General features: G+C 71.8%; 50 protein-coding genes (2 of these 50 cut by a window edge). 31 read left to right on the top strand and 19 right to left on the bottom strand.

Annotation, left to right across the window (positions count from 1 at the left end):
* From ACQPWW_RS31535 to ACQPWW_RS31515, 5 genes are all read left to right on the top strand, one after another.
* Positions 1–410: the end of an ABC transporter permease gene (locus ACQPWW_RS31535; protein WP_433127462.1), read on the top strand. 775 nt of this gene lie to the left of the window's left edge; only the last 410 of its 1,185 coding nucleotides appear in the window; its start codon lies off the left edge, out of view; the stop codon is at positions 408–410.
* 211 nt (positions 411–621) lie between these two features.
* Positions 622–831, top strand: coding sequence for a helix-turn-helix domain-containing protein (locus ACQPWW_RS31530; protein WP_110563213.1), 210 nt, complete (start codon positions 622–624; stop codon positions 829–831).
* Between the two features lie 215 nt (positions 832–1,046).
* Positions 1,047–1,148: a 30S ribosomal protein bS22 gene (locus ACQPWW_RS31525; RefSeq protein WP_007465623.1), complete on the top strand. Its 102-nt coding sequence runs from the start codon at positions 1,047–1,049 to the stop codon at positions 1,146–1,148.
* A gap of 122 nt (positions 1,149–1,270) precedes the next feature.
* Positions 1,271–2,347 carry an NAD-dependent epimerase/dehydratase family protein gene (locus tag ACQPWW_RS31520; protein WP_433127461.1) on the top strand — a complete coding sequence of 359 codons (1,077 nt, stop codon included), beginning with the start codon at positions 1,271–1,273 and terminating at the stop codon, positions 2,345–2,347.
* Positions 2,348–2,570: 223 nt separating this feature from the next.
* Positions 2,571–3,428, top strand: a complete 858-nt coding sequence (locus tag ACQPWW_RS31515) for a lysophospholipid acyltransferase family protein (RefSeq protein WP_433134696.1) — start codon at positions 2,571–2,573, stop codon at positions 3,426–3,428.
* Positions 3,429–3,434: 6 nt separating this feature from the next.
* Here ACQPWW_RS31515 and ACQPWW_RS31510 read toward each other — a convergent pair whose 3' ends face one another.
* From ACQPWW_RS31510 to ACQPWW_RS31500, 3 genes are all read right to left on the bottom strand, one after another.
* Positions 3,435–4,310 (bottom strand): HAD family hydrolase, encoded by an 876-nt coding sequence (locus ACQPWW_RS31510; RefSeq protein ID WP_433127460.1) that lies wholly within the window; start codon positions 4,308–4,310, stop codon positions 3,435–3,437.
* A 128-nt stretch (positions 4,311–4,438) separates the two neighbouring features.
* A complete protein-coding gene (locus ACQPWW_RS31505) occupies positions 4,439–5,326 on the bottom strand; it encodes a DUF5667 domain-containing protein (protein ID WP_433127459.1) in 888 nt (295 codons plus the stop codon).
* Positions 5,327–5,605: 279 nt separating this feature from the next.
* Positions 5,606–6,562 (bottom strand): ECF subfamily RNA polymerase sigma factor, BldN family, encoded by a 957-nt coding sequence (locus ACQPWW_RS31500; RefSeq protein WP_433127458.1) that lies wholly within the window; start codon positions 6,560–6,562, stop codon positions 5,606–5,608.
* Between the two features lie 731 nt (positions 6,563–7,293).
* Here ACQPWW_RS31500 and ACQPWW_RS31495 point away from each other — a divergent pair.
* On the top strand, positions 7,294–7,548 hold the full coding sequence (locus ACQPWW_RS31495) for a glutaredoxin family protein (RefSeq protein WP_357253871.1): 255 nt from the start codon (positions 7,294–7,296) through the stop codon (positions 7,546–7,548).
* Positions 7,549–7,568: 20 nt separating this feature from the next.
* On the top strand, positions 7,569–8,231 hold the full coding sequence (locus ACQPWW_RS31490; RefSeq protein WP_433127457.1) for an HAD family hydrolase: 663 nt from the start codon (positions 7,569–7,571) through the stop codon (positions 8,229–8,231).
* Here ACQPWW_RS31490 and ACQPWW_RS31485 read toward each other — a convergent pair.
* Both ACQPWW_RS31485 and ACQPWW_RS31480 read right to left on the bottom strand, forming a co-directional pair.
* Entirely contained in the window at positions 8,212–8,865 is a 654-nt protein-coding gene (locus ACQPWW_RS31485) for a response regulator transcription factor (protein WP_355027652.1), read from the bottom strand. The two genes, ACQPWW_RS31490 and ACQPWW_RS31485, sit on opposite strands and share 20 nt — an antisense overlap.
* A gap of 53 nt (positions 8,866–8,918) precedes the next feature.
* Positions 8,919–10,223, bottom strand: coding sequence for a sensor histidine kinase (locus ACQPWW_RS31480; protein ID WP_433127456.1), 1,305 nt, complete (start codon positions 10,221–10,223; stop codon positions 8,919–8,921).
* Between the two features lie 369 nt (positions 10,224–10,592).
* On the opposite strand from ACQPWW_RS31480, the gene ACQPWW_RS31475 reads away from it, so the two are divergent.
* Genes ACQPWW_RS31475 through hemB form a run of 5 tightly spaced genes read left to right on the top strand, consistent with a single transcriptional unit; the run spans position 10,593 to position 16,303 of the window.
* Positions 10,593–11,363 (top strand): redox-sensing transcriptional repressor Rex, encoded by a 771-nt coding sequence (locus ACQPWW_RS31475; RefSeq protein ID WP_433127455.1) that lies wholly within the window; start codon positions 10,593–10,595, stop codon positions 11,361–11,363.
* Entirely contained in the window at positions 11,360–12,757 is a 1,398-nt protein-coding gene (locus ACQPWW_RS31470) for a glutamyl-tRNA reductase (RefSeq protein WP_433127454.1), read from the top strand. The genes ACQPWW_RS31475 and ACQPWW_RS31470 overlap by 4 nt, the downstream gene beginning before the upstream one ends.
* Entirely contained in the window at positions 12,754–13,722 is a 969-nt protein-coding gene (gene hemC, locus ACQPWW_RS31465) for a hydroxymethylbilane synthase (RefSeq protein ID WP_433127453.1), read from the top strand. The genes ACQPWW_RS31470 and hemC overlap by 4 nt, the downstream gene beginning before the upstream one ends.
* On the top strand, positions 13,719–15,299 hold the full coding sequence (locus tag ACQPWW_RS31460) for a uroporphyrinogen-III synthase (protein ID WP_433127452.1): 1,581 nt from the start codon (positions 13,719–13,721) through the stop codon (positions 15,297–15,299). The genes hemC and ACQPWW_RS31460 overlap by 4 nt, the downstream gene beginning before the upstream one ends.
* 20 nt (positions 15,300–15,319) lie before the next feature.
* A complete protein-coding gene (gene hemB, locus ACQPWW_RS31455; protein ID WP_433127451.1) occupies positions 15,320–16,303 on the top strand; it encodes a porphobilinogen synthase in 984 nt (327 codons plus the stop codon).
* Here hemB and ACQPWW_RS31450 read toward each other — a convergent pair.
* On the bottom strand, positions 16,254–17,780 hold the full coding sequence (locus ACQPWW_RS31450) for a DHA2 family efflux MFS transporter permease subunit (protein ID WP_433127450.1): 1,527 nt from the start codon (positions 17,778–17,780) through the stop codon (positions 16,254–16,256). The two genes, hemB and ACQPWW_RS31450, sit on opposite strands and share 50 nt — an antisense overlap.
* Positions 17,781–17,789: 9 nt before the next feature.
* Positions 17,790–18,365: an NADPH-dependent FMN reductase gene (locus ACQPWW_RS31445; protein WP_433127449.1), complete on the bottom strand. Its 576-nt coding sequence runs from the start codon at positions 18,363–18,365 to the stop codon at positions 17,790–17,792.
* Positions 18,366–18,422: 57 nt separating this feature from the next.
* On the opposite strand from ACQPWW_RS31445, the gene ACQPWW_RS31440 reads away from it, so the two are divergent.
* Positions 18,423–18,770 carry a MerR family transcriptional regulator gene (locus ACQPWW_RS31440; protein ID WP_433127448.1) on the top strand — a complete coding sequence of 116 codons (348 nt, stop codon included), beginning with the start codon at positions 18,423–18,425 and terminating at the stop codon, positions 18,768–18,770.
* 103 nt (positions 18,771–18,873) lie between these two features.
* Here the strand turns inward: ACQPWW_RS31440 and ACQPWW_RS31435 are convergent, their stop codons facing one another.
* From ACQPWW_RS31435 to ACQPWW_RS31425, 3 genes are all read right to left on the bottom strand, one after another.
* Complete coding sequence (locus ACQPWW_RS31435; protein ID WP_433127447.1) at positions 18,874–22,152, bottom strand: lamin tail domain-containing protein; 3,279 nt, start codon at positions 22,150–22,152, stop codon at positions 18,874–18,876.
* 93 nt (positions 22,153–22,245) lie between these two features.
* The gene (locus ACQPWW_RS31430) at positions 22,246–23,262 is read right to left on the bottom strand and encodes a GNAT family N-acetyltransferase (protein WP_433134694.1); all 1,017 of its coding nucleotides are present in this window, start codon (positions 23,260–23,262) and stop codon (positions 22,246–22,248) included.
* Between the two features lie 72 nt (positions 23,263–23,334).
* Positions 23,335–24,963: a lytic murein transglycosylase gene (locus ACQPWW_RS31425; protein ID WP_433127446.1), complete on the bottom strand. Its 1,629-nt coding sequence runs from the start codon at positions 24,961–24,963 to the stop codon at positions 23,335–23,337.
* Positions 24,964–25,017: 54 nt separating this feature from the next.
* Between ACQPWW_RS31425 and ACQPWW_RS31420 the strand changes: the two genes are divergently transcribed.
* On the top strand, positions 25,018–25,233 hold the full coding sequence (locus tag ACQPWW_RS31420) for an FmdB family zinc ribbon protein (protein ID WP_433127445.1): 216 nt from the start codon (positions 25,018–25,020) through the stop codon (positions 25,231–25,233).
* A 152-nt stretch (positions 25,234–25,385) separates the two neighbouring features.
* Positions 25,386–28,226 carry an ATP-binding protein gene (locus ACQPWW_RS31415; RefSeq protein ID WP_433127444.1) on the top strand — a complete coding sequence of 947 codons (2,841 nt, stop codon included), beginning with the start codon at positions 25,386–25,388 and terminating at the stop codon, positions 28,224–28,226.
* A 211-nt stretch (positions 28,227–28,437) separates the two neighbouring features.
* Here ACQPWW_RS31415 and ACQPWW_RS31410 read toward each other — a convergent pair whose 3' ends face one another.
* Positions 28,438–30,099, bottom strand: a complete 1,662-nt coding sequence (locus tag ACQPWW_RS31410) for a glycoside hydrolase family 10 protein (RefSeq protein ID WP_433127443.1) — start codon at positions 30,097–30,099, stop codon at positions 28,438–28,440.
* Positions 30,100–30,300: 201 nt separating this feature from the next.
* Between ACQPWW_RS31410 and ACQPWW_RS31405 the strand changes: the two genes are divergently transcribed.
* Both ACQPWW_RS31405 and ACQPWW_RS31400 read left to right on the top strand, forming a co-directional pair.
* The gene (locus tag ACQPWW_RS31405) at positions 30,301–31,797 is read left to right on the top strand and encodes an amino acid permease (protein ID WP_433127442.1); all 1,497 of its coding nucleotides are present in this window, start codon (positions 30,301–30,303) and stop codon (positions 31,795–31,797) included.
* Between the two features lie 129 nt (positions 31,798–31,926).
* Entirely contained in the window at positions 31,927–32,934 is a 1,008-nt protein-coding gene (locus ACQPWW_RS31400) for a LacI family DNA-binding transcriptional regulator (RefSeq protein ID WP_433127441.1), read from the top strand.
* A 16-nt stretch (positions 32,935–32,950) separates the two neighbouring features.
* Here ACQPWW_RS31400 and ACQPWW_RS31395 read toward each other — a convergent pair whose 3' ends face one another.
* The 3 genes from ACQPWW_RS31395 to ACQPWW_RS31385 form a co-directional block, all read right to left on the bottom strand.
* On the bottom strand, positions 32,951–33,676 hold the full coding sequence (locus ACQPWW_RS31395; protein WP_433127440.1) for a methyltransferase domain-containing protein: 726 nt from the start codon (positions 33,674–33,676) through the stop codon (positions 32,951–32,953).
* Positions 33,677–33,797: 121 nt separating this feature from the next.
* Positions 33,798–34,106, bottom strand: a complete 309-nt coding sequence (locus ACQPWW_RS31390) for a hypothetical protein (protein ID WP_433127439.1) — start codon at positions 34,104–34,106, stop codon at positions 33,798–33,800.
* Positions 34,107–34,144: 38 nt separating this feature from the next.
* Positions 34,145–35,782: an ABC-F family ATP-binding cassette domain-containing protein gene (locus tag ACQPWW_RS31385; RefSeq protein ID WP_433127438.1), complete on the bottom strand. Its 1,638-nt coding sequence runs from the start codon at positions 35,780–35,782 to the stop codon at positions 34,145–34,147.
* Positions 35,783–35,844: 62 nt separating this feature from the next.
* On the opposite strand from ACQPWW_RS31385, the gene ACQPWW_RS31380 reads away from it, so the two are divergent.
* The 3 genes from ACQPWW_RS31380 (at position 35,845) to ACQPWW_RS31370 (ending at position 37,445) form a co-directional block, all read left to right on the top strand.
* Positions 35,845–36,615, top strand: a complete 771-nt coding sequence (locus ACQPWW_RS31380) for an ROK family protein (RefSeq protein ID WP_433127437.1) — start codon at positions 35,845–35,847, stop codon at positions 36,613–36,615.
* An 89-nt stretch (positions 36,616–36,704) separates the two neighbouring features.
* Positions 36,705–37,073: a tetratricopeptide repeat protein gene (locus tag ACQPWW_RS31375; protein ID WP_357370359.1), complete on the top strand. Its 369-nt coding sequence runs from the start codon at positions 36,705–36,707 to the stop codon at positions 37,071–37,073.
* A 117-nt stretch (positions 37,074–37,190) separates the two neighbouring features.
* Positions 37,191–37,445: a Smr/MutS family protein gene (locus ACQPWW_RS31370; RefSeq protein ID WP_007465523.1), complete on the top strand. Its 255-nt coding sequence runs from the start codon at positions 37,191–37,193 to the stop codon at positions 37,443–37,445.
* 37 nt (positions 37,446–37,482) lie between these two features.
* Here ACQPWW_RS31370 and ACQPWW_RS31365 read toward each other — a convergent pair whose 3' ends face one another.
* Entirely contained in the window at positions 37,483–38,250 is a 768-nt protein-coding gene (locus tag ACQPWW_RS31365; protein ID WP_433127436.1) for a tyrosine-type recombinase/integrase, read from the bottom strand.
* A 551-nt stretch (positions 38,251–38,801) separates the two neighbouring features.
* A complete protein-coding gene (locus tag ACQPWW_RS31360; RefSeq protein WP_433127435.1) occupies positions 38,802–39,152 on the bottom strand; it encodes a hypothetical protein in 351 nt (116 codons plus the stop codon).
* 632 nt (positions 39,153–39,784) lie between these two features.
* Between ACQPWW_RS31360 and ACQPWW_RS31355 the strand changes: the two genes are divergently transcribed.
* The 4 genes from ACQPWW_RS31355 (at position 39,785) to ACQPWW_RS31340 (ending at position 43,903) form a co-directional block, all read left to right on the top strand.
* On the top strand, positions 39,785–40,777 hold the full coding sequence (locus ACQPWW_RS31355) for an IS481 family transposase (protein ID WP_433134692.1): 993 nt from the start codon (positions 39,785–39,787) through the stop codon (positions 40,775–40,777).
* A gap of 286 nt (positions 40,778–41,063) precedes the next feature.
* Positions 41,064–41,636, top strand: a complete 573-nt coding sequence (locus ACQPWW_RS31350; protein WP_433127434.1) for an RNA polymerase sigma factor — start codon at positions 41,064–41,066, stop codon at positions 41,634–41,636.
* Positions 41,633–42,778, top strand: a complete 1,146-nt coding sequence (locus ACQPWW_RS31345; RefSeq protein WP_433127433.1) for a hypothetical protein — start codon at positions 41,633–41,635, stop codon at positions 42,776–42,778. The genes ACQPWW_RS31350 and ACQPWW_RS31345 overlap by 4 nt, the downstream gene beginning before the upstream one ends.
* Before the next feature lie 327 nt (positions 42,779–43,105).
* Positions 43,106–43,903 (top strand): class I SAM-dependent methyltransferase, encoded by a 798-nt coding sequence (locus ACQPWW_RS31340; RefSeq protein ID WP_433127432.1) that lies wholly within the window; start codon positions 43,106–43,108, stop codon positions 43,901–43,903.
* A 62-nt stretch (positions 43,904–43,965) separates the two neighbouring features.
* Here the strand turns inward: ACQPWW_RS31340 and ACQPWW_RS31335 are convergent, their stop codons facing one another.
* Positions 43,966–46,386, bottom strand: a complete 2,421-nt coding sequence (locus tag ACQPWW_RS31335) for a M28 family peptidase (RefSeq protein ID WP_433127431.1) — start codon at positions 46,384–46,386, stop codon at positions 43,966–43,968.
* 289 nt (positions 46,387–46,675) lie between these two features.
* Between ACQPWW_RS31335 and ACQPWW_RS31330 the strand changes: the two genes are divergently transcribed.
* From ACQPWW_RS31330 to ACQPWW_RS31300, 7 genes are all read left to right on the top strand, one after another.
* The gene (locus tag ACQPWW_RS31330; protein ID WP_433127430.1) at positions 46,676–47,875 is read left to right on the top strand and encodes a PP2C family protein-serine/threonine phosphatase; all 1,200 of its coding nucleotides are present in this window, start codon (positions 46,676–46,678) and stop codon (positions 47,873–47,875) included.
* Entirely contained in the window at positions 47,872–49,605 is a 1,734-nt protein-coding gene (locus ACQPWW_RS31325; protein WP_433127429.1) for a sensor histidine kinase, read from the top strand. Before ACQPWW_RS31330 ends, ACQPWW_RS31325 begins: the two co-directional genes overlap by 4 nt.
* Entirely contained in the window at positions 49,602–50,054 is a 453-nt protein-coding gene (locus ACQPWW_RS31320; RefSeq protein ID WP_433127428.1) for a response regulator, read from the top strand. The genes ACQPWW_RS31325 and ACQPWW_RS31320 overlap by 4 nt, the downstream gene beginning before the upstream one ends.
* Positions 50,047–50,856: an inositol monophosphatase family protein gene (locus tag ACQPWW_RS31315; protein WP_433127427.1), complete on the top strand. Its 810-nt coding sequence runs from the start codon at positions 50,047–50,049 to the stop codon at positions 50,854–50,856. The genes ACQPWW_RS31320 and ACQPWW_RS31315 overlap by 8 nt, the downstream gene beginning before the upstream one ends.
* 228 nt (positions 50,857–51,084) lie before the next feature.
* Positions 51,085–52,101, top strand: a complete 1,017-nt coding sequence (locus tag ACQPWW_RS31310) for a coiled-coil domain-containing protein (protein ID WP_433127426.1) — start codon at positions 51,085–51,087, stop codon at positions 52,099–52,101.
* A 36-nt stretch (positions 52,102–52,137) separates the two neighbouring features.
* Complete coding sequence (locus tag ACQPWW_RS31305; protein ID WP_433127425.1) at positions 52,138–53,700, top strand: fused MFS/spermidine synthase; 1,563 nt, start codon at positions 52,138–52,140, stop codon at positions 53,698–53,700.
* 71 nt (positions 53,701–53,771) lie between these two features.
* A complete protein-coding gene (locus tag ACQPWW_RS31300) occupies positions 53,772–55,421 on the top strand; it encodes a protein kinase domain-containing protein (RefSeq protein WP_433127424.1) in 1,650 nt (549 codons plus the stop codon).
* 41 nt (positions 55,422–55,462) lie between these two features.
* On the opposite strand, the gene ACQPWW_RS31295 is transcribed toward ACQPWW_RS31300, so the two are convergent.
* On the bottom strand, positions 55,463–56,131 hold the full coding sequence (locus tag ACQPWW_RS31295; protein ID WP_433127423.1) for a potassium channel family protein: 669 nt from the start codon (positions 56,129–56,131) through the stop codon (positions 55,463–55,465).
* Positions 56,132–56,148: 17 nt separating this feature from the next.
* Positions 56,149–57,399 carry the 3' portion of a TrkH family potassium uptake protein gene (locus ACQPWW_RS31290; RefSeq protein ID WP_433127422.1) on the bottom strand. 84 nt of this gene lie beyond the right edge of the window, so only the last 1,251 of its 1,335 coding nucleotides appear in the window; its start codon lies beyond the right edge, outside the window; the stop codon is at positions 56,149–56,151.

The raw sequence follows: 57,399 nt of genomic DNA, 5'->3' as shown, positions 1-57,399 counted from the left end.
GTGTGCTCGGCGACATCCTCGGCGTTCTCACCGGCGTACTGGCGGCCATCGCCGGCATCTCCCTGCTCGTCGGCGGCGTCGGGGTCTCCAACATCATGCTGGTCAGCGTTCGGGAACGGACCCGCGAGATCGGGCTGCGCAAGGCCGTCGGTGCCCGCCCGCGCGACATCGGTGTGCAGTTCCTGCTGGAGGCGGTGCTGCTCACCACGATCGGTGGGCTGACCGGGATGGCGCTGGGCGTGGGCACCGCCCTGCTTGTCGACGGCCTGTCGCCGATCCCGGCCGCGATCACCTGGTGGTCGTTGGCGCTCGCCTTCGGCGTGTCCGCGGTGGTGGGCATCGTCTTCGGGGTCGTCCCCGCGCAACGCGCCGGCCGACTCGACCCGGTGGTCGCGCTGCGTGCCGAGTGAGCAGCGTCGGCGCAACGGGACGGCGGGCGCGGGCGGGGAGATTCCGGGAGTGTGGATCGGGTGAACGGCGAGAAGAAGCATGATCAGTTGTACGAAGGGATCGCGCCGGTCACAGCCGCCCCGCTACCGTACTGGTAACACGCGCGTCGCCGCCCGGCCCGGAGCATCCGTCGGGTTGGCACGCGCCGGGCATGGGATGGGTTGGTGAGCCATGGCCGGGTCACAGTCCGACGGGCGGCTGTCGGAGGTCAGGTTCCTGACCGTCGCGGAGGTGGCGACGGTCATGCGGGTCTCGAAGATGACTGTCTATCGCCTGGTGCACAGCGGTGAACTCACCGCCGTCCGGGTCGGCCGGTCATTCCGGGTGCCTGAGCACGCGGTGCACGAATATCTCCGGGGCGCTTTCCAAGAGACCGCCTGAGCCACCGCTCGGCCCTCCGGGTGCCGCCCCAACCGGCATCGACGGGGGCGCGTTGGTCCGGCTGAGGCCCTCCGGCTACCCTGGAGCCCGACCGAGACCCCACCGGTGCGCCCCGCCGCCCAGACTGGTCCGGTCCGTTGTCCGCAAGCGGTCGCCGTCGCCACCTGAGTGGTGTCATCCGGTCCGCCCCGCACGTTGTATCGAAAGGCTGTCGTATGGGCTCGGTGGTCAAGAAGCGCCGTAAGCGCATGGCTAAGAAGAAGCACCGCAAGCTGCTGCGTAAGACCCGCGTCCAGCGTCGCCGTCTCGGCAAGTGATCGCCGCCGGGCTCAACGCCCGGCGTTCGGCGGCACTTGCCAAACTGTCGACCCCCGGAGGCTCAGGTGATCAGGCCGTGGTCGTCCCGGCTCGGTCCTTCCTGCCGGGGTAGGTGCGTCAGATGACCCCCGGTGGCACCTCAGGTGCTCCGGGGGTCGTCCTCGTCACCGGGGTGGGCCGCTACCTGGGCGCCCACGTGGCGGCCCGACTGGCCGCCGACCCGCGTATCGAGCGGGTTATCGGCGTCGACGCACCGGACCCCGACACCGAGTTCACCGACCTGCTGGACCGGGTCGAACGGCTCCGCGTCGACAGCGGTTCGCTCGGTGGCCTCCTCGCCGACCTCGACGTCGACGCCGTCGTGCACCTCGCCCTGGTCAGCTCCCCCGACCCCCAGCACGGCGGCCGGTCCGCGATGAAGGACCAGAACGTCATCGGCACCATGCAGATGCTCGCCGCCTGCCAGCGGGCACCCCGGCTGCGCAAGCTCGTGGTCCGCTCGTCGACCGCCGCGTACGGGGTGTCGTTCCGGGACCCGGCCGTCTTCACCGAGGAGACCGAGCCCCGCGAGGTGCCGCGCGGCGGTTTCGGCCGCGACATCCTCGACCTCGAGGGGTACGTCCGTGGATTCCGGCGGCGCCGGCCCGACGTCACCGCGACGGTGCTGCGCTTCGCCCCGTTCATCGGCTCGACCGCCGACACCACGTTGACCCGCTACTTCGCGCAGCCGTTCGTGCCGACCGTCTTCGGCCGTGACCCCCGGCTGCAGTTCCTGCACTTCGACGACGCGTTGGAGGTGCTGCACCGGTCGATAGTGGAGGACCATCCGGGCACCTACAACGTCGCCGGTCCGGGGGTGCTGTCGCTGTCGCAGGCGATCCGGCGGGCCGGTCGGGTCGCCGTACCGGTGCTGGAGCCGGGTCTCTCCGGCGCCGCCGCGCTGGCCCGCAGCTTGGGCTTCGGCCGTTACGGCCTGGACCAGGTGGACCTCTTCGTGCACGGTCGGGTGGTCGACACCACCCGACTGGAGCAGGAGTACGACTTCACCCCCCGCTCCACTGCCGCGGCGTTCGAGGATTTCATTCGCGCCCACCACGGCGGGGTGGTGGTCACGCGGGGGCAGTTGGCCGCCGCCGAGCAACTCGTCCTGGACGGCATCCGGCAGGTCCGCTCCGCGGTGCGGGAGCGGTCGTCGTGAGCGCGCTGGGGGCGTCGTGACCGGGCCGGGGGAGGGGCGCGACCCGCGGGGGGTCGGGCGTTTCGACGTACCACAGCCGGCCGCGCCGGACGTGGAGCCGGCGCGGCGTAACGGACACCGACCGGCCGCTCAGGTCGCGCCGACCCCGACGCCGACCGACGAGGTCGACACCGCGGCCACCGACGAGCCCGCGGGCGACGCTCCGGGTGGCACCGGGCCGGCGGTGCCGGACCGGCCGGGGGACCACTGGGACCGCAAGGTCGCGAACGGCCTGGCCTTCCTGCGCCGGCGTCTCTCCGGCGACTACGAGGTCGACGAGTTCGGCTTCGACCCGGAGTTGACCGACGCGGTCTTCCACCCCCTGCTGCGGCTGCTCTACCGGGACTGGTTCCGCACCGAGGTCAGCGGCATCGAGCACGTGCCCGTCGACGGACCCGCCCTGGTGGTCGGCAACCACTCGGGAACTGTGGCGCTGGACGCGTTGATCCTCTCGGCGGCGCTGCACGACAAGCATCCCGCCCACCGCTACCTTCGGCTGCTCGGCGCCGACCTGGTCTTCCGGATGCCGGTGGTCTCCGAGCTCGCCCGCAAGACCGGGGGCACGGTGGCCTGCAACCCGGACGCCGAGCGGCTGCTCGGCGGCGGCGACCTGGTCGGGGTGTTCCCCGAGGGTTTCAAGGGCATCGGCAAGCTCTACGCCGACCGGTACAAGCTGCAACGGTTCGGGCGGGGCGGTTTCGTCTCGGCGGCGCTGCGCACCGGCACCCCGATCGTGCCGGTCGCCATCGTCGGAGGCGAGGAGATCTACCCGATGCTCGCCGACATCAAGCCCCTGGCGCGGCTGCTCAAGCTGCCCTACTTCCCGGTCACCCCGACCTTCCCGTGGCTCGGGCCGTTGGGCATGGTGCCGCTGCCCAGCAAGTGGCTCATCGAGTTCTGCCCGCCGATCCCCACCGCGCACCTGACCGACTCGGCGGACGACCCGCTTGTGGTCTTCAACCTCGCCGACCAGGTGCGGGAGACCATCCAGCAGACCCTGCACACACTGCTGGAGCGACGGCCCGACCCGTTCGGCCCCTGACGCGTCTCAGCCGGCGCGGCGGCGGCGCTGCAACGCCAGCCCGGCGGTGACCGCGCCGACGACCAGCCCGGCCGCCGCGGTGGACGGTACGGCGATCTTGACCGCCCGCCGACCGGTGCGGAAGTCCCGCACCTCCCAGCCGTGCTGGCGGGCCTGCCGCAGCAGGGCGCCGTCCGGGTTGACCGCCACCGCCCGGCCCACCGCGGAGAGCAGCGGCAGGTCGTTCGCCGAGTCGCTGTACGCCGCGCAGCGGATCAGGTCGAGCCCCTCCACCGCGGCGAGCTGGGTGACCGCCTCGGCCTTCGCCGGCCCGTGCATCAGGTCACCCACCAACCGCCCGGTGTACGCCCCGTCCACCACCTCGGCCACCGTGCCGATGGCACCGGTCAGGCCGAGCCGGGCGGCGATCACCCGGCCGATCTCCACCGGGGCGGCGCTGACCAGCCACACCCGCTGGCCGGCGGCCAGGTGCCGTTGCGCGAGTTGGTGGGTGCCGGCCCAGATCCGGGGAGCCATCATCTCGTCGAAGATCTCCTCCGCGAGGTGCTCCACGTCGTCGACCCGCCAGCCCTCGACGAAGGCCAGCGCGGCCTCCTTGGCCACTGACATGTCACCGGCGTGCTCCCGCGCCAACAGCCGGAACCGGAGCTGCTGCCAGGCGAAGCGGGCCAGGTCGGCGCTTGTGAAGTAGTTGCGGGAGGCGAGCCCACGGGCGAACCAGTAGATCGACGCGCCCTGCATCATCGTGTTGTCCACGTCGAAGAAGGCCGCAGCGCTCGGGTCCGGTGCGGGGGCGGCGACCGGGGACAGGTCGGTCTCGGCCCAGCCCGCGGTGTGCCCCTCGGCGTCGGTGCTGACCGTCACCTTCCGGCTGCGCGCCACGAGACTCCCTTCCTCACCGGTACGACGGATGCCTCCCGCGAGGGTAGCCGCCGCGCACTGTCGACCGGCCGGGCACAGAACGAACTGTGGCGCGGCCGGTCGGACGTGCGGTATAGGGGGGTGGGACGTCAGCGAGCCCCGGGGCAGGTGCTGGGGTGCGGGCCGAGGGTGTCGCTTGCGGTCGGGGCCGGCAGGCCGCAGGCAATCGCCGCGCGCAGGGTGTCCGAGCGCTCCCGGATGGTGTCCAGGAGGCGCAGGGACCGCTGGGTCCGTTCCCGGTCGACGCGGGTGCTCCCGTCGAGCAGACCGCTCACCGCCCGGCGTTGGCCGGTGACGAACGTGTTGAGCGTGTCCAGGCTGCCCGGCTCCGCCCGCTGCGCCGCGGCGGTGGTCAGCAGGCGAACACCCTGCCGGGTGTCGGCGTCCATGTCGTCGAGGACGGCGCTGTAGCCGATCCGGTCGCCGCGCAGCTCGGCGGCCTCGCCGAGTCTGGTCCGGGCGAAGTCCAGGAAGAGTTGACCGCGGCTGATGTCGGAGCTGGCCAGGGCGAGCTGCGCCCGTTCGGTCGAGCGCTTCATGCCGTACAGCGCGTCGCCGGGCACCGCGTTCTCGCTGGCGGCGGAGATCCCGGAGACGGCGATGGCGCCGGCGGCGATGCCGATCAGGATCGCGCCCCGGGCTCGTGCCCGCCGGGCGGTGACCGCCGGCAGGAGTCGCCCTCGGGCGGTGGTGGCCGGACGCGTGGCGGCCGGTTCGCTGGCCGCCGGCGCGGTGCCCAGCCCCTCCCGTTCGGCGGTGGCGAGCAGCATCGCCCGCAGGCCGGTACGGAAGTCCTGGTCCACCTCGACAGCCGGCGGGTCGGTGCTGAGCCGTTGGCCCACCGCGACGAGGGGCGCGAGTTGACCGTCCACCCGGGCTCGCACGTGGTGTCGCCGAGCGCCGTTGGCCTCGTCGAGAAGCTGCGCGAAGCGCTCGGCGCGCCGGCGGGAGAAGAGGATGTCGTCCACCGCAGGCACCTCCTCTCGCTGGTCACGGCCGGTCGGCCGCCGTCGTTGCCGGGGACCGGGCGGCAGTGTGACACCACGGAGGTGAGGCGCCGCCGGCTTGCCGGTCGGACCTCGGTGACCCGGCCTGCCGGGACAACCACCGGTCGCACCCGGAGAAACGCGGCGGACCGGGCACGGGTTACGGGCCTGGCGGGGCGGAAATTACAGAAAGTGATCGTCGTCACCGGGCGGGACCGACAGTGAGCTGCACGGACGTCGATCGACGCCCATCAGTCCCGCCGTCACAAACTACGGCTGGAAGCCGTCCGGGAGCAGACGGGCCAGGGCGCGGACGGCCCGGTACTGGAGGGCCTTGATGGCGCCCTCGTTCTTGCCCATCGCGCGGGCCGTCTCGGCGACCGAGAAGCCCTGGAGGAAACGGAGCACTATGCACTCCTGCTGCTCCGGGTTGAGCTGCTTCACGGCGGTGAGCAGCGCGACGTTGGTGATGTGTTCCACCACCGCCGCCTCCGGGCTGCCCTCCGGGCCCCGGTCCTCCCGGTCGGCGTCGAGCACGTCACCGGTGGTGACCTCCAGCCGGTACCGGCCCGACTTGAAGTGGTCCGCGACCAGGTTGCGGGCGATCGTCACCAGCCACGCGCCGAGGTCGCGGCCCTGCCAGGTGAAGCTGCCGATCCGCTTGAGCGCGCGCAGGAAGGTGTCCGAGGTCAGGTCCTCGGCGAGTTGGCGGTTGCCGACCCGGAAGTAGATGAACCGGAACACGGTGTCCACGTACCGGTCGTAGATCAGACCGAACGCCTCGGACTCGCCGGCCTGGGCGCGCTCGATCAGCGTCCAGACCTCGGTGGCCGGGTCGGACGGGTCCGGTCGGCTCGGGAATCCGGTCGGGGTCGTGGCGGTGGTGGCCGGCACCGCCGGGATCACCGCCGTCTCGCCCGCCGCCGCATCGGCGGTCACCGTCGGTGTCTCGCTGACCCGTCGACCCTGCGCTGGCATCGTCGGTCGGGCCGGCACGGCGACCCGGCCGCCGGTTGGCCGCGCGTTCCCGCCGGGCACCACTGGTCGCGGGGGCGGCTCGTTGTGGTGGGGCCGGCTGCGGGTGCGTTGGGCCGCGCCGTCGCCCCGCACGGCGGCGCCGTGCGGTTCGTCGAGCGGGGCACGGGCCGTCGGTCTCTCGTTGACGTGCGAGCGTGCCGGCTGGCCGGTCAGGCCGATCGGGCGTTCCGCGTAACCGAAGGTGGTCACCGGGTTGCCCCCGTCCCGTCGGTCGCCGGACGGGCCGGTCTCTGTGTCGTCGGGGCGGACCGACCGGGCAGCCGGTCGGGCAGGACGGTCGCGGGGGTTGCCGATGGGCGGCAAATCCCCTGGAGGTGCTGGTCCAATGCGCTAACAGGCACGGGGGCCTCCTCGGGCTGAGGGGTGTCGACTCACGGCAAATGGGGTGAGCCGACCCGAGTGATGATAGGGCCAACGTCACCCGCGCGTGGCAAGTCCGTTACACAAGGCGGAAGTATTTCCCGCTCCCCCGCACCAGCGGCGGACCGGTTGTCCGTCGTGTGCGATTGACTTTCCGTCGACCCGGTGTTCTTCGGTGGATTACCTGGTCGGGGCAGGTCGCCCGTTCGGTTGACGTCGTCGCCTCGGGGGGCCGCGCGAGCGTGGCCGAAACGTCTGCGGAGGGCGTCGTCCATCCCATGGGCGGGACTTGATCGGATCGCCCGTGGCACACCGGTCAGTCCCGTCAACGGGACTCTTCGGCTCCGCCGCCCGAGCCCGGGTCCGTACCGTCGGTCGTGGCCGCTCGCCGGCCGCTGTGCCAGACTTGATCACCGCGCGGGCCGAGTCGGCGGTACCGGGTGTGCCGCGCCCGCCGACCGGCGAGACTGTGCGGGCGTACGTGGCGGCGACGCCGGCGCGACCGGTGACGATGCCGATCGACCTGCCGGCGAGCGCCGAAACCCCTACGGAGGTAACCGATGTCCAGTGACGCCCGGCTCGCCCTGATCACCCGACCCGGCTGCCACCTGTGCGACGACGCCAAGGCGGCACTCGACCGGGTGGTGGCGGTCACCGGCGACAAGTGGGTCGAGTGGGACGTCACCGACGACGAGGGGCTGGAGCGGGAGTACGGAGACCGACTGCCGGTGGTGCTGCTCGACGGCAAGGAGCACGGCTACTGGCGGGTCGAGGAGGACCGGCTGCTGCGGGACCTGACCACACCACAACTCTGAGCGGTGCCTATGGTGCACCGATGACTCCCGCGCACCCCCACCTCGTCTGGGACTGGAACGGCACCCTGCTCAACGACCTCAGCCTGGTGGTGTCCGCCACCAACGTCGTGTTCACGAGCCTCGGCGGGCCGACTGTCACCCTGGACGAGCACCGGGTGCGGTTCCGTCGGCCGATCGCCGAGTACTACGCCGAGGTGCTCGGGCAGGCCGTCGACGACGACGAGTTCGGCCGGCTGGACCGGATCTTCCACGAGGCGTACCGCACCGGCCTGACCACCTGCGAGCTGGCCGCCGACGCGCGCACCGCGATGTCCGCCTGGCCGGGCAGCCAGAGCCTGCTCTCCATGTGGTTCCACGAGGAGCTGGTGCCGACCGTGCACACGTACGGGTTGACCGGCCACTTCACCAGGGTCGACGGGCTGCGGGCCACGGTCGGCGGCGACCGCAAGGCCGAGTCGCTCAAACTGCACCTGGCCGAGCTGGGCGTGGACGGCACCTCGGTGGTGCTGATCGGGGACTCCCTCGACGACGCGGACGCCGCGCTCGCGGTGGGCGGCCGTGCGGTGCTCTACACCGGCGGGTTCACCGACCCGGTCCGGCTGCGGGCCTCCGGTCACCCGGTGGCCGACACCCTCGTCGACGCGGTCAGCCTGGCGCGGGAGGTCAGTTCCGCAGGTAGGTGAGGACGGCCAGCACCCGCCGGTGCTGTTCGGTGTCCGGTGGCAGGGTGAGCTTGGTGAAGATGTTGCGCACGTGCTTCTCCACCGCGCCGTCGCTGACCACCAGGGCACGGGCGATGGCGGTGTTCGAGCGTCCCTCGGCCATCAGGGCGAGCACCTCGCGCTCGCGGGGGGTCAGCTCGCGCAGCGGGTCGTCCCGGCGGCGGCGGGCGAAGAGCTGGCCGACCACCTCCGGGTCGAGCACCGTGCCGCCGGCCGCCACCCTGCGCAGCGCGTCCAGGAACTCGTCGATCGCTGCCACCCGGTCCTTGAGCAGGTAGCCGATGCCGCCGCCGGCCCCGCCGGTGGTGGCGAGCAGATCATCGGCGTACGAGACCTCGACGTACTGGGAGAGCACCAGGATCGGGGTACGCGGCACCAACCGGCGTGCCTCCACCGCCGCCCGGAGTCCCTCGTCGGTGTGCGACGGCGGCATCCGGACGTCGACGATCGACACGTCCGGCTGGTGCTCCACCACCGCCTTGACCAGCGCGTCGCCGTCCCCGACGGCGGCCACCACCTGGTGCCCACTCTCGGTCAGCAGCCGGACCAGCCCCTCCCGGAGCAGGACGGCGTCGTCGGCGATCACGATGCGCATGGCTGTGTTGTCTACCACGTCCGGCCCGTCGTGCGGGTGTGGCGCGGGACTGGTCACAGCGGGAGCTCGGCGCGGATCTCGGTGGGGCCGCCGATCGGGCTGACCACCACCAGCTCGCCGCCGGCGGCCCGGACCCGGTCGGCGATGCCGGCCAGCCCGTGCCCCTTGGCCAGGTGCGCGCCACCCTGCCCGTCGTCGCCCACCCGCACCTGGAGGTGGGTGCCCTGCCGGGCGACGGCCACCACGGCCTCGGTGGCCCGGGCGTGCTTGGCGACGTTCGTCAGCGCCTCGGACACCACGAAGTACGCGGTGTTCTCCACCGCCGGGTCGAGCCGCCCGCCGGGGGTGCCGAGCTGCGGATCCACCTGGAGCTCGATCGGGATCAGCCCGCGTCCGGCGATCGCGGCCAGGGCGCTGGGCAGGCCCCGGTCGACCAGGATCGGCGGGGCGATGCCCCGGGACAGCGCCCGCAGCTCGGCGAGGGTGTCCCGGGTCTGGGTGACCGCCTCGTCGATGGTCCGGCCTGCTGCGTCCGGGTCGGAGGCGAGCTGCAACCGGGCCCGGCTGAGGTCCATGGCCAGGCGGACCAGGCGCTGCTGGGGGCCGTCGTGGATGTCGCGTTCCAGCCGGCGCAGCGCGGACGCCTCGGCGGACACGGCGGCCCGTTTCTGCTCCTCCAGTACGGTGATCCGGTCGCGCATCTCGGCCACCCCGGTCAGCATGGCCTTGGCGAAGCTGGCCTGCAGCAGCGCGCATCCCCGGACCACGATCGGCAGGGTGATCAGGAAGAACACCCCGATCGCGGTGTTCAGGCCGATTCGGGCGGTGGTCGAGTCGCCCAGGCCGAGCAGTTGGGCCAGGTCCTTGTCACCCTCGCCGTCGGCTCGGGGCAGGGCCCAGTCGTAGGCCCAGTACAGCGACCCGGCGATCGCTCCGGCCCACCAGACCACGGCGACCACGAAGGTGCCGCCCGCCGCGATCAACCGCAGGATGCCGTGTGCCAGGTCGAGCCAGGACTGGGCGTCCCGCATCGGCACGAAGATCCGCCGCCACGCGTTCGCGCCGGCCTCGGGCAACCGGTAGTGCGGGCGGATCCGGGGCTGCCGGAGCACCGCGGGCAGCCGCAGCCGTTCGATGTCGGCCAGCCCGCGGGCGGCGTACAGGGTGCCGCTGAGGATCGGCAGGCCGATCACCGTCACCACCAGGCCGATGCCGGCCGCGGTGCCGACGATGAGGACGACGAAACTGGCCACCGCCAGGGGGAGACCGAGCAGCACGTAGCCGGAGTCGACGAAGAGTTGGCGGGGAATGCTCGGTGCCAGCGTCGGTTGGTCGCTGGTGGCGGCAACGGCGGTCATGGGAAAAGGCTAGGCATTCCGGCTTCCGGGTCCCATCCCGAAGCCCTGCCTCTCCCCCGTAGTGCTGCCCCTACCACCTGCGGAGCGGCCCGGCGGGGGCTCGGCGCGGGATTGGTCAGAGAAGTCGGGATTGAGCAATAATCGGCCGGGCGGCGCGGGCGAAAGTCGCTAAATCGATCTTGCGGAATGGAGGTGCTTGTGGAGTTGCGGCGCGCAGCGACAAGATCGCGATTTGTGCACGTCTTCACAAGCGCCTACTCTGTGACTCCGACGCGCCCTGCTAGCACAGCCGGCAACCTCGGTCGCCAGCGGGAGTCCATAAGCGGCCGACCAGCGGAGTTGGCCGAGGATCGCACCGCACGGAGTCTCATGAGTCAGCACCGTCACCCAGGCGCGCCCGGCCGCGCCGGTGCCGTACCAGCGCTCCCGGATCTGCCCGAGGCCACAGTCGCCCGGCTCCCGGAATACCTGCGCGCGCTGCACAACCTCGCCGACACCGGGCACGAGACGGTCTCCAGCGAGGGGCTCTCCGCCGCCGCTGGCGTCAACTCCGCCAAGCTTCGCAAGGACCTCTCCCACCTCGGCTCGTACGGCACCCGGGGAGTCGGCTACGACGTCGCGCTGCTGATCGAGCAGATCGAGAATGTGCTCGGGCTCACCCAGCGCCGGGCGGTCGCCCTGGTCGGCGTGGGTAATCTCGGTCACGCTCTGGCCGGCTACGACGGCTTCGCGGGCCGGGGCTTCCGGATCGCCGCACTGCTCGACGCCGATCCCTCCCGGGTCGGCGAAGAGATCAACGGCCTGGTAGTCCGGCATGTCGACGAGCTGGCGACGGTCGCCGCCGAGGAATCCCTCGCGATCGGCGTGATCGCCACCCCGGCCGCCGCCGCCCAGCAGGTCGCCGACCAGCTGGTCGCCGTCGGCGTGACGAGCATCCTCAACTTCGCGCCGTGCGTACTCTCGGTGCCGGAGGGGGTCGACGTGCGCAAGGTCGATCTCGCCATCGAGCTGCAGATTCTGTCCTTCCACGAACACCGCAAGGCGTCGCTGACCGCGCTGCCCGCCACCGGCGGGTCCGCTCTCACGGCCCTGCCGGGCGGGTTCGCGGCCCCCGACACCCAGGAGGCGATCGGCACGTGAAACTGCTCGTCGTCGGCGCGTCCTATCGGACCGCCCCGGTCGCCACGCTGGAACAACTGGCCGTGCCTCCCGCCGACCTCACCCGCACCCTGGATCGCCTTGTCGCCCAGCCCTACGTGGCCGAGGCGGTGCTCGTCTCCACCTGCAACCGGGTGGAGGTCTACGCCGCCGTGTCCGGTTTCCACGGCGGGCTCGGCGACGTGTGCGCCGTCCTGGCCGAGCAGGCCGGCAGCTCGCCGACGGCGCTCGCCAGCCACCTGTACGTGCACTACGACACCGCTGCCGTGGACCACGTGTTCCGGGTCGCCACCGGACTGGACTCGATGGTGGTCGGCGAGGCGCAGATCCTCGGCCAGCTGCGTGACGCGTACCACTGGGCCACCGGCGCCGACTCGGCCGGCCGCCTGCTGCACGAGCTGATGCAGCAGGCGCTGCGGGTCGGCAAGCGGGCCCACGCCGAGACCGGCATCGACCGCGCCGGCCAGAGCGTCGTCACCGCCGCGCTGGAGCTGGCCGCCGGGCACCTCGACGGCGACCTCGCCGGCCACCCGGCCCTGGTGATCGGCGCCGGCGCGATGGGCTCACTCGGGGTGGCCACGCTGTCCCGGCTGGGCGCCGGCCCGCTCACCGTCAGCAACCGGGGCGCCGACCGGGCCGTCCGGCTCGCCGAGTCGTACGGGGCGAGTGCCGCGCCGATGACCGAGCTGGCCGACACCCTCTCCACAGTGGACATCGTAGTGGCCGCCACCGCGTCCACCGAACCGGTCCTCACCCGCTCGGTGGTCAGCGCGGCGCTTGCCGAACGGGACCCGTTCCGGGGCCCGCTGGTCCTGCTCGACCTGGCCGTCCCGCGTGACGTCGAGGACGGTGTCGCCGCACTGCCCGGCGTCGAGGTGATCGACATCGACCGGATGGCGACGTTGCTCGCCGACGGTCCGGCCGCCGCGGACGCCGCCGCCGTCGAGCGGATCGTGCTGGGCGAGGTGGAGAGCTTCCTCACCTGGCTGCGCGGCGCCGACGTGGCGCCCACAGTGGCCGCGCTGCGCGGCCGGGCCGACGACGTGGTCACCGCCGAGCTGCGCCGGCTCGCCCAGCGTCGCCCCGACCTCGGCGACGACCTGCGCGCCGAGGTGGCCCGCACCGTGCACCGGGTCGTGCAGCGGCTGCTGCACCAGCCCACCGTCAAGGTCCGCCAGTTGGCCGCGGAGCCCGGCGGCGACCAGTACGCGGCGCTGCTGCGCGAGCTGTTCGACCTCGAGGTGCCGCAGACCTCTCCGGTGGACACCGTCCCCGACGTGCTGACCCCCGACCTCGGCCTGGCGCTCCCCGGCACCGACCCGGTGTCCGGCGCCGACACCGCCGAGCCCACCCCACCCTCCGGAGGTGCGCGATGACCGCCCCCCTGCGCCTCGGCACCCGGGGCAGCGCCCTGGCGATGGCCCAGTCCAGCCAGATCGCCGAGGCGCTGACCGCCGCCACCGGTCGCCCGGTCGAGCTGGTCGAGGTGGTCACCGCCGGCGACCGCTCCAACGCGCCGGTGCACCGGCTCGGCGTCGGGGTGTTCGTCTCCGCGCTGCGCGACGCGCTGACCGCCCGGACGATCGACTTCGCTGTGCACTCCTACAAGGATCTGCCCACGGCTGCCGCCGGCGGGCTGCACATCGCGGCGGTGCCGCCGCGACTGGACCCGCGCGACGCGCTGATCGCCCAGGGCGGGCGGACGCTCGCCGAGCTGCCGCCCGGCGCCACCGTGGGCACCGGCGCGCTGCGCCGGATCGCCCAGTTGCACGCGCTCGGCCTGCAACTGGAGGTCACCCCGATCCGCGGCAACATCGACACCCGCCTGGCGCGGGTGCTCGGCCCCGAGGCCGACCTCGACGCGGTAGTGCTGGCCCGGGCCGGGCTGGCCCGGATCGGTCGCGCCGACGCGATCACCGAAACGCTCGACCCGATGCTCATGCTGCCCGCGCCCGCCCAGGGCGCCCTGGCCGTGGAGTGCCGGGTCGACGACCACGACCTGGTCGAGCTGCTGGCGCTGCTCGACCACGCACCGTCGCGCGCCGCGGTCACCGCGGAACGCGCGTTGCTGGCAACCCTGGAGGCCGGGTGCAGCGCACCCGTCGCCGCCTATGCGGAACTCGCCGAGGGCGATACCGGCGATGAGATCTACCTGCGCGGGGCGGTGATCAGCCCGGACGGCACTCGTGACCTCCGGCTGTCCCGCACCGGAACGCCCGCCGACGCGGCGGAGATCGGTAAGGCACTTGCCGCCGAACTCCTCGACCTCGGCGCCGACTCGATCCTCGGCCACGAAGGACACACCGGCCCGGGGACCCAGCAATTTGGGAGCACAGAATGACCCGCACCCGTAAGCCCGTCGGCCGTATCGCGTTCGTCGGGGCTGGCCCCGGTGACCCAGGGCTGCTGACCCGTCGGGCCCACGACGCCCTTGTCGACGCCGACCAGGTGATCTACGACCGGGGAGTCCCGGAGTCGTTGCTCGCCGTCGTTCGCGCCGAGGCCAGGGACGACGCCGAGTTCACCCCCGCCGAAGGCGCGCCGGGGGACGTGGCGAAGGTGCTGATCTCCGCGGCCCGATCCGGGCTGAACGCGGTGCACCTGGTCGCCGGCGACCCGTTCGGCCACGACTCGGTGGTCAAGGAGGTGCAGGCGGTGGCCCGCACCGCCGCCCACTTCGAGGTGGTGCCCGGCGTCGGCCAGGCCGAGGGTGTGGCCACCTACGCGGGTGTTCCGCTGCCGGGTGTGCGTACCGCGGCGGACGTCGAGGACGTCACCGCACTGGACTTCGAGGCGCTGGCCGCGGCCGTCGGGCGGGGTTCGCTCGCGCTGGCCGTGGACGCCGGTGACCTCGCCGCTGTCCGGGACGGGCTGCTCTCCGCCGGGGTCGACGGCACCACCGGCGTCGGGGTGACCGGCGACGGCACCGGCGAGACCCAGTACACGACCACGTCGACGGTGGACAGCTTCGTTGCCGCAGCGCTCGGCTTCACCGGTCGGGTGGTGCTCACCGTCGGTGTCGGGGTGGGTCAGCGGGACAAGCTGAGCTGGTGGGAGAACCGCCCGCTGTACGGCTGGAAGGTGCTCGTACCCCGGACGAAGGAGCAGGCCGGCGCGATGAGCGCGCGGCTGCGCGCGTACGGGGCGATCCCCTGCGAGGTGCCGACCATCGCGGTCGAGCCGCCGCGTACCCCGGCGCAGATGGAGCGGGCGGTCAAGGGCCTTGTCGACGGCCGGTACGCCTGGGTGATCTTCACGTCGGTGAACGCGGTCCGCGCGGTGTGGGAGAAGTTCGCCGAGCACGGCCTGGACGCCCGGCACTTCGGCGGCGTCAAGATCGCCTGCATCGGTGAGGCGACGGCGGACGCCGTGCGCGCGTTCGGCATCCAGCCGGAGCTGATCCCCGCCGGGGAGCAGTCCTCCGAGGGTCTGCTTGCCGAGTTCTCCCCGCACGACGAGATCCTCGACCCGGTGGGCCGGGTGCTGCTGCCGCGCGCCGACATCGCCACCGAGACGCTCGCCGCCGGGCTCACCGAGCGCGGCTGGGAGGTCGACGACGTGACCGCGTACCGGACGGTGCGGGCCGCGCCGCCGCCCGCCGAGATCCGGGACGCGATCAAGTCGGGCGGGTTCGACGCGGTGCTCTTCACCTCGTCCTCGACAGTGCGGAACCTGGTCGGCATCGCCGGGAAGCCGCACGCGCGTACCGTTGTTGCCGTCATCGGGCCCAAGACGGCGGAGACCGCGACGGAGTTCGGCCTGCGGGTCGACGTCCAGCCGCCGCACGCTTCGGTGCCCGACCTGGTGGAGGCGCTCGCCGCCTACGCCGTCGAGCTGCGCGAGAAGCTGGCCGCCATGCCGGCCAAACAGCGCCGTGGCTCGAAGGTGCAGGGCCCGACCGCCTTGCGCTTCCGGTAGTCGTTCGAGGAGGGCCTGCCATGTCGTACCCCGAGATCCGGCCCCGCCGGCTGCGCCGCACCCCGGCGATCCGCCGGCTGGTGTCCGAGACCCGGGTCGACCCGGCCGAGCTGGTCGTGCCGATGTTCGTCAAGGAGGGGCTGACCGAGCCCCGCGCCATCGGGTCGCTCCCGGGGGTGCTCCAGCACTCCCGGGACTCGCTGCGCAAGGCGGCGGCCGAGGCGGTCCAGGCCGGCGTCGGCGGGATCATGCTCTTCGGCGTGCCGGAACGCCGGGACCCGACCGGCTCCGGCGGCATCGACCCGAACGGCATCCTGAACGTCGCCATCCGCGACGTGGTGTCCGAGGTGGGCGACAGCACTGTCGTGATGAGTGACCTGTGCCTTGACGAGTTCACCTCGCACGGGCACTGCGGGGTGCTCGCCCCCAACGGCGACGTCGACAACGACGCCACCCTTGCCGCGTACGCCGAGATGGCGGTGGCCCAGGCCGCCGCCGGGGTCACCATGGTCGGGCCGTCCGGGATGATGGACGGCCAGGTCGGCGTGGTCCGCAGGGCGCTCGACGCCGCCGGTCACCAGGACGTGGCAGTGCTGGCGTACGCCGTGAAGTACGCCTCCGCCTTCTTCGGCCCGTTCCGCGAGGCGGTGGAGTCGGCGCTGGAGGGCGACCGGCGCGCCTACCAGCAGGACCCGGCCAACCTGCGCGAGTCGCTGCGCGAGGTGGAGCTCGACGTCGCCGAGGGCGCCGACCTGGTGATGGTCAAGCCGGCGCTGCCGTACCTCGACGTGGTGTCGGCGGTGCGGGCCGCGGTGAACGTCCCGGTCGCCGCCTACCAGGTCTCCGGCGAGTACGCCATGGTCGAGGCCGCCGCCGCGAACGGCTGGATCGACAGGGAGCGGGTGATGATGGAGACGCTCACCTCGATCAAGCGGGCCGGCGCGCAGATCATCCTCACCTACTGGGCCGTCGAGGCTGCCGGTCTGCTCCGCCAGCGCTACTGACCGACTCCGCGGGTCCCGCCGGGGTGGCCACCTCGTCGGCACCCGCGACGGCGGCCGGAAGTCGCCGGCTGGTCAGCCAGGCGAGCGCCAACAGCACGGCGGACACCGCCAGCGCGAGCCGGGTGGCCTGCGCCAGTTCCGGCGCGAGGTTGAGCCGGCTGACCGGGTCGAGCCGGTTGGCGGCCGTGATGCCCCCGCCGCCCAGGCTCGGCGCGAGCCGGTCCGCCAGCCAGGACAGGGCGGCGGCGATCAGCGCGGTGCCGGCCGCGACCGAGGTGTGCGACACGGTGGTGAGCAGTGTGGAACCGGACGGCAGGTTCTCGGGCGAGAGCGACCGGCTGGCCGCGGTCATCGTCGGCATCAGCGTCGCACCCATGCCCAGGCCGATGAGCGCGCCCAGCGTGGCCAGCAGCGGGTACGACGTGTCGGCGTCGAGCACCAGCACCCGGGCCACCGTGCCGGCCACCGCTGTGGAGATGCCCAGCCCGACCACCCGCCGCGCCGAGACGCGATCGACGAGCCGGGTCGCGACCTGGAGCATCAGCCCGGTGGTCAGCGCCTGCGGGATGCCGATCACCCCGGCCAGGGTGGCCGAGTCACCGCGTACCACCTGCACGTAGGCCGGGATGATCAGGAACGAGCCGAAGTATCCGGCGGCGAAGAACGCCACAGTCGCGGCGCCGGGAGCCATCCCCGGCGCGCGCAGCACGGCCAGGCGCAGCAGCGGCTGCCGTACCCGGCCGGCCCGCCAGGCGAAGGCGGCCACCAGCATGACGCCGAGCGCGAGCGGCAGCAGCACGGATGCGGTGCCGACCCCGCCCCGCTCGCCGGTGACGCTGAGCCCGTACACCGCCAGCGCCAGACCGGGGCAGAGCAGCAGCAGCCCGACGACGTCCAGCCGGACCGGTGGTCGTCGCGGGTCGGCGACCGGCAGCACCGACCGGCCGAGCACCACCGCCAACAGCCCCACCGGGAGGTTGATCCAGAAGATCCACCGCCAGGACGCATGATCGAGCAGCAGCCCACCGAGCACCGGCCCGATCAGGGGCCCGACCAGCACCGGCAGGCCGAGCAGGCTCATCATCCGTCCGCGCCGTCCGGGCGGCACCGCGGCGAGCGCGACGGCCATCCCGACCGGGTTGAGCAGTCCGCCACCGAGGCCCTGGAGCACCCGGAACGCGATGAGCGACCCGACGCTCCAGGCGGCCCCGGCCAACACGGAGCCGGCGGTGAACAGCAGCAGCGCGGTCAGGTAGGTGCGGCGGGCGCCGAACCGGCCGATCGCCCAGGCGGCGGTGGGCATCACCGCGACCAGTGCCAGCGCGTAGCCGCTGGTGACCCAGCCGATCGTGGTGAGGTTGGTGTCGAGGTCGTCGACCAGCCTCGGCAGGGCCACAACGGTGACCGTCGTGTCGATCACCGCGAGCAGACCACCAAGGGTCAGGTACCAGCCGAGCCGTCGCGCGGACGCGTCCATGTCGCCAGCTCAGGGCCGGACCCGGCGGGCGGCGCGCAGCGCCTCGGCCCACCAGGCCAGCTCGCTCAGCGTGGCGTCGGCGGCCTTCCGCAGCGGCTCGTCATCGACCAGCCGCCCGGCGACGTCGAGTCGCTCCCACGGCGCCCGGAGCACCACCCCGGAGCGGGTCGTGGCGGCCTGTACCTCGGCGAAGACCAGCCGGAGTTGCTCGACCGCGCGGATGCCGCCGGAGCCGGCGCCGTACGACACGAAGGCCACCGGCTTGCGGGCCCACTCCCGGTAGTGCCAGTCGATGGCGTTCTTCAGGGCGGCCGGGAAGCTGTGGTTGTACTCGGGTGTCACCACCACGAACCCGTCGGCGGCGGCCAACCGGGCACTGATCGGGCTTGCCGAATTGCCACCGGGAGGGGTGTCGGCGAAGGGCAGCGCCACCTCGGCGAGGTCGACGAGGTCCAGGTCGAGGTCCGCCCGGCGACTGCCGTGGGCGACGAACCAGTCGGCGATCGAGCGGCCCACCCGAGGTTTCCGGACACTCCCGACGAGCACGGCGACGGTCGGCGGTGCGACGTCCTCTTGCGTAGTCATGCCTGGGACGCTAGGACTTGAACTAATGGTGAAGTCAATGGCGGCGGGGGAGTGGCGATGGGCACGTTGACGGTCGGCGAAGTGGCCCGGGACAGCGGCGTCAGCGGCTCCGCCGTGCGGTTCTACGAGCGGCAGGGCCTGATCACGGCTGCCCGCACCGGCGGCAACCAGCGGCGCTTCGACGCCGACGCGGCCTGCCGGATCAGGGTGGCGCGGGTGGCCCAGCGCGTCGGCCTGACCGTCAACGACATCCGCGACCTGCTCGCGGCCCTGCCACCCGACCCCCAGCCGGCCGACTGGCAGGGTCTGCACGAGCGGCTGACCGCCGAGGCCGAGCGGCGCATCCGCGACCTGCACGCGGCACTTGACGACATCGGCTCGGGTCGCCGCCTCTGCGACCTCTGACCCCACCCGGTCCGCGATGCTCGTGCCGAAAACAGAGATGTAGTGGCCTCCTGATCGGCGGAGGCCACTACATCTGGGATCGAGCGCGCTGGTGCGCGGGCCGTCAGTCGTCGTTGGTGATGGTGCCCGTCGCCAGCGGATCGGCCAACCGCAGGCCGGGCACACCGGCCACCAGCAGGGACAGCCTCTCGTCCGACTCGCGCCTGCGGTCACCCCGCACCGTCACCGGGAGCGTCACCGACGTCTGACCGGCGGCCAGAACACGGCAGCCGGCGTACGCGTCGAAGTCCGAGCCCACCTGCGCCGTGAGGCCGACGGTCGCGGCGCAGAGCAGCACCGGCTGCGACAGCGGCCGGGACACGGTGGCGGTGAAGGTGAGCTGCCGGGTGCCCTGGTCGCCCTCGACCACCGACGCGTCGGCGACGCTCAGCGACGCCCGGGACCGGAACCGGGCCACCTGCGGGTCGTGGTCGCTGGAACCCCGCGACCCGTCGCCGGTGAACTCCGCCGGCCAGTCGGCGTTGATGTGCGCCGCCCGCACCTGCACCAGGTCGCCGTAGAGCGCGTCGTTGACGAACAGGTGGTCGAGCGTCTGCGCCTGCCCCTCGAAGCTGTACGAGTAGGCCGACGCCGGCACGTCCGCCACCAGGTTGTCCCACAGGTTGTGCAGGCCGGCCTCGTACAGCGGGGCGAGCTGGTCCGACGGCGTGGGCTGGGCACCGGTGGCGATCGGGTCGTCCGGGCGGGGGAAGACGTTCAGGTCCCCGCCGTAGACCACCCGGGCGCTCTGGTCGGCCGCCTCGATCGCGGTGACGATCGCCGCGCCGTAGCGTGCCTGCTCCCGCCGCTGCCCGATCCGACCGTCGGGACCGGAGGAGTAGTGGTTGCTGAGCGCGTACAGGGTGAACCGCTCGGTCGAGCCCGGCGCCGCGGCCACGTCGAACTTGCCCAGCTGGGGTGCCCGCGTGAAGACGTTGTTCCCGTCCTTACCGGTCGACGTGTCCACGTCGGACGGCAGCACGGCGTTGAGCGCCTTGGGGTTCTGCACGTCGGCGTTGGTCGGTAGACCGGCGGCGCGGTACTGCACTGTCGGCGTCGAGCCCAGCAACGGGTCGCTCGCCGTCGCGGCCGCCAACGACAACCTGTCGGTGCGGTACAGGAACGCGGCGGTGATGCCGCGGGCGTCCGCGCCGGTCCGGTCATAGGCGGCGGCGTACGCCGGCCCGCCGGCCGAAGCCACCCGGAGCGCGAGCTCCTGGATGCTGTCCGGAGCGCCATCCGCGTTGTTGGTGTCGCCGCAGCTCAAAGCAGCACCGGAGACCGTGCAGATGTCCTGGTCCTCGGCTTCCTGCACCAGGATCAGGTCCGGTGCGTGCAGATCCTTGACGATCTGGTCGGCGAGGGCGCCCAGCTGCTGCTGGTAGTCCGCCTCGCTGGTCGGCACGTAGTCGAACGGCGGGTCGACACCCGGGCAACCGGCGTTGCCGGTGAAGTCACAGCCGTCGAACGGGTCGTCGCGGTAGTCGTACAGGTTTTCCACGTTGTACGTGGCGACGGCCACCTCCTGTGACCGGTCGGCCGGCTTCGGCGGGTTGTTCTTCGACGGGTCGGCGCCGGCAGTGAACTCCGCCTGCTCGACCTGGACGCCGTACTTCTCGAACGAGTAGTAGACCCCGCCTACCGCGTCCGCGCGCAGCGTGTCGAAGGTGTGCGCCGGCGGGAGCAGCGCGGCGCTGTCCCCGGCGGTGGCCTTCACGCCCATGCTGCCGAGCAGCGTCCGCTGACCGTTGCCGTCGTCGAAGCGGCGGGTCGGGTCGTTGTCCAGCGGGTGCGAGTCCCGGAAGACCCGCCGGGCGTACGGGTCGGCGCGGTCCAGCAGCGGGTCGTCCCGGTCGACCACCCACAGCTCGGCGTCGGCGGTGGAGGAGAAGACGTCCCGTCCGCTCACCGTGCCGCTGCCCGCGCGTACCCGCATCCGGGCGCCCTCGTGCCGCTCCCAGAAACGCTGCGCTTCGGTCAGCTCGACCGGTGGCACCGCGTCGGTGACCGCGACCGTCGTGTCCACGTTCAGGCCGGTGGCGATCCGGCGGACCAGCGAGGCACCGGAGAGCTGGGTGAAGTTGTAGTACTCCGACACCCGGGCGCGCAGCACGACCTCGTCGCCGACGGTCGGCACGTAGCCGCCGACCAGCGAGGTGAACGTGCCCATGAACACGAAGACGCCGTCGGAGCTGGTCGCGTCGCCGTCGGTGTCGCCGGTGCGGCTCTGCAGGAAGAAGCCGTGCTGCTCCGCGCCGGCCGACGTGCGGGCCAGGGTCAACTGGGTGATGACGCCGCGCACGTCGTACAGCGTGCTGCTGGTGCCGTTGCCGCTCGCCGGCGCGAGCGGCGACCGGTCGGCGGGGCCGGACTCGGTGTCGGTGGTCGGGCCCTGCACCTCGCCGACGGTCAGCTCCCGGGTCACCTGCACGACCAGCGCGCAGGTGGCGGTGCCACCGCCCGCGTCGGTCGCGGTGAGAACGACGGTGTACGCCCCGGCGGCGAGGTCGGCGCTCGCGCCGATCGTGGCACGGGCGGTGCCGCCGACGCCCTCGGCGGGGGTGAACGCGGTGCGGGTGATCGAGCCGGCGGACGGGGTCGGGCTGACCGAGGTCACCGCCAGGTCGACGATCGTGTCATCGGGGTCGGTGGCGGTGACCTCCCGGCTCGCCGCCGTGCCCGCGCTGGTGACCAGCGGGCCACCGCAGGTCAGCGTGGCCGGGACGTCGACCGGGCCACCGCCGTCCACGGTGTGCGCGCCGAGGCCGTCGAAGGTGTCCACCGGGAAGCCGGCCCACTGGGCCGCGGGCTCGAACGCGTCCGTCGGGTCGGTGTCGCCGCTGGTCACCGTCGACAGCCGGCGCAGGGTGTTGTCCGCGGTGCCGGTGACGCCCGCACCCCACTCGGTGCCCGGGTCGACGCCCACCTGCCCGATCGAGTCGAGCACTGTGGCGCCCCGGAGCAGCACTACCGCGTCGTCGCCGTTGAACAGGCTGGCCCCGGTGGTCTGGTCGGCCTGGGCGAGAATGGCGGACCCGGCCGAGGCGCTGGCGAACACGAACACGTCACCGGCGGACACGCTTCCGGTCAACGCGACAGTGGTGGCCGTGGTCGAGCCGTTGAAGTAGAGCTGGAGCCGGTAGCCGCCGGCGGCGAGGTCGATCGGGGCGCCGGTGCCGTTGAACAGCTCGATCGCCTTGTTGTTCGACGAACCTTCGACGTACTCGGAGATGAACAGGTCGGTGGGCGCGGCGCTGGCCGCGGTGGGTGCGACGCCGAGCGCCGTGATGGTCACGGCGGCGGTGGCGGTCGCGAGCGCGGCGATTGAGCGGCGCGGGCGCATAGGGCCTCCACGATGGGCGGATGGGGGTCAACGCACGTTAAGGTGCGCGGTGGTCCAGCGTCCATCCCCTAGTGGACAGTTACGTGAATTCCCTCAGCGCGGCGAGTCGAGTCGGTGCACCAGCTCAGCGACGTCGACGCTGTATTCGCACCAGTCGCGGTCGGGCCGGTAGCCCAGCTCCGCGTTGACCTTCAGCATCGCCTCGTTGGCCTGCGCGTTCCAGGTCTGCACCTCGATCAGCTCCGGCTCGGCGGAGCGCAGCTCCAGCAGCATCCGGGCCTTGATCGCCCGGTCGATGCCGTAACCCCGGTGGTCCTGCGCGACGATCGTGTCGTACTGGTCGGCGCGGGTCGGGTGCTGCGCGGGCACCACCACCTCGGTCAGACCGGCCACCTCGCCGCTCTGCTCGTGCCGGGCGAGCACGATGTACGGCTTCATGCCCCGCCGGTGCAGGGTGTCGAGGCTGTCGCGCAGCCGCTCCGGCTCGTAGGAGCTGGGGCGCAGCTCACCGTCGTCGACGTCGCGCACCTCGGCCTTCGCCCGCGCGTACGCCTCGATCAGGTCGTCCGGTGGCCCGCCGGGGAAGAACTCCAGGTGATAGCCAGCCGCGATGCCGGTGGCCATCTGCGTCAGCTCGGCCCAGTCGACAGCGGTCAGGTCGAGCACGCTGCGCGTCTCCACGTACTCCCGGGTGAAGCCGAGCGACTCGTAGAACCCGACCGAGGGCGTGTCGCCGACCACCTCGACCCCGATCGAACGGAAGCCCTCCTGGTAGACCCGGCGGGCGGCACGCAGGACCAGGTCACGGCCGAGGCCGCCGCGCCGCACGGACGGGTGCACAAGCACCTCGAGCACGCCGATGTCACCGAGGAGTAGCACGTGAACCTGGCCGAGCACCGCGCCCGGATCACCGGGCCCGGTCGGCTCGGCCTGGGCGATCCAGGAAATCCGCCGTTCGCCGGGCATCACCTCGGCGAGGTATTCACGCAGTGAGGTCTCCCGCCACGGCGGATCCTGCGGCAGATCAGCCGCCAGCACCGCGTTCAGCGTGACCAGCAGCGACGCGATCTCGGCGGACGACGCGGTCCTCGGGTCCCACTCGCGCACCATCACCCGTCTAGCTTGCCGCTAACAGAGGCTGGGGGGAAGTGTCCAGTTCTCCAACGTATCGAGACGATCACTTCACAGGCGACTGGCCCGTCCGTACCGGTTGGCGGTGTCGTAGACGTCCTGGGCGTACCGCCGTACATCGTTGTAGGACAGGATCGCGTTCCACCAGTCGCCCGGAATGCTCAGGTTGCGACCGCCCTTGCAGAGGTAGTTCCCCGCTGCCAGGGCGGCGTCGTCCAGGTCGTGCGGGTCCTTGAGCCCGTCATTGTCGGCGTCCGCGCCGATCTCCTGCCAGGTGGTCGGGATGAACTGCATCGGCCCGATCGCCCGGTCGAGGGTCAGGTCCCCGTCGAGCACTCCACGGTCGGTGTCGATGATCCGCATACGGCCGCCGTTGCCGTCCAGCGGCAACCCGATGATCTTCGGCAGCGCCTTGCCGTCCTGCCCCAACCGCGCGCCGTTGGCCGAGCCGTGCCCCGATTCGACCTGCCCGATCGCCGCCAGCGTGGTCCAGCTCAGCGCGCAGCTACGGTTGGTCTGGGCGAGCATCAGCTCGGCGTAGCCGTACGCCTGCATGGCGACGGCCGGAATGTTCACCTTGGCGCCGACCTGCTGGGCCCAGCCGGCCAGGGCGTCGGACGGTCGCCCTCCGACCCCCGGACCGATGCCGGGGCCGCCGGGTAGTCCGCCGCTCGGCAGGCCACCGCTGGGTAGCCCACCGCTGGGCAGCCCACCGCCCGGCAACCCTCCGCTGGGCAGCGGGCCGGTGGGGACCAGCCCGGTGGGCAGTGGGCCGGTGGGCAGGCGGGACGGCGCTCCTGGCGGCACGGTGGGCGTGCCGGAGGCGTCGGCTGCGACCGGGTGGGGGGCGCGGATCGTGGCCGGCACGAGCAGGGCGCCCGCCGCCGCGGTCACGGCCACCAGCGCCAGCAGGAAGAGGCCGGGCAGGGTGAGCCGGCCACTCGGTCGGCGGGCCCAGGCGCGGGTCGCCCGGACGGCCGAGGCTGCTGCCTGGCGCGGTGGCATCCGTACCGCGTGCGCGAACGGCACCCGCCGCCGCCGGGCGGGGCCGGACGCCGACACAGCGGACAATTCGTCCACACTGGTCTTCGCCGGATCGGCGGCGACCACGGTGACGGTCTTCGCGTCGCTCTTCGCGTCGCCAGTCGGCGCGTCGCTCTTCGCGTCGCCAGTCGGCGCGTTGGTCTTCGTGTCGCCAGTCGGCGCGTCGGCGTTCGGCCCGGTGGCAGCCTTCGGCGCGTCCGGATCGGTGGCGCTGCCGGTCGCCTCCGCGCCTCCGGTTTCCGGGCCTCCAGCCTTCGGGCCTTCGGCCGTCGGGTTTTCGGGTTTCGGGTCTTCGGCCTTCGGGTCGTCGGCTCTGAGGGCTGCTACCTGGGTGCCGGAGCTGTCGTCGGCGACCAGATCGGGCTTGGCCGGGTCCTTCGTGCCGGCGCCGGTTGCGCCCGCGTCCGGTTCGGACCTGGCGGCGTCGGCCGGGCCGGAGGTGGCGGCGTCGGCCGGGCTGGAGGTGGTGGCAGGTGTGGGCGGCGCGCTCGGGGTTCGGCCGCTCAGCCAGGGCCGGCGGGGGCGGGGCACGGCGCGTACCGGGTCGGGCGCGGCCCCCGAGCCTTCAAGTGGCCCGTCCAGCGGCGCGGCCGGTCGTAACGGTTGCACACGCGTGTCGTCCTCGCCGTCCACCACCCGTCGAGTATCACCCATCCTCCGCCGCACGTCAGATCCACGTACCCTTGGCGCATGCCCCGGTACGAGTTCCGCTGCCGCTCCTGCGGCGACACTTTCGAGGTCAACCGTCCGATGGCGGCGGCCGCTGACCCGGCCGCCTGCCCACAGGGACACGCCGACACGGTCAAGCTGCTCTCCGCGGTCGCGGTCACCGGCCGGGGTGGGGCCGTCGGTGGCGCCCCGGCGTCCGCCGGTGGTGGGTGCTGCGGAGGCGCGTGCGGCTGCTGATCGGACCAATTCACCGCCACCTGGTGGGCTGGCCTTGCCGTGAACGGGTCCGAGTGGCACTTTGAGGCGGCATCTGCCCGACCGTTCTTACGATGCGTTACCGCTCGGACTCAGGCAGCATGAACCCGACGTCACGGGCGGAGGTTCCACGCATGTCGCCACGGATCCAGCTCCCGAGCGGTTGGGTGACCTTCGTTTTCACCGATATCGAGGGCTCGACCCGGCTGGCCCAGCTGCTCGGCCCTGACTACCGCCCGGTGCTTGCCGAGCACCGGCGGCTGCTGCGCCGGACGTTGGCCAGCACGGGTGGCGCGGAGCTGCTGACCGAGGGCGACTCGTTCTTCCTGGCCTTCGAGGACGCGGCAGCGGCGCTGACCGCCTGCCTGACCGCCCAGCGGGCGCTGTCCAACCACGACTGGCCGACCGCCGAAGCCGCACCCCGGGTGCGGATGGGCCTGCACACCGGCTACGCCGAGCCGCGCGACGGCGACTACGCCAGCCCCGAGGTGCACCGGGCCGCCCGGGTGGCCGCCGCGGCGCACGGCGGGCAGGTGCTCTGTTCGGCGTCCACCGCCCGTCGGGCCGAGCCGTTGCCACCCGGTGCGACACTGCTCGACCTCGGCCTGCATCGGCTGCGCGGCTTCGACGACCGGGAACGTCTCTTCCAACTTGTCGCGCCGGGCCTGGAGCGGCAGTTCCCGCGCCCCCGCACCGCCGACGCGGTGGCGCACAATCTGCCGACCCAGGTGACGTCGTTCGTCGGCCGGCAGGCCGAGCGCGTCGAGTTGGGCCTGCTGGTGAAGCAGCACCGTCTGATCACGGTGCTGGGCGCGGGCGGGGCGGGCAAGACCCGGCTCGCTGTGGAGCTGGCCAGCGGGGTCGTCGAGGAGTACCCGGACGGGGTGTGGTTCGTCGACATCGCCGCGGTGACCGACCCGGGGTTGGTGGCGTTCGCGATCGCCGCGGTGCTCGGCCTGCGACCCGAGCCGGGCCGGCCGATGCTGGACACCCTCGTCGAGTACGCGGCCGGCCGTCGCATGCTTGTCGTCCTGGACACCTGTGACACCCAGCCGGCCGCCTGCGCGGAGGTGATCGCGCGGTTGTTGTCCGGCGGGGGTGGCGTGCGGGTGCTGGCGACCAGCCGTGAGTCGTTCAGCCTGCCGGGTGAGGTGGTGTGGCGGATCCCGCCGCTCTCGGTCGACCCGCTGGCGGACGGCGCGGAGAGCGACGCGGTGGCGCTCCTGCTGGACCGTACGGCGGCGGCGCGTGGCGGCCGGCGGCCGGACCCGGCCGAGTCGGCCGATCTCCGCCGGGTGGTGCAGCGGCTGGACGGGTTGCCGCTCGCCATCGAGCTGGCCGCCGCTCGGCTGCGGGTGCTCTCCGTGGGCCAGCTCGCGGAGCGCCTGGACGATGTTCTTGGCACCTTGGACGCCGGTCGGGAGGACCCGGATCCGCCGCCGGTGGAGCGCTGTTGGTCCGGCAACCAGCAGGACACCGTGGACCTGGTCGCCGCGGCGTCCGGGGCGTCGCCGCCCACCGCGGCGAGCAGGGCGGTGCAGCGGACGGCCACGGAACGGCACCTGACGATGCAGGCGACCGTCACCTGGTCGTACCGGACGTTGGGGCCTCGGGCCGCGCGCCTGCTGCGGTGGCTGTCGGTCTTCGCCGGCCCGGTGGATCTGGCGACGGTGGAGTGGCTGCTGGGTGACGACCCGCTGGATCCACTCTCGGTGCTTGTGGACAAGTCGATGGTGTTGGCCGAGCCGCGAGCCACCGGCAGCACCTACCGGATGCTCGACCCGATCCGGGCGTACGCGGCGCGGCGGCTGGCCGAGGCGGGTGAGGAGCAGGCCGCCCGGAACCGGCATGTGGCCTGGTCGGCGCATGCGGTGGACCGGGCACACCTGGGTCAGGACGGCCGTCCGGTGACGTTGTCGCTGTATGCCCTCGACCCGTTGGCCGGGGAGGTACGCGCCGCGTTGCGGTGGTGCGCCACCGGCGGCAGCGCCCGTGCCGGTCTCGGTCTGGCCGGCGGCCTGGACCAGTGGTGGCTTGAGCGGGGCCTGGCCCGGGAGGGGCGGCTGTGGCTGTTCCGGTTGTACGGACGGATCGCCGAGACGGGTGAGCGGATCCCGGAGGCGGAGCTGGCGGCGGTCTATCACATGCATTCGCTGCACGCCGGCGCGGACGGCGAGTTCGCCGAGGAGCTGCGCTACTCCCAGCGGGCGGAGGCGGCGGCCCGGCAGGCCGGTGATGCCGGGCTGCTGGCCCGGGTGCTCGCCGGCAGGGCCGCGCCGCTCGTGGACATGGGGCAGTTCGTCGAGGCCGAACGGGTGTGCCGGGAGGTCATCGACTGGGCGCACGGGCAGGACGTGGTCGGCGAGGCGCTGCTTGCGGTGTTCAGCCTGGCCGAGCTGCTCTGGCGGCGAGGCGCCCTGGCGGAGGCGGCGGACCTGCTGGGAGCGGTCCGTCCGGTGGAGGCGGCCCGTCCGGTGGAGCGGGGGCGGCGGTCGGTGGACATGCTGCTCGGGATGGTCGCGCTGGCCCGGGGCGACGTGATCGCCGCGCACGAGCATCTGCTGGTGGCGCTGCGTTCGCGGATGGGCCATGGCTACCACGGTCGGGCGTGTGACACGTTGAACGCGGTAGCGGTGCGCTGTGCGATCGGCGGCGACCGGTTGACCGCGGCTCGCCTGTTCGGAGCGGCGCAGGCCACCCGGGCGAGCATGCGCGCGACCCCGGGCATCTACGGCGGCTACTGGGCCGAACAGCAGGCGGAACTGCGCGCGCAGTTGGGCGACGCGGTGTTCGACGACGCGTACGGCGAGGGCGCCGAGTTGGGGTTGGACGAGGCCGCGGCGCTGGCACTGGACGTGGAGCATCCGGACCTGGCAGCGGATTCGACCCGCTTCAGCACCGGCCTGTCCCAACCCACCCCCCGCCAACCCGTCGACCCGGACCGCCACCCGGCGACCCGAACCGAACGCGCCTGACCCCGAGAGGGCAGGCCCACCCCGCCAAGATCCGCGCAACTTCCCTGTTGTTGCTGCCTCCCGGCAATCCGAAGCAGCAGCATCCCTGTACCTGCGCGGATCTTGGCGGGTTGAGGGTTGTGGGTGCGCGGATCTTGGCGGGGTGGGGGTGCGCGGACCTTGGCGGGGTGGGGAGCGGGTCAGAGCAGGACGAAGGCGGGTTGGGGGTGGGTCAGCGCAGGACGAAGGCGTGCGGGCTGGTGGGGCTCTCGTTGGCGGATCGGTCCAGCGCGGTGAGCTGGTAGGTGTAGCGCTGGCCGGGCACGGCCGAGGTGTCCACCCAGGACTGCGACCCGCCGGGCGCGGCCCGGACGGTGCCGACCAGGTGCGCGGCGTCCGCCGTGGCGCACCGGCCGGGCAGCGTGGTGCCGTCGAACCGGTAGATCGCGTACGAGGTGGCGGTGCCGAGGGGCCCGACGCCGTCGGCCGGCTGACGCCAGGTGAGCCGAACCCCGTCGCCCTCCCGGGCCGCCCTGGTGACCACCGGGAAGAGCAGTGGCTTGGCCGGCAGGTGCGGCATGGCCGGCACGAGGGCGGGGCGGGAGTAGTGCTCGGCGGCGTAGATGTCGGTGGCGCCGAGCCGGTTGGCCCGCACCTGCACCGCGGAGAAGTGCACGTTGCCCTGCACCTCCGGGTACGACCGGTTGAGCGTCAGGTGGTCGGACAGCTCACGCGGGTTCTGCCAGTACGGCCCGTACGCCGGGTCGCCGCTCTTGTAGTCGGCCTGACCGATGTAGAGCTGCACGTGGGTGCCGCGCACGGTCTCAGCCCACCACGGCACGAGTCGCGCGTAGTCCGCGGCCGGGTACTGGCCGATGTACCAGTAGAGCTGCGGCACCACGTAGTCGATCCACTCCTGCTTGATCCACGTGCGGGTGTCGGCGGAGATGATGTCGTACGACTGGCTGCCGGTGGTGTCCGAGCCGAGCGGGTCGGCGGCCTTGTTGCGCCAGATGCCGAACGGGCTGACGCCGAACTTCACCCACGGCTTCGCCGCCTTGATCTTGCCGCTCATCTCCTGGATGAGCAGGTTGATGTTGTCCCGCCGCCAGTCGGCCCGGTCGGTGAAGCCCCGGTTGTGCGCGGCGAAGGTGGCGTCGTCGGGCACCTGGTAGGTGCCGCTGGGGTAGGGGTAGAAGTAGTCGTCGAAGTGGACGCCGTCGATGTCGTACCGCTTGACCGCGTCCATCATCGCGGTCTGCACGAACCCGCGGACCTCGGGGATGCCGGGGTTGTAGTAGAGCCGGCTGCCGGCCACGCCGGCCGGCGGGTAGGCGAAGGTCCAGTCCGGGTGTTGCCGGGCCGGGTGGCCGGGGGCGAGCTGGGCCGGGTCGGCGCCGGCGCCGCCGGGCGCCGGCATGGAGACGCGGTACGGGTTGAACCAGGCGTGGAACTCCAGGTTGCGCTTGTGCGACTCGTCGACGAGGAAGGCCAGCGGGTCCCAGCCGGGGTCCTGGCCGCGGACGCCGGTCAGGTACTCCGACCAGGGCTCGTACGCCGAGGGCCAGAGCGCGTCGGCGGTGGGCCGGACCTGCACCACGACGGCGTTGTGGTGCAGTCGTTCGGCGAGGTCGAGCAGTTGCCGATACTCGGCCTGCTGGGTGGCGACCCGGTCCGGGCTGGTCTGGGACGCCTTGCTGGGCCAGTCGATGTTGACGACCGACGAGATCCACATGGCCCGGAACTGCCGTTTCGGCGTGGCCGGGTCGGTGGTGCAGGTGGCGGGGGTGGTGGTGTCGGCCGCGTCGGGAGCGGCGCTCGCTCCGGTCGCGGTGACGAACGTGCCGAGCAGGGCTGCGACCAGCCCGGCGACTCCGAGTCGGGTGGCTTTCATGCGGTGTGTCCCTTCGGTGGGGCTCCCGGATGTATGCACTGTGCACGGCAAGATTCGCCGCTGATGTCTAAGTTCCTGGTAGGAAATTTTCACACTCCGGCCAGCGCCGCAAGAGTTCGTGGTTGACCAATCGCGCCGCTGGGTAGCAACGCCGGTCACCGGCCGCCACGGTGGTGGTCGCGCGGTGGGAGGGGTGAGCGCATGTCCGTGCTGCGAACCAAACCGATCAAGGACGTCATAGCCCAGGGCGAGGCCGACGGCAGCGACGGCAAACTCGGGCTGAAGCGACGGCTTGGCGCGGTCGACCTCACCGGCTTCGGCATCGGCATCGTGATCGGCACCGGCATCTTCACGCTCACCGGCATCGAAGCCCGGGACAGCGCCGGCCCGGGTGTGGTGATCTCCTTCGCCATCGCCGGCGTGGTCGCTCTGCTCGCCGCGCTCTGCTACGCCGAGCTGGCATCCAGCGTGCCGACGGCCGGCAGCGCCTACACCTACGCGTACGCGACGATGGGCGAGATCGTCGCCTGGATCATCGGCTGGGACCTGCTGCTGGAGTTCGCGCTCGGCGCTGCCGTGGTGGCCCGCGGCTGGTCCGGCTACCTGGCCGAACTGCTCGACCTGCCGACCCGGTGGTTCGGCGAGGAGGGCAGCACGGTCAACGTGGGCGCCATCGCCATCGTGCTGATCCTCGGCATCGTGGCGATCATCGGCATCCGGGAATCGTCCCGGATCACCAACCTGCTGGTGCTGGTCAAGGTGGCGATCTGTGTATTCGTGGTGGTGGCCGGTCTGTTCTTCGTCAAGGCCACCAACCTCAGCCCGTTCGTCCCGCCGGCCGAGCCGGCGGGCGGTGGTGACGACGGCATCAAGCAACCGGTGACGCAGGCGCTCTTCGGGCTGGAACCGTCCGTCTTCGGCTTCGTCGGGGTGCTCAGCGCCGCCGCCGTGGTGTTCTTCGCGTACACCGGCTTCGAGGCCGTCGCCAACCTGGGCGAGGAGACGAAGCAGCCCAAGCGGGACCTGACCCTGGGTCTGCTCGGCACGCTGCTGATCTCCACACTGCTCTACATCGGCGTCTCGCTGGTGGTGGTCGGGATGGTGCCGTACACCGAGATCGACAGGGGCGCCCCGATCGCGTCGGCCTTCGAGGCGGTCGGCGCGGGCTGGGCGGCGGTGCTGGTCTCCATCGCCGCCGTCGCGGGCCTGACCAGCGTCATCCTTGTCGACCTGGTGGCGATGGGCCGGATCGGCTTCGCCATCGCCCGGGACGGGCTGATCCCGCCGTCGATCGCGGCGGTGCATCCGCGCTGGGGCACGCCGTACCGGATCTCGGCGATCATGACCGTGGCGGTCGCGCTGCTGGCCGGCTTCCTGCCGTTGTCCGCGCTGGCCGACCTGGTCAGCATCGGCGCGCTCTGCGCGTTCGTGCTGGTGTCGGTCGCGGTGCCGATCCTGCGCCGCAAGCGCCCGGACCTGGAGCGGCCGTTCCGGGTGCCGTTCTCCCCGGTGCTGCCGATCGTCTCGGCGCTGGCCTGCTTCTACCTGATGCTCAACCTGTCGGTGGAGACCTGGCTGCGGTTCCTGGCCTGGATGCTGCTCGGCGGGATCATCTACTTCGGCTACGGCTACCGCCGCAACCGGCTGGCCCAGCACGAACCCGCTGTCGCCCCGACCCCCCGCGAACCGACCGCCTGACCGAGCTGCCCAGGGGCCGAGCGCCCCTGGGCACGGTCAGCTCAGCGCGTCTTTACAACGTTGTAAGCAACGTTGTAAAGAGCTGGTGAGGAGGTATGGTGCGCTGGGTCACATCGGGGAGGTTGCGGAGTGCGACACAGGCTCAAGGACGTGGCCGAGCGGGCCGGGGTGTCGGTGAAGACCGTCTCCAACGTCGTCAACGGCTACGTACACGTTCGGCCGGACACCCGTGCCCGCGTCGAGGAGGCGATCGTCGAACTCAACTACCGGCCCAACCTCTCGGCCCGCCACCTGCGCAAGGGCCGCAGCGGCGTGATCGCGCTTGCCGTTCCGGAGCTGGACATCCCGTACTTCGCCGAGTTGGCCCGCCATGTGGTCACCGCCGCCGCCGCGTACGGCTGGACGGTGCTCATCGACCAGACCGGCGGTCGACGCGAACAGGAACGGGTGGTCGCCTCCGGCATCACCGATCACCTGATCGACGGGCTCATCGTCAGCCCGTTGGCGCTCACCGCCGAGGACCTGGCCGGCCTGGACGGCACCCCCATGGTGCTGCTCGGTGAGCGGGTCGAGCACGGCCCCGCGGATCGCGTGGTGATCGACAACGTGGCCGCAGCCCGGGAGATCACCGAGCACCTACTCACACTCGGCCACCGCCGGATCGCGGCCATCGGCTCGCAGCGCACCGACGAGGGCGCCAGCGCCCGGCTGCGCCTGGCCGGCTACACCGACGCGCTGCGCGCCGCCGGGCTCGACTACGACGAAACCCTTGTGGCGCCCGCGTCGGCCTGGCACCGCGCGGACGGCGCGGCCGCCATGCGGGGCCTGCTCACCTCCGGCGTACGCCCCGACGCCGTCTTCTGCTTCAACGACACGCTCGCCCTGGGCGCCCTGCGTGCCCTGCACGAGGCCGGCCTGCGGGTGCCCGAGGACGTGGCGGTGGTCGGCTTCGACGACATCGAGGACGGCAGGTTCTCCATCCCCACGCTCAGCACCGTCGCCCCGGACAAGGAGCGGATCGCCCAACTGGCCGTCGAACTCCTGGCCAACCGCCTGGACGGCGACCGCGCCGCCCCGACAAGGGAACTCTCCGCCCCCTACCGCCTGGAAATTCGCGAGTCCACCGAGGCCCGGTAACCCCGGATCGGGTGGCTCAGTCGAAGAAGCGGGCCAGGTGCGACTGGGGTGCCGGATCGGCCTCCGGGGGCAGGGGGGTCAGGTCGGCGAAGATCGAGGCGCCGTCGCAGCCCGCGTGCAGCGGGTACCACCGGGGGGCGCCCGGCGGTCGGAGCTGGCAGATCCCCTTGAACGTCTGCACGTCCATCAGCCGGACGTGGGTCGGGTCGGCCACCGCGTTCACGTGCCCCCACCAGGGGCTCATCACGTGCAGCACGCCGCCCGGACGGAGCACCCGGTGGCACTCGTCCACGAGCGGCAGGAAGTCGATCAGGTGCTCCAGGATGTGCACCGCGAAGAGGACGTCCACCGAATCGTCGGCGAGCGGTAGCGAGCCGGACAGGTCCGCTACCGCGTCCACCCCGGGCGCCGGGTAGATGTCCAGCCCCAGGTTGCTCGACCACTGCTTGGTCGGACCGCAACCGAGGTCCACCACCACCGGTGCCCGTCCGCCGACGGCGACCCGGCACCAGACGCCGTAGACGCCGGCCAGCCGTCCCACCAGGTCCCGCACCAGCCGCAGCTCGGCGGGCTCGGCGACGTCCCCGCTGAGATGGGCCACCCCCCTGTCGAACCGCACCTCGACCGCCAGGCCCCGCAGCCGGTCGTCGTGCCGAGCCTGGTCCGCCCACGCCTGGGCGAGGGATTCGTCGATCGCCCGCAGCCGGTCGGCCGAGGGCGGAGTCTGTGCCAAAGCGACCATATCGGGCCACCTCCCGCCGCGCGATACCCGCAATCACGCCCGGTATGCCCGGCTGGTCCACCCCGTCGCCCGCTCGGGCGCGGCGGCGGTGGGCGTGTCGCGGCCCGGCGGCCCGCTCGCGTCAGCCCGAGAGGGTACGGCGACCGCCGCGCATTCGTTGGCGGGGCGGCGGCTCGGCGGGCTTCGGCCGCTTCAGGTGATACCGGTGCAACTCGTGGTTGCCGGGCAGGGACGGGTCCTCGCTCATCGCGACCAACTCCCAGCCCTGGTCACCGGCCCGGTTCAGGTGGGCCAGCGCGGTGTCGCCGTACGGCGTCACGTCGACCATCGAGCCGTCCGGGCCGTACCAGACGAAGACGACCTCCCAGCCGAGGTCGTTTGTCGCCGCCTGGCGGCGGCGGACCAGCAGGGCGTACTCCCACTTGAGCATGGCGTCATTCTCACCCCGCAGCGCCACGTTGGCGCGGATCAATCTTCGGCGATCCGCCCGCCGTCGACCCGGAGCCGACGGTTCGTCTCGATGGCGGCCAGCATCCGCCGGTCGTGGGTGACGAGCAGCAGCGTGCCGGGGTAGCTGGCCAGCGCCGACTCAAGCTGCTCGATGGCGGGCAGGTCCAGGTGGTTCGTGGGTTCGTCGAGCACCAGCAGGTTGACGCCGCGGCCCTGGAGCAGGGCCAGCGCCGCGCGGGTCCGCTCGCCGGGGGAGAGGGTCGCCGCCGGTCGCGGCACGTGCGCCGACCGCAGCCCGAACTTGGCCAGCAGGGTCCGCGCGTCCGCCGGTGACATGTGCGGTACGGCGGCGTGGAACGCGTCGATCAACGGCGCGTCGCCGAGGAACAGCCCTCGTGCCTGGTCGACCTCGCCCACCACCACCCCGGGCCCGAGCGAGGCGGTGCCGGCGTCCAACGGCAGCCGCCCGAGCAGCGCGGCCAGCAGGGTGGACTTGCCCGAGCCGTTCGCCCCGGTCACCGCCACCCGGTCCGCCCAGTCGATCTGGAGGTCGACCGGGCCGAGGGTGAACCCGCCCCGGCGTACCACGGCGCCTCGCAGCGTGGCCACGACGGCGCCGGCGCGGGGTGCGGCGGCGATCTCCATCCGCAGCTCCCACTCCTTGCGGGGCTCCTCGACCACATCGAGTCGTTCGATCAGCCGTTCGGTCTGCTTGGCCTTGGCGGCCTGCTTCTCACTCGACTCGCTGCGGAACTTGCGGCCGATCTTGTCGTTGTCGGTGGCCTTGCGGCGGGCGTTCTTCACGCCCTTCTCCATCCAACCGCGCTGGGTGCGGGCCCGTGCCTCCAGTCCGGCCTTGGTGTCGGCGTACTCCTCGAAGTCGGCGCGGGCGTGCCGGCGCGCCACCTCGCGCTCCTCCAGGTAGGCCGCGTAGCCGCCGCCGTAGTGGTGCACCTGCTGCTGCGGCAGGTCCAGCTCCAGCACCCGGGTCACCGTGCGGAGGAGGAACTCACGGTCGTGGCTGACCAGCACCGTGCCGGCCCGCAGCCCGGTGACGAACTCCTCCAACCGCTCCAGACCGGCCAGGTCCAGGTCGTTCGTCGGCTCGTCGAGCAGGAACACGTCGTACCGGCTGAGCAGCAACGAGGCCAGCCCGGCGCGGGCCGCCTGACCACCGGACAACCCGGTCGTCGGGTGGTCCAGGTCGACAGCGAGCCCCAGGTCCGCGCTCACCTGCTCGGCGCGTTCGTCCAGGTCCGCGCCGCCGAGGGCGAGCCAACGCTCCAGCGCGTCGCCGTACGCGTCGTCGGCGCCCACCGCCCCGGCGGTCAGCGCCTCGGTCGCCGCGTCCAACGCCGCCTGCGCGGCGGTCACCCCGGTCCGCCGGGCCAGGAAGTCCCGTACCGTCTCGCCCGGCCGCCGTTCCGGCTCCTGCGGCAGGTGCCCGACGCTCGCCGTGGGCGGGCTGAGTCGCACGCTGCCGGCCTCGACCGGCAGCAACCCGGCGAGGGTACGCAGCAGCGTCGACTTGCCAGCCCCGTTCGGCCCGACCAGGCCGACCACGTCACCGGGGGCCACCACCAGGTCCAGCCCGGCGAAGAGTGGGCGGTCGCCGTGCCCGGCGGCCAGGTCCTTGACGATCATCGTGGCGCTCATCAGAACGGGAGCCTATCCGGCCGCCGGCATACCATCCGACCGGAGCGGGCAGACTCAACGGCGTGGTGACCACACTGGCGATCGACTGCGGCGGCGGGGGCATCAAGGCGTCCGTGCTCGACGAGGCGGGAACGATGCGGGCCCGGCCGTTGCGGGTGCCGACCCCGTACCCGTTGCCGCCTGCGCTCTTCGTCCGGACCCTGCTGGATCTGGGCGGGCGGCTGCCGTCCGCGGACCGGCTGACGGTCGGGGTACCCGGGATGATCCGGCACGGGGTGGTGGTGACCACCCCGCACTACGTGACCCGCAGCGGCCCGCGCAGCCGGATCGATCCGGAGCTGCTCGCCGAGTGGTCCGGCTGGGACGCGCGAGGCGCGCTGGCCGAGGCGTTCGGGGTGCCGGCCCTGGTGCTCAACGACGCCGAGGTGCACGGCGCCGGGGTGGTCGCCGGCGCCGGCTGCGAGCTGGTGCTGACCCTGGGGACGGGTCTGGGCAGCGCGCTCTTCGACGGCGGGGTGCTCGCACCGCACCTGGAGCTGTCGCACGCGCCGGTGCGGTGGGGCACCACCTACGACACGTACGTGGGTGAGCCGGAACGGCGGCGGCTCGGCGACGCCTTCTGGTCCCGGCGGATCCGGCAGGTGGTCGACGGGCTCCGCCCGGTGTTCCGCTGGGACCGGCTCTACCTGGGCGGGGGCAACTCCCGACTGATCCGGCCCGAGCAGCTGGCCCGGATGGGCGACGACGTGGTGGTGGTGCCGAACACCGCCGGGATCGTCGGCGGCGTCCGCGCCTGGGAGTTGGCCGCCACCCGCCGCGACGCGCGAACCTGACCCGGTTTCGACAGCGGGAACAGTCGCCAAACGCGCAGCGTTGTGCCAGCGTCGGAACAGGTGACGGTGCGACCCGAGGAGGTGGACAGATGGATCTTCTGGCGGACTACCGGCGGGCGACCATGTTCTTCGAAACCGGTGACCCGAGCGGTGCAGCCCGACTGTTGGAGCCGATCGTCGACGCCGAACCCGGCAACGCGGCGGTCCGGCAGTTGCTGGCCCGGGCGTACTTCCAGTCGGCCCAGCTCAACCGGGCCGAGGAGCACCTGCGCGAACTCGTCGAACGGGACCCGAGCGACCACTACGCGCACCACGTGCTCGGTCGGACGCTGGAGCGGCTGAACCGGCACACCGACGCGCTGCGGCACCTGCGGATCGCCGCGGCCATGTACGCGACGAACGACGACTACCGGATCGCGCTGGAGCGGGTGGAAACCCGCGTGGGCGGCACGCGCTGAGCGTGCACCGGTGACGTGGCAGGGGCGGTCCTCCGGGGCCGCCCCTTCGTCGTCGGACGGGCCGCCGGGCGTGCCTAGGATGGCGGGCATGGGACCTGACCGGGCGGGGGCCGCGGCATGAAGCTCAAGCTGGACCTGCACGAGATCTTCAACAAGGGGCAGGACATCGACCGCGCGTTGCGCGGGATCATGGACGAGGCGGTGGCGAAGAAGGCCACCCTCGTCGAGATCATCCCTGGCAAGGGGTCCGGTCAGCTCAAGAAGCGGGTGCTGCGGTTCCTCGACCAGAAGGACGTCAAGCAGCTCTACCACCGCGTGGAAAAGGACTCCAAGAACTTCGGCCGTCTCTTCGTCCACTTCCGCTGGAAGTAGCGACGGCAGGGCCTCTGACCTGCATCTCGGGCCGCTTTCATGGTCTATGAACCATGATCATGCCGGCTCCAGGGCCGTCAAGGGCTTGCGGAGCATCATTGCTGCCCTGGTCCGCACCGAGTGCCTTGTCGATGGCCCGGCGGGTTCGATCCTCGCTGGCCGGCAGTAGGTGGGTGTAGGTCCGGAGGGTGAAGCCCGGATCCGCGTGGCCCAGGTAGGCCGACAGCGCCTTGATGCTCTCCCCGGCGTCCAGGAGGACCGAGGCGTAGGTGTGTCGCAGGACGTGCATCCCGTCGTGTCGGTCATCGGGGATGCCGGTCAGCGATCGCGGGCTTCCAGACGCCGGAGTTGCCGAGGGCTGTTCTCGCTGCCCGACTACGGGCGGGCCCAGCTGGCAAGTTCTCTGGCCCCGGTTGCGGGGGTCTTGGGCCAGGGCGTTGCAGAGGATGAGGAAGTCGTCCACGGTGCCGCTGAGCTGGCCGAGCCATTCGGGCATGAGGTAGTTCACGACGGCGGCGTGGAGGTGGTAGAGGTGGTCAAGGCCAGCGGTCAGGAGATCCGCGGCTGTGGTGGTTGCTCGTGCGACGAGTCGGGTGCCGTGAATATCGTTCCGACGTAGCAAAGCCAGGCAGGTCGCTTCGACGACGGCGGTGTCGCCACGGTCGAGGAGGAGATGCTGGAGGACGTCAGCTATTGCGTCTTGGTGGGCCCAGGCGGCGAGTTGTTGTCCTGCGGCGGCCCGGGTTGACCAGTCCGGGCTGTCGGCGGCCGCAATTGTTCCCTGAGGTGGGGCAGGTGCCTGCACGGGCCTCAGATTTCCACAACGGGGAGGTGCTGCCAACCGGGCAGGACGTCCTTAACGCCAGGTACCGCTGCCCCTCACGCTCATCTCCACCAACACTCGGCGGAGTGTCACCCAGGTCCTGATACCGATGTGTCACGCAGGTCCCGAGACCGGACACGCTGCTGTGGCGTTGATTGCGAGAACTTTCTGTACGAGATCAAAGCGGCCCGCTTCGCGGGCCGCTCGCGCCGCCGAACCTGGGCCGGGCCGATGGCCCGCCGCCGCGCCTCTGGCCTTCGGCCGCCAGCGCGTCGGTGATAGCCCGCCAGCGGCGCGACATGCGAAGAAGCCCCCGGGCCGCCATGATCGATGGCAGTTCCGGGGCTTCAAGTTGGTCGAGACACAGGCAGTGCCTCCGGCGGGGCGCTCGGGCGCTCTGGGATGGTGGCGCCGGGCTGGCCCCACCCACTCCACAGGTATGCGGACGAAGGCCGACGGGATGGCTGAAAGGCTGAGATGGGGGCGCCTGGCCGGAGGGGCGGCTGGTGCACGAAGCCCTGCCGGTTCCTAATTCAGTGCTCGCCGACCGCCGGATCGTCTTGGGTTTGCATTTCGCGCAGCGCCTCGTCGGCGGCGATGACTTCCGGGTACCACTGCCGGTGTACCTTGTACGTCCGGTCGAGATCGAACTTGTAGTAGAGCCCGGTTGGCTTGCCGAACGAGAGATTGCGCGGGAGCCGCTGTACCTCGCTGCGGCCCACGACGAGGATCGCGCGGTCGGTGACCACGACGGTCTCCGCCGGCACCGTGAAGATCCCCGAACCGGTTAACGTGACGAAGCCCGTCTGGATCCTCTCCCCGGGCTCCAAATGCGGTGCGGCCCGCGTGGCGATCATCTTGGCCCGTCGTTCCTTGTAGCCCACGGCTTTCCTCCCATGCCAGACGCTGGTCCGGGGCGGCCTGATTTCGTGACAGGGCGCATTGGGGATCAGACTTTATCACTGTCGCCCGCTCCGGCCGCCACGTAGCTGTTGCGTGCGGACGAAGGCCAGCGGGACTGGCTTCGAGCTGCAGGCAAATGGACGGCGAGCGATGAGCTATCAAGATCATCGGGCACAACTGGCACCGACAAGGGCTGTTAACCACTGTCAGGTGACGAAAGAGTTCGCCCAGGTCGGCCCGCCGATGTGACCGAATGCTCATGATCCCTGTAGCACAAGAGAGATTTAGTACGTGAAGTCCGGCAGGACGGCATAGAAGTTCCTGTGGGAGCAGGACTCGGTCCGCGAGGCTTTAACGAGCAAGATCATGCCGTGTTCAGGCCGTCGGACGAGAACCACTGCTGACCATCACTGACCGTCTTTGCCGGATGTGGCAGCAGGTCAGAGCCGGGATCGCCAGGTTTGACTGCATGCACCCCTGGCCTAGATGTACTGCCCAGGCACGTTGGTTGAGGTCGTGTGACGACACGATCTGACGGATCTTGATTGGTGAGGACCTCCTGTCGTGGAGTGGAGCTGCTGAAGGCGACCACACCACAGACCAGGAGGTCCTCGTGTCACACGCTAACGCAGCGTTGACTCCCCGTGCCCGGCTGCGTCTGGCCAAGCTCGTCGTGGACCAGGGCTGGCCCGTCGCGCGGGCGGCTGAGCGCTATGACGTGTCGTGGCCGACGGCGAAGCGGTGGGCTGAGCGTTACCGGTTGGCCGGCGAAGCCGGCATGCACGACCGTTCGTCACGGCCCGCGTCGCAGCCAAGGAAGACACCTCAACCGCTGGTCCGCAAGATCGTGCACCTACGGTGGAAACACCGCCTGGGACCGGTCGCGATCGCCGACCGCCTCGACATGGCCTCATCGACGGTGCATGCCGTGTTGACGCGGTGCCGGCTCAACCGGCTCTCTCACATCGACCGGATCACCGGCGAACCCATACGCCGCTACGAACACCCGACTCCCGGGGCGTTGCTGCACGTCGACGTCAAGAAACTCGGGAACATCCCCGACGGCGGCGGCTGGCGCTACCTCGGCCGCGCCGAGGGCAGCAAGAACCGCAACACCACCGTCGGCAAGCCACGCAGCAAGCACTACAACCCGAAGATCGGCACCGCCTTTGTGCACACCGTCATCGACGACCACAGCCGCGTCGCCTACGCCGAAATCCATGACGACGAGACCGCCACCACCGCCATCGGCGTCCTACGCAGAGCCGTCACCTGGTTCCACGACCGCGGCGTCACCACCCAACGGGTCCTCTCCGACAACGGCAGCTGCTACCGCAGCCACGCCTGGCGAGACGCCTGCACCGACCTCGGCATCACCGCCAAACGCACCCGCCCCTACCGCCCACAAACCAACGGCAAGATCGAACGCTTCCACCGCACCATGGCCCAGGGCTGGGCCTTCAAACGGATGTACTCCAGCGAGTCAGCCCGCCGAAAAGCCCTACCCGCCTGGATACACGAGTACAACCATCACAGGCCCCACACCGCGACCGGCAAACGCCCACCCATCAGCCGCTTAACCAACCTCCCTGGGCAGTACACCTAGATCAATGCAGGGGTCGGTGATCGATGAGGGCGAGGCGCCAGGTAGGACAGCAAATCGACCAGAGCCTGATGCCCTGACCGGGAGCCTCGCCGTGCTGTCCTACCCTGCGACCATCTCGTTGTCAGGCCGGACCTTGAACCACTTTGCCGACCGCATCCGCTACCACCGCCAGCAGCGCAAATCCAGGTGCGGCGACAACACGCTGGCCCTCGGACCTCGGCGTCTGAACACTTCCCCGCCTGATCGGCAATGTCAGGTTGAAGCGCGGACTTAGCCGAGGAGGGCCATGGCTTCGGATGCGGATTTGATAGGCCGGTCGCTGGATGGCGATGTCGACGCCTTCGTGGAGGTGGTCGAGCGTCATGAAGCCGCGGTCGGTTCGTACCTCGCTCGCCGAGCGGGGCGGGATGCGGCTGAGGACCTGCTGGGCGAGGTTTGGGTTGCGGCGTTCGAGTCGCGGCGATCGTACGACCGGTCGTACGACGATGCGCGGCCGTGGCTGTACGGGGTGGCATTGAACCGCTTGCGGCGCTACTGGCGGTCCCGGCCGGTCGAGGACCTGGTCGCGGACGTGCCGGACGTGGCCACTGGATGGGATCCGTGGTCGGCGGTGGACCTCGGCATGGACGCCCGTGCGGTGCTCCGGTCGGCCCTGATGCGGCTCAAACCCGAGGAGCGGGAGGTCCTGAGGCTCGTCGCCTGGGAGGACCTGACCGCAGCCGACGCCGCACGGGCACTCGGCATACCGGCCGGCACCGCGCGGCGGCTGCTGAGCCAGGCCAGGACGGCATTGCGCGACGCGCCGGGGGTGTCCGCGCTTCTGAAGGACCGCAACAGCGCGAAGGAGAGACACCGATGACCGACGAGCTCGATCTGGTCGGTGCGTTGGGCAGCGCAGAACCACTGCGCCCGGAGGCGTATCAGCGGGCGCGGGCGGTGCTGCGGGCGGCCATGGCCGACCCCGGAACCGTGCGGCTGCTGGGCGCCATATCAGCGGAGGACATGACTATGGAGGCGACTTCAACAATGGAAACGACGACAACCACGCGGGACCACGAATCCAGCCCGGCGATTCAGCGCCGCCGCCGGATCGGTATCGCGGGCCGATTGGGCATCGGCGCCGGGGTGGCGGTCACCGCTGCGGCGGCAGTCGTCGCTGTGGTGCTCAACTCGCCGGCGACCGGGGGCACGGGGGCCGGCAAGGATTCGTCGGCCGCCACCTCGGGCTCGACCACCGTCGACGGGTCCGCCGAGCGCGCGCCGCTGATGACCCTGGCCGGGTCCATCACGACGGTCGCCCCGTCGGCGGGCGACGCGTGGCTGGTGAAGGCGACGCAGGTCAACGGCACCAAGACCATGCAGGTCGTCTACACGCTGTACACCGACGATCACGCGATCTATACGGGCAACAGCGTGAAGGACATCAAGCGTGCGATCGCGCGTCACCAGGACCAGATGACGGACGGTGGCTACGCTCCGCTCCTCACGGCAGCCGTCGCCGCGGCGGACAGCAGCCCGGCCGACGGCCGGACCCAGATGCTCAAGGCAGCCAAGGATCCGCTGGTGGGCCTCGACCCCGCAGCGCAGAAGGTGGTGTGGGACAAGCAGCAGGCGGAAGCCCAGGTGATCATTAAGCAGAAGGGCGGCAACGCCGAGCCGAAGCCGTACAGCCCCCAGGCCGTTCAGCGGCACTTCGACAACGCCCTGTGGACGTACAGCACCCAAGCGCTGTCCGCTGGCGACGGCAACACGCAGGTCCGGGCCGGTGTGCTGCGTCTGCTGTCCACCATCTCCGCGGTCAGCGTCAAGAACTCGACCACCCACGGCAAGGCCACGCTGACGATCACCGCCGGCTCCGAGGTGTTCGGCGGCGAGGGCAGCGAGGTGCTGACCATCGACGCCAAGACCGGCATGCTGGTCAAGGACGTCTCCACCGTGCCGGGCCTGCCCCTGGCCTCCACGACGTACGAATCCTCCCGCGTGACGAAGGCCGACCTGTAGGCCGGGAACTCCCACCCAGCAGCATTCCGGCAGACGGGCGTAACGCGCCCGGCGTTCGGTAACGGTGCGGGCCGCCTGGAGGCGGCCCGCACCGTCGTTTTGGTGTTCGCACGGCCGAGGGTTGTGTGCACCTGGCTAGCGATGGCCCGCCAAGGCCCTGCCGTTGCGACACTCTTCCGGACGCGTTAACTGCACGGCGGTGCTCGACGGACTCCGGCGCGTCCCGCAGAGACCACCCGAGCACGTCCGGACGCCGGGGATGCTTCGCTCCTGCCTGGCCCGCTCCATCAGCCCGGCCCGCGCGACTCGAAGGGATAACCCGCAACTATGACCGACACCAACCGAGAAACACTGCGCACCACATTCGGCCAGGACGCCGAACTCTACGACCAATGCCGTCCGACCTATCCACCCCCGCTGTTCACCGACCTCGCCATCCTCGCAGATTTCGGTCCCCGCTCCCGGGTGCTGGAGATCGGATGCGGCACCGGCCAAGCGACCCTGCCCCTGGCACAACTGGGATGCGATGTCGTCGCGATGGACCTCAGCCCCGACATGGCCGCCATCGCCCGACGCAACCTCGCACAGTTCCCGAATGTCACAGTCGTCGCGGCGGCCTTCGAGGACTGGCAGCCCTCGGACGGACCCTTCGACGCGATCCTCTCCGCGACCGCGTTCCACTGGCTTGACCCCGACGTGCGCATGAGCAAAGCCGCTGACCTGCTGCGGCCTGGCGGATCGCTCGGCATCGTCTCGACTCACCACATCGCCGGCGGGACGGACGCCTTCTTCGCCGACGCACAACGATGCTACGAACGTTTCGACCCCACAACACCGCCCGGCATGCGCCTGACGACCGACGACGAAACCCCCGAGGAGGCGGCAGAGTTCGAGCGATCTGCACGATTCGGGCCAGTCGAATTCCGGCGCTACGAGTGGCAACAGACCTACACAGCGCCGGAGTACCTGAACCTGCTCATGACCTACTCCGGCCACCGAGCGATGGCACCGCAGGCACGCGACGGCCTGTTCGCGTGCATCACTCGCCTGATCGACGACGTCTACAACGGAGCAATCACCAAGCAGTACCGGACCCGGCTCGCCATCGCCCACAAAACACCGTGAGCGGCGGTACGGGTGGCCTCGGCGCTGGCGCGCATGCCGAGGTCGTACCACCGACTGGGCCGTCAGAAGGGATACGTGCGGGCGACCGCCAGCATCTCGGAGCTGTGCGACCCGACGACGCCGACGGCCGGCGGCCGGGGGCGGAAACCGGGCAGCGCGTCCAGCCCGTCACTGGCGTCCATGGCCCGCAACGACACCTGCCCGGCGATGGGCCGCACCGTCAACGTGACCTCGATGCCCTCGGTGGGCGGGGCGTGGAACACCAGCCCGAAGCCCCACCTGCCGTCGCGGGGCTCCACCGGCACCGACCGCCCGGCGACCTCGGCCCGCAGCACGGTGGCGGTCGACGTGTCGACGTGCAGGGTCGCGAGCCGGGCCGCCCGCTGCGGGGTGAGTCGCAGCCGCAGCGTGCGTTCGCCGCCAGCGGTGGTGTCACCCAGCACGTCCAGCTTCGGGGCCGGCAGGTTCGCCGGCTGCGCCGGCCCGGCCCGTAGCTCGCCGTCGCCGAGTCCGGGGAAGTCGTCGCCGACGTCGGCCATCCCATCCACGTAGCCGTCCGTCCACGACTGCGGGTCACTCTCGTGGCTGAGCCATCGGGCCTGGCCGGTGCCGGTGTCGAGGGCGTACATCAGGTGGGTGGGCGCCGGATGGGCGGCGTCGAACCGGTCCACGCCCAGCCCGACCCCGGCGAACACCACCGCCGCCACGGCGGCGGCTGCCGCCGGCAGCACGCCGAGCCGGCGGGCCCGCAACGCCCGCATGCCGCGCTGGCCGCCGGCCTGCGGGTGCAGCAGATCCACCACCGGCAGGGCGGCCAGACCGAGCAGCACCATGACCAGCGCGGCCACCCCGCCCATGCCCATCCCCAGCGCGGGGAAGAGCAGCACCACAGTGGGCAGCAGGATGACCACGCCGACCGCCGCGGCGGCGGTCACCGCCACCACCGGCCACGGCCCGGTCTGCCGGGTCCGCAGCGCGACCAGCCCGCCGAGGGCGCCGGCCAGCGCCGGCACCGTGGTGAGGTACGCCCCGCCGGGCACCGCCACGGCGAGCAGCACGCCGAACAGCGCCAGCCAGGCCAGCCCGCCCACGGCCAGCGCGGCCGGGCCGAACCGGCGGCGCAGCAGCGCGTACCAGGTGAACACCACGGCGGCGGCGAGCGCCACGACGGCCAACCGGTACCAGACCGGCCGGTACGGGTCGAGCAGTTCCGCGTACCCCGGTCGGATCGTGGTGATCGCCAGCCAGAGCAGTTGCGCGGCGACCGGCGCGACCACGATCGGCACCAGGGCCAGCCCGAAGCCGGCGGCCAGCCGGCCGGTGCTGGCCCGGCCCCGCCGACGGACCAGCCAGCCCAGCGCGACCACCGCCGCCACCGCGAGCAGGGCCAGCGGCAGGGTGAGCGTGCCCGGGTAGCGGACCAGGCCGCCGGGGACCGGGAAGTAGGTCGCGTCGTGCCCGGACCGCAGGTCGGTCAGGTCGGTGCGGCCGAACTCCCGGGCCAGGCCCAACGCGTTGTCCCCGTGCTGCTGGAGGCTGCCCCGGTCCATTGCCGAAGGCGTGTCCAGCGGCGTGTGGTAGATCGCGCCGCCGTCGATGTACGCCGAGTTCAACCCGACGAACTTCCGGTCCAGGAACGCGGTGAAGTCGGTGTCGTTGGGCAGCGCCCGGTAGATCTCCACAGCGAACGAGGTGCCGACCGGGTGCGGAGCGGCCCGGCCGAAGACGTCCACCAGCTTCGCGTTGTTCCGGGACGTCTCAAACATGATCACCGGGCCGGTGGAGCCCCGCGCCTCCAGGTTGAGCACCACCCCGCCGTCGGCGGCCAGCGGGTGGCTGGCGGCGAACGCGGACGCGCCGCAGAGGCACGCCTCCTCGGCGTCGGTGAGCACGAAGACGATGTCGTTGCGGGGACGCGGGCCGGCGGTCAGCGCGCGGGCCACCTCCAGGATGGTCGAGGTGCCGGCCGCGTCGTCGTTGCCGCCCGGCCCGGTCTGCACCGAGTCGTAGTGAGAGACCAGGAAGACCCGACCGGTCGAGTCGGTGCCGGGCAGTCGGGCCACCACGTTGCGGACGCGGGCCAGTGTCGTCCCGCCCGCGGCGCCGCTGAGCTGCCCGGCCTCCGGGGCCACGGTGTCCTGCACCTCGGTCTCCAGGCCCAACCCGCGCAACTGCTGCTCAAGGTGCGCGCGGACCTGGTCGTTGGCCGCGCTGCCGGCCACGTGCGACCGGGCGGCGATCACCTGGACGTCCTCGTACGCCCGGCCGGCGCTGAACTCGCCCACCGGCGCGCCCGCCGGCTTCGGCGTCGGCGTGCGCAGGTCGAGCAGGCTGCCGGCGCCGACGGCGGCCAGCGCCACCAGCGCCGCGGCGGCGGCCACGAGCCGCCGGTGCGGCCGGGTCAGCGCACGATCCGCTTGGGGTACGCCCGGAGTCGGACGGGCCGGTGTGCCCGTCCTGGCCGGGGTGGGGGGTGCGCCCACGGGAACTCCTCGGGGTGGTGGGGCCTGGGGTGGCACCATCCTGCCCCGCAACCGTCGCGGATGGCATGGCCGGTACGGCCCCGCATTGATCATCCGCGTGGTTTGTCCCTCCACGGGCAGTGATGCGGCCCATCCCCGCCCGTGCCGTGGGCATCGTGTTGTGTGCGACCGTTGTCTAATACAGGATCAGCAGGGCACTCGGAAGGAGCCCGACATCACCAGCGAACTCCCGCGTCTCGCGGCGGTGACCCGGCCGCACCGGGGGTCCGGCTCGGCCGGGTCCCCAGTTGTGCCGTACCCGCACGGTGGCCTGGCGCGGCACGCCAACCTGCCTCCGGGCGAACGGTTGCGGGTGCTGCTGGTGGAGGACGACGAGGGCGACGCCTTCCTGGTCGGTGAGCTGCTCGCCGAGACCAACTCGATGATCGACCTGCTGGTCGCCACCAGCCTGCGGGAGGCGCGGCAGCGGATCAACGACGTCGACTGCGTCCTGCTCGACCTGGGCCTGCCCGACGCGCAGGGGCTGGACGGGCTGCGTCAGGTGCTGGAGATGTCCAGCGGCGCCGCGGTCTGCGTGCTGACCGGCCGCTCGGACGAGCACCTGGGCGTCGTGGCGGTCGCCGAGGGCGCACAGGACTACCTGGTCAAGGGCCAGGTCGACGGGGTGCTGCTGACCCGGGCGCTGCGGTACGCCGTGGAGCGCAAGCGCGCCGACGAGAACGCCCGCCGGCTGCGGGAGGTCGAGCTGCGGCAGGCCGAGTCGGCCCGCCTCGAACGCGGTCTGCTGCCCCAGCCGCTGATGACGACCGACCAGGTGGCGGTGCACACCTTCTACCGGCCCGGCCGGCACGCCGCGCTGATCGGCGGGGACTTCTTCGACGTGGTGCAGACCCGTCCGGACCGTCTCGACCTGATCGTCGGCGACGTCTGCGGGCACGGGGTGGACGAGGCCGCGCTCGGCGTCGAGTTGCGGGTGGCCTGGCGGGCCCTGGTGCTCGCCGGAGTGCCGGACGACGAGGTGCTGCCCGCGCTGGAGCAGGTGCTGATGAGTGAGCGCCGCCTACAGGAGATCTTCGCGACGGTGGCCACCACCAGGCTCGACCTGGACGCCAACCGCGCCACCGTCCGACTCGCCGGGCACCCGCCGCCGCTGCTGCTCGCCGGCGGCCGGGTCGCCCCGGTGCCCGCGCCCGCCGGCCGACTGCTGGGCGTACGACCCCGCCGGCCGATCGCCTACGACCTGGAGTTCGACACCGATGACTGGTCCCTGCTGATGTACACCGACGGCCTCATCGAGGGGCGGGTGGGCGCGGACAATGATCGCCTCGACGTGCCGGGGTTGAGCGGGCTGCTCGACGAGCCGGCCAACCGTTCGGTGTCGCTGCCCGAGCTGCCGGCCTGGCTGGTCGGCCGGGCCGAACGACTCAACGGCGGTCCGCTCGCCGACGACGTGGCAATGCTGCTGGTGAGCCGGGGTGGTGGCCGGTGAAGCCGGTGGTTGGCGGCTGGAGTCTGCGCCGCCGGGTCATCACGCTGCTCACCGTCGTGGGGGTGCTGCTGATCGCCCTGGCCGGCGCGGAGGCGGCGATGGCCGCCCGCAACCGCACCCAGATCGACGCCGTCCTGAACGAGACCGGCCCGCTGCGGGTGCAGTCCCAGGAGCTGCTCAACGCGCTCCTCGACCAGGAGACGGCGATCCGCGGGTACGCGGTCAGCGGTGACCCGGACGACCTGAACCCGTATCGGGAGGGTCTCGCCCAGGAGAAGAGCGTCACCGTCTCGATGCGGGAGCTGCTCGACGACTATCCACAGATCAGCCAGGAGCTGCGGATCGTCGAGGAGCGCATCACGCAGTGGCGGCAGTCGGTGGCCGAGCCGGTGATCACCACCACCGAGCGGAACGGCACCAGCGCGGGCCAGGCCCTTGTCACCGAGCAGGCCCGGCAGCAGTTCGACGAGGTGCGCACGGCGGTGAACGACCTCCAGAAGGAGGTCCTGGCCGCCCGGGAGCAGACCGCCGACAACGTCCGCACCAGCAGCAACGTGCTGGTCGTGCTGCTGATCGTCGCCGCCCTGGTGGTGGTCGTGGCCGGCGCGGTGCTGCTGCTCTCGCTGGACCGGATGGTGGTCCAGCCGCTGACCGGCCTGGCCACCCAGGTCCGCGAGGTCGCCGAGGGCGACTACCAGCACCGCATCGCCACCACCGGCCCACCGGAGTTCATCCAGCTCGGCGACGACGTGGACGCGATGCGCCAGAAGATCGCCGCCGACCTGGCCGAGGTGCGCGCTGCCCGCGAGCGGATCGAGTGGGTGAACAGCCAGCTGCAGAAGCAGGCCGAGGAGTTGACCCGGTCCAACCGCGACCTGGAACAGTTCGCGTACGTGGCCTCGCACGACCTGCAGGAGCCGCTGCGCAAGGTGGCCAGTTTCTGCCAGCTGCTCCAGCGTCGCTACGCCGGGCAGCTCGACGAGCGGGCCGACCAGTACATCGCCTTCGCGGTGGACGGCGCACAGCGGATGCAGCGTCTGATCAACGACCTGCTGGCGTTCTCCCGGATCGGCCGGCTCACCACCGGCTTCGTCGAGGTCGACCTCAACAAGGTGATGGGCGACGTGGCCGGCCAGACCGAGGCCGCACGGCAGTACGCCGACGCGGAGCTGACCTGGACCGATCTGCCGGTGATCTCCGGTGAGGAACCGCTGCTCACCAACCTGCTGGCCAACCTGGTCAGCAACTCGATCAAGTTCCGCCGGGCGGAGGTGCCGCCCAAGGTGCACGTCTCGGCCCGGTTGGTCGACGGCGAGTGGGAGATCACCTGCCAGGACAACGGCATCGGGATCGAGCCGGAGTTCGCCGACAAGATCTTCGTGATCTTCCAGCGGTTGCACTCGAAGGACGCGTACCCGGGCACCGGCATCGGGTTGGCCATCGTCAAGAAGATCGTCGAATATCACGGCGGTCGGGTCTGGGTGGACACCGACGTACCGGAGGGCACGGCGATCCGGTTCACCCTGCCGGCGCTTCCGGCGGACCAGGAGGCGGCTGCCGCCGCCGACTCGTCGGAGCAGCCGCCGGCCCTGCCGGACGGCGACGCCACGCCCTCGAACGAGACTCCGGCAGCGCCGGCCGAGCAGTCCGGCGGGTCGGACCGGCCGGACCGGGCCGACGAGTCGCCGGAAAGCGGTAGAACGGGTGACATGAGGGAGACGGTGGGATGACCGCGCCGGCGGATGGCAAGAGCCCGATCGAGGTTCTGCTGGTCGAGGACGATCCGGGTGATGTGCTGATGACCCAGGAGGCGTTCGAGGAGCACAAGCTGCGCAACCGGCTGACCGTCGTCTCCGACGGCGCCGAGGCGCTCGCCTACCTGCGCCAGGAGGGTCAGTACGCGGACGCGGTGGTGCCCGACCTGATCCTGCTCGACCTCAACCTGCCCCGGCGCGACGGCCGGGAGGTGCTCGAAGAGATCAAGAACGACCCGGAACTGCGGCGGATCCCGGTGGTGGTGCTCACCACCTCACAGGCCGACGAGGACATCCTGCGCAGCTACCAGCTGCACGCCAACGCCTACGTGACCAAGCCGGTGGACTTCGAGCGTTTCATCTCGGTGGTCCGCCAGATCGACGAGTTCTTCGTCAGCGTGGTCAAGCTGCCGCCGCGTGGCTGACACCCTGCTCGACGACGTTGGCGACCTGCTGCGGGAGGCCGCCGACCAGGTCGTGCTCCCGTTGTTCCGCAAGCTGGACGACGCCGACGTGTCGGAGAAGGCGCCCGGTGAGGTGGTCACCATCGCCGACCGCCGGGCCGAGGAGTTGCTCTCGGCGGGGTTGCGCCGGCTGCGGCCCGGCTCGAAGGTGGTCGGTGAGGAGGGTGTCGCCGACGACCCGGAGCTGCTGCGGCACCTGCGCGACGCCGGTGACGTCTGGCTTGTCGACCCGGTCGACGGCACCGCCAACTTCGCTGCCGGTCGCCGGCCGTTCGCCCTGATGGTGTCGTTGCTGACCGACGGACAGCCGGTCGCCGGCTGGATCCTCGACCCGCTCGCCGACACGCTCGCCGCGGGCTGGGCGGACGACGGCACAGTGCTCAACGGCCGGCCGGTGGGCGGCACCATCCCGGTGCCACCGCGCGGCGAGCTACGCGGCGCGGCGATGACCCGGTTCCTGCCACCGGAGACCCGCGACCGGGTCCGCGCCGGCGGTCGGCGGATCGGTGAGCTGCTGCCCGGTCAGCACTGCGCCGGCCGGGAATATCTGGACATCCTCACCGGTGAGCAGCAGTTCACCCTCTTCTGGCGCACCCTGCCCTGGGACCATGCACCGGGCACCGTGCTGGTCCGGGCGGCCGGTGGCGTCGCCCGCCGGTTCGACGGCGTCGACTACCACCCCACCGACGACGGCCGCGGTCTGCTCGTCGCGGTGAACGAGCAGGTCTGGACCGAGGTACGCGACGCGCTTCTCGCCCCCTGACCCGGGCGCTGCGCGACGCCCTTCCCGCCCCCTGACCCGGGCGCTGCGCGACGGTGTCGGAACGCTGCGTCGACATCGGGGCGTCCCGGGCGTCAGGGGGCTGGTCACCGGCCCACAGTCCGGTATCGTGACCGGCGGTCTCCGCCAGCAGGCCGCCGACCGGCGCCGGCGGGGACGCCGCCGCGCAGATGTTCACCGGGGGCCGGCGGTCGACGGAAGGACGCTTTCGTGCCCAGGACCAGGCTCGACCCGCGGCTCGGTCGCCGCACCCTGCTCACTCTGCTCGCCACCGTCGCCCTGGTGCTCGGCGGCGCCGCCGTGCCCGCGTACGCCGAGCCCGGCGAGGGTGGCAGCAAGAAGCTGCAGGACGCGTTGGAGCTGACCGCCAAGGGGCACATCGAGGCCAAGGCCAAGCTCGACAACTCCAAGCGCCGCCAGACGGCGTTGACCGGCGAGTTGACGGCGATCGAGGGTCGCATGGGTGGGCTCACCGCCCAGGTCGGCGAGGTCGCCGCACAGTCCTACCGGGTCGGCCGGCTCGGCCCGGCGTCGATGCTGCTCAACACCGCCACCCCGCAGGCGTTCCTGGAACGTGCCAGCGACCTCGACCTGATGGCCCAGCGGGACAGCAAGCGGCTGCGTGACCTCGTCGAAGCCCAGAAGCAGGCCCAACAGGCCAAGGTCGCCATCGACACCGAGGTCCGCGAGCAGCAGAAGCAGCTCGCCGTGATGGCGAAGAAGAAGAAGGAGGCCGAGGCGGCGCTCGCCGAGGTCAGCTCGGGCAGCAGCAACGGTTTCAGCGGGGGCAGTTCCGCCTCGGCGAAGCCCGCCCCGCGTAACTCCGACGGATCCTGGCCGTCGGAGTCCTGCTCGGTGAAGGACCCGACCACCTCCGGCTGCATCACCCCGCGCACCCTCAACGCGCTGAAGCAGACCCAGGCGGCCGGCTACAAGCGGCACGTCTCCTGTAAGCGCGAAGGCGGCGGCGGCGAGCACCCGAAGGGCCGGGCCTGCGACTTCGCCGCGGCCACCAACGGCTTCGAGGATCGCAACGCGACCGGCGGCGACAAGGCGTACGGCGACAGCCTGGCCGCCTGGCACGTGCGCAACGCCGATCGACTGGGCGTGCTCTACGTGATCTGGTACCGGCAGATCTGGCATCCCGGCACTGGGTGGCGTTCGTACAGTGGCAGCGGCAGTCCGGCCGCGTCCCACACGAACCATGTTCATCTCTCGATGTACTGACCCGAAGCACCGGCTTCGCTGCGTACCATCGCGACGATGAGTTCCCCACCGTCCGACGTAGCGGCCCCGCCGGCCTTCCCGGCCTCGCCTGTGCCGGTCAGCGGCCGTGCGCTGCCCAACGGCCTGGCCGCCTTCCTGGTCTTCTTCTCCAGCGGCGCCGTGCTGGTGCTGGAGACCGTCGCGCTGCGCCTGGTCGGCCCGTACGTCGGGGTGACCCTCCAGGTGACCAGCTCGGTGATCGGCGTCGCGCTGGCCGCGATCGCCTACGGGGCGTGGACCGGCGGCTGGCTGGCCGACCGGCGCGACCCGCGTGGCCTGCTGGCACCGGCGTTGGTGCTGGCCGGCATCGCCACCGCCATCACCCTGCCCATCGTCCGGTACGCCGGTGAGGTGCTGCGCGGTGGCGCGGCCAGCGCGATCCTGCTGCTTGTGGCGCTGGCCGTGTTCGTGCCGGCCGCGCTGTTGGCGGCGGTCACCCCGTTGGTCGTCAAGCTTCAGCTGGCCGACCTGCGTCGTACCGGCCAGGTGGTCGGTCGACTCTCCGGGATCGGCACCCTGGGCGGCATCACGGCGACCCTACTCACCGGCTTCGTGCTGGTCGCGGCCCTGCGCAGCACTGTCATCCTGCTGACCCTGGCGGTGGCGCTCGGGCTTGTCGGCATCGGCCTCGGCTGGTATCTGCGCCGGCAGGAGCCCACCAGGCTGCCCGGTCCGGCGCGCACCCGGGCCGCGCTGGCCGTGCTCGGCCTGGTCGGGGCGGGCCTCAGCACCGTCGCGCCGAACCCGTGCGACATCGAGACGGCGTACCACTGCGCCCGGGTCACCACCGACCCGGCCCGGCCCACCGGGCGGACGCTGCTGCTCAACTCGGCCCAGCACTCGTACGTGGACCTCGCCGACCCGAAACACCTGGAGTACGCGTACACGAAGTGGATCGGCGCGGTCGCCGACGTCGCCGCGCCGGCCGGTCAACGGCTGGACGCGCTGCACCTGGGCGGGGGCGGATTCACAGTGCCGCGCTACCTGACCGCCACCCGGCCGGGCACCGACAACGTGGTGTTCGAGATCGACGGCGGGCTGGTCGAGCTGGGGGAGCGGGAGCTGGGCGTACGGACCGGGCCGGAGCTGCGGGCGGTGGTGGGCGACGCCCGGATGCTTGTCGGCGGCGAGCCGACGGACAGCCGCGACCTGGTGGTCGGTGACGCGTTCGGTCACCTGGTGGTGCCCTGGCACCTGGCCACCCGGGAGATGGCGGCCGAAGTCCGGCGGGTCACCCGCCCCGGCGGCGTGTACGTGCAGAACGTCATCGACTACCCGCCGCTGCGGTTCATCCGCGCCGAGCTGGCCACCGTGGCCGCCGAGTTCGGGCACGTCGCGTTGATCGCGCCGCCCGAGGCGCTCGCCGAGGAGCAGGGTTCCAACTTCCTCATCGTCGGCTCCGACGCGCCGCTGCCGCTGGACGCCGTGCGGGCCCGGCTGAACGAGGTGGATCCGAAGGTCAGCCTGCTGTCCGGCGCGGCGCTTACCGACTTCGTCGGCGCGGCCCTGGTATTGACCGATGACTACGCCCCGGTGGACCAACTGCTTGCCACCGCCTGAACGGGTGACAACTCTGACCGATTCCGATCCTTGAGGTGTAGGCCGGTTGATCCTGGGCAACAACGGTCACCATGGGTGGTGGGGATCGAAACGGCGCGCAGCTCCTCGATGAGCGGTACCGACTGATCGAGCAGCTCGGCGCGGGCGGCATGTCGGTGGTGTGGCGCGGCTACGACGAGGTGCTCGGCCGTCAGGTCGCGGTGAAGGTGCTGGCCTCCAGGCTGGCCAGCGACCGGGCGTTCCGCCACCGGATCCGGATCGAGGCGCAGGCCGCCGCGCGCCTCTGCCACCCCAACATCACCAACGTGTACGACTACGGCGAGTCCGAGCAGGTCGGGCTGACCGTGCCGTACGTGGTGATGGAGCTTGTCGACGGCACCTCGCTGGCCAGTCGACTGGGCCGGGAGAGCCAGCTGCCCTGGCGGGAGGCGGTCACGATCGGCGCCGAGGTCAGCTCGGCGCTGACCGCCGCGCACGCCCGGGGCGTGGTGCACCGCGACGTCACACCGGGCAACGTCATGCTCACGTCGACCGGGGTCAAGGTGGTCGACTTCGGCATCTCCGCGCTGGTGGGGGAGAGCGAGAAGGGTCCGGACGGCGCGCTGTTGGGCACTCCCGCGTACCTTGCCCCGGAACGGCTGGACAACGGCCAGGTGTCCCCGGCCACCGACGTGTACGCCGTGGGGCTGCTGCTCTACCGGATGCTCACCGGCCGGCTGCCGTGGCGCGCCACCACGACCACCCAGATGTTGCGCGCGCACATGTACAACGACCCGGAGCCGATGCCCGCCGTCGCGGGGCTGCCCGACGAGGTGACCGACCTGGTGGGGCGCTGCCTGGCGAAGCGGCCCGCCGACCGACCGGCCACCGCGGAGCTGACCCGGATCCTCGCCGAGGCGGCCGGCATGCTCGCGGCGGTGCCCGTCTCCCCGGCCGGCGGACCCCTGGACCCGGCCGCGCTCGCCAGCGCGGGTACCACGATCCTGCCCTGGTCGGCGGAGACCGACGCGTTGCCGCTGTCGCGTACCCGCAACCGGGATCGGCGAGCCCGGCAGCGGGTGACCCGGCGTCGGCGGGTGGAGGCCGGGGTGGCCGCCGTCGGGCTGATCGCTGTCACCGGGGTGATGTGGGGGTTCACCTCACGCAGCCCGGCCAGCGGCGAGGGCCGGCCGACGACCGAGGCCCGGATGGGTCTCCCGCCGAAAGTTCCGTGCGAGGTGGCGTACGCGCTGCGCACGGACTCCGGCACCGACTTCGCCGCCGACCTGACCCTGACCAACACCGGCGACCGGGAGCTGCGGGACTGGGCGATGAGCTTCAGCTTTCCCGGTCAGCAGACGGTGGCGAAGGTGGAATCCGCGCCGGTGTACCAGCAGGGGAGCACTGTGGTGATCCGGCCGGCCGAGCAGCGCACCACGCTGGCACCCGGCGCCGCCGAGAAGCTCACCCTCACCGGCACGTACAGCGGCGCGAACCCGCTGCCTGTGGAGTTCCGGCTGGGCGAGGTGGCCTGCGGGGTGCGCGTCTCCGGGGTCGCCGGCAGTACGCCGTCCACCGCCCCGCCGAGCGAGGCGGCCACCACGACGAAGGCCCCGCCGAAGAAGGCGACGGCACCCGGCGGCTCCGGCGCTGACGCGTCGGAGGCCAAGCCCCCGAAGCCGCCGAAGGCCCCCACGAAGCCCGGCGAGGGCAAGGGGCGGGGTGGTCCGGGAAAAGCGTGAAGGCCCCGGCGGGGCGCCACGGTGGGCCCGGAAGATGACGGTCAGCGTCGTCCCGCGAACCGTTGCACCTGGTCGATGCCACCCTCCACCACCAGCAGCCCACCCTGGGCCAGCGCGGTGTCGTCCGAGGCGTACCGGAAACGTTCACCGGGCGCCTTCGCGCCGATCACCCGGACCCCTTCGCGCTCGTCCGGGCGCAGGTCGAGCAGGGTACGGCCGACGAGCGACTCCGGCACCCGGACGGTGGCGATCGCGAAGTCGTCGTCGAACTCGACGAAGTCGAGCAGCCGGCTGACGATCAGGTGCGCCACCCGGTCGCCGGTCTCCGCCTCCGGGAAGATCACGTGATGCGCGCCCACCGACGACAGGATCTTTGCGTGTTTCTGCGAGGTGGCACGTGCCCAGATCTGCGGCACACCCAACTCGATCAACGCCAGTACGGTGAGGACGCTCGCCTCCACCGACGCCCCGATGGCCACCACGGCCCGGCCGAAGCTGGTGACGCCGAGCTGCCGCAACGCGCCCTCCTCGGTCGCGTCGGCCTGGACCACCCGGTCGAGCTCGACTGAGAAGCGCTGCACCTGATCCGGGTTGCGGTCGACGGCCAGCACCTCGCGGCCCATCCGGCTGAGCGACGCGGCCAGATGGCAGCCGAACCGACCCAACCCGATCACCACGACGCCACCGTCGTCCGATCGTCTCGCCGACACCTCGACCCTCCTCGCTCCTAGCCGACAATTGGTTGTTCCTGGGGATAGCGGTAGAGCCGCCGTCGGGTGTTCAGGGCGATCGCCGACCCGAGGGTCAGCGGCCCGACCCGGCCGATGAACATCAGCACGGTCAGCACCAGTTGACCGCTCTCCGGCAGCTCGCTGGCGAGCCCGACGGTCAGCCCGGTGGTGCTGAACGCGGAGGTCACCTCGAACAGGGCCGCGACGAACCGCACGCCCTCGGTGAGCAGCAGCAGGAGCATGGTCCCGGCCGTGACCAGCGCGACGCTGAGCAGGGCCACTGTCACCGCCTGCCGCTGGCTCGCGGTCGCCACCCGGCGATGCCCGACCGTCACGTCGGGCTCGCCGCGCAACTCCGCCCAGATGGTGAACGCGAGGAGGAAGAACGTGGACACCTTGATGCCCCCGGCCGTGCTGGCGCTGCCGCCGCCGATGAACATCAGCACGATCAGCAGCGGGTAGCTCTCCTCCTGGAGGTCGGCGATGTCGACAACGTTGAAACCGCCGGTGCGGCTCAACGCGATCTGGGTGAACGAGGCGAGCACCTTGTCTCCGGCGTCGTACGACCCGATGGTGCTGGCGTTTGTCCACTCGGCGGCGAGCAGGCCGACGAAGCCGATCAGCAGCAGGGCGATGCTGCCCCAGATGGTCAGCGTGGTGGCCACCGTCCATCCGGCCGGCTTGCGCCATTCCCGGACGGCCTCGAACAGGGCGGGAAACCCCAGCCCGCCGACGATCGCCCCGAACGCCAGCGGCAGCGACACCCACGGATCGCGGTCGAAGGCCAGCAGGCCGTCGGTGTAGAGCGCGAAGCCGCCGTTGTTGAACGCCTGGACGGCGTGGAACACGCCCGACCAGAGGGCTCGTCCGGGCGGGTAGTCGTACGCCACCCAGAGCCGCCCGGCGACCAGCGCGGTCATCACGGCCTCGCTGGCGAAGACGGTGATCGCGATCCGGCGCAGCAGTCGGCCCACGTCACCGATGCCGAACTCCGCCGTCTCCGCCTGCACCAGCAGCCGGTTACGCAGGCCGAGTTGGCGCGAGACCACCAGGATGACCAGAGCCGCGGCGGTGAGGATGCCGAGACCGCCGAGCTGGGTGAGCAGGGTGATCACCAGCAGTCCCCAGCCGGACCAGTAGTTGGGGGTGTCGGTGATGGCCATGCCGGTCACCGACACGGCCGAGGTGGCGGTGAAGAGTGCCGTGACCAGGGGTGGGCGCTGATATTCGACTGTTGACCAGCGGGT

Origin of the sequence: Micromonospora sp. CA-240977 (assembly GCF_050942285.1) — a bacterium.
Lineage (GTDB): Bacteria > Actinomycetota > Actinomycetes > Mycobacteriales > Micromonosporaceae > Micromonospora.
Note: the sequence above shows the minus strand (reverse complement) of the source record. Positions and strands in the feature narration are given on the sequence as shown.

Coding starts and splice junctions, on each gene's coding strand:
- ACQPWW_RS31530 (WP_110563213.1), top strand. CDS start 622: ATGGCCGGGTCACAGTCCGACGGGCGGCTGTCGGAGGTCAGGTTCCTG.
- ACQPWW_RS31525 (WP_007465623.1), top strand. CDS start 1,047: ATGGGCTCGGTGGTCAAGAAGCGCCGTAAGCGCATGGCTAAGAAGAAG.
- ACQPWW_RS31520 (WP_433127461.1), top strand. CDS start 1,271: ATGACCCCCGGTGGCACCTCAGGTGCTCCGGGGGTCGTCCTCGTCACC.
- ACQPWW_RS31495 (WP_357253871.1), top strand. CDS start 7,294: ATGTCCAGTGACGCCCGGCTCGCCCTGATCACCCGACCCGGCTGCCAC.
- ACQPWW_RS31490 (WP_433127457.1), top strand. CDS start 7,569: ATGACTCCCGCGCACCCCCACCTCGTCTGGGACTGGAACGGCACCCTG.
- ACQPWW_RS31485 (WP_355027652.1), bottom strand. CDS start 8,865: ATGCGCATCGTGATCGCCGACGACGCCGTCCTGCTCCGGGAGGGGCTG.
- ACQPWW_RS31480 (WP_433127456.1), bottom strand. CDS start 10,223: ATGACCGCCGTTGCCGCCACCAGCGACCAACCGACGCTGGCACCGAGC.
- ACQPWW_RS31475 (WP_433127455.1), top strand. CDS start 10,593: ATGAGTCAGCACCGTCACCCAGGCGCGCCCGGCCGCGCCGGTGCCGTA.
- hemC (WP_433127453.1), top strand. CDS start 12,754: ATGACCGCCCCCCTGCGCCTCGGCACCCGGGGCAGCGCCCTGGCGATG.
- ACQPWW_RS31460 (WP_433127452.1), top strand. CDS start 13,719: ATGACCCGCACCCGTAAGCCCGTCGGCCGTATCGCGTTCGTCGGGGCT.
- hemB (WP_433127451.1), top strand. CDS start 15,320: ATGTCGTACCCCGAGATCCGGCCCCGCCGGCTGCGCCGCACCCCGGCG.
- ACQPWW_RS31450 (WP_433127450.1), bottom strand. CDS start 17,780: ATGGACGCGTCCGCGCGACGGCTCGGCTGGTACCTGACCCTTGGTGGT.
- ACQPWW_RS31445 (WP_433127449.1), bottom strand. CDS start 18,365: ATGACTACGCAAGAGGACGTCGCACCGCCGACCGTCGCCGTGCTCGTC.
- ACQPWW_RS31440 (WP_433127448.1), top strand. CDS start 18,423: ATGGGCACGTTGACGGTCGGCGAAGTGGCCCGGGACAGCGGCGTCAGC.
- ACQPWW_RS31435 (WP_433127447.1), bottom strand. CDS start 22,152: ATGCGCCCGCGCCGCTCAATCGCCGCGCTCGCGACCGCCACCGCCGCC.
- ACQPWW_RS31430 (WP_433134694.1), bottom strand. CDS start 23,262: ATGGTGCGCGAGTGGGACCCGAGGACCGCGTCGTCCGCCGAGATCGCG.
- ACQPWW_RS31420 (WP_433127445.1), top strand. CDS start 25,018: ATGCCCCGGTACGAGTTCCGCTGCCGCTCCTGCGGCGACACTTTCGAG.
- ACQPWW_RS31415 (WP_433127444.1), top strand. CDS start 25,386: ATGTCGCCACGGATCCAGCTCCCGAGCGGTTGGGTGACCTTCGTTTTC.
- ACQPWW_RS31410 (WP_433127443.1), bottom strand. CDS start 30,099: ATGAAAGCCACCCGACTCGGAGTCGCCGGGCTGGTCGCAGCCCTGCTC.
- ACQPWW_RS31405 (WP_433127442.1), top strand. CDS start 30,301: ATGTCCGTGCTGCGAACCAAACCGATCAAGGACGTCATAGCCCAGGGC.
- ACQPWW_RS31395 (WP_433127440.1), bottom strand. CDS start 33,676: ATGGTCGCTTTGGCACAGACTCCGCCCTCGGCCGACCGGCTGCGGGCG.
- ACQPWW_RS31390 (WP_433127439.1), bottom strand. CDS start 34,106: ATGCTCAAGTGGGAGTACGCCCTGCTGGTCCGCCGCCGCCAGGCGGCG.
- ACQPWW_RS31385 (WP_433127438.1), bottom strand. CDS start 35,782: ATGAGCGCCACGATGATCGTCAAGGACCTGGCCGCCGGGCACGGCGAC.
- ACQPWW_RS31375 (WP_357370359.1), top strand. CDS start 36,705: ATGGATCTTCTGGCGGACTACCGGCGGGCGACCATGTTCTTCGAAACC.
- ACQPWW_RS31370 (WP_007465523.1), top strand. CDS start 37,191: ATGAAGCTCAAGCTGGACCTGCACGAGATCTTCAACAAGGGGCAGGAC.
- ACQPWW_RS31350 (WP_433127434.1), top strand. CDS start 41,064: ATGGCTTCGGATGCGGATTTGATAGGCCGGTCGCTGGATGGCGATGTC.
- ACQPWW_RS31345 (WP_433127433.1), top strand. CDS start 41,633: ATGACCGACGAGCTCGATCTGGTCGGTGCGTTGGGCAGCGCAGAACCA.
- ACQPWW_RS31340 (WP_433127432.1), top strand. CDS start 43,106: ATGACCGACACCAACCGAGAAACACTGCGCACCACATTCGGCCAGGAC.
- ACQPWW_RS31320 (WP_433127428.1), top strand. CDS start 49,602: ATGACCGCGCCGGCGGATGGCAAGAGCCCGATCGAGGTTCTGCTGGTC.
- ACQPWW_RS31305 (WP_433127425.1), top strand. CDS start 52,138: ATGAGTTCCCCACCGTCCGACGTAGCGGCCCCGCCGGCCTTCCCGGCC.
- ACQPWW_RS31300 (WP_433127424.1), top strand. CDS start 53,772: ATGGGTGGTGGGGATCGAAACGGCGCGCAGCTCCTCGATGAGCGGTAC.